Source organism: Leifsonia sp. Y878, assembly GCF_057669685.1.
In genome coordinates this window covers 514262-571596 of sequence record NZ_JBYHFS010000002.1, presented here as the reverse complement: position 1 = coordinate 571596, position 57335 = coordinate 514262, and the positions used below count along the sequence as shown (strand labels likewise).

At 64.7% G+C, this 57335-nt stretch carries 52 protein-coding genes (2 of these 52 running past the window's edge); 19 read left to right on the top strand and 33 right to left on the bottom strand.

Features of this window, described 5'->3' with window-relative positions; all coding sequences use genetic code 11:
* The 3 genes from AC25Y4_RS08825 to AC25Y4_RS08815 all read right to left on the bottom strand — a co-directional run.
* On the bottom strand, window positions 1-184 hold the 5' end (the start) of the coding sequence (locus AC25Y4_RS08825) for a uracil-DNA glycosylase (protein WP_488120460.1). Its footprint begins 482 nt before the window's first position; 184 of the gene's 666 nt are visible here — the first part of the coding sequence; the start codon lies at window positions 182-184; the stop codon falls past the left edge of the window.
* A gap of 80 nt (window positions 185-264) precedes the next feature.
* Complete coding sequence (locus tag AC25Y4_RS08820; protein WP_488120016.1) at window positions 265-1005, bottom strand: Type 1 glutamine amidotransferase-like domain-containing protein; 741 nt, start codon at window positions 1003-1005, stop codon at window positions 265-267.
* 9 nt (window positions 1006-1014) lie between these two features.
* Window positions 1015-2643: an ABC-F family ATP-binding cassette domain-containing protein gene (locus tag AC25Y4_RS08815; protein WP_488120015.1), complete on the bottom strand. Its 1629-nt coding sequence runs from the start codon at window positions 2641-2643 to the stop codon at window positions 1015-1017.
* A 290-nt stretch (window positions 2644-2933) separates the two neighbouring features.
* Between AC25Y4_RS08815 and AC25Y4_RS08810 the strand changes: the two genes are divergently transcribed.
* Window positions 2934-3569 (top strand): PadR family transcriptional regulator, encoded by a 636-nt coding sequence (locus tag AC25Y4_RS08810; RefSeq protein WP_488120014.1) that lies wholly within the window; start codon window positions 2934-2936, stop codon window positions 3567-3569.
* A gap of 12 nt (window positions 3570-3581) precedes the next feature.
* Here the strand turns inward: AC25Y4_RS08810 and AC25Y4_RS08805 are convergent, their stop codons facing one another.
* A complete protein-coding gene (locus AC25Y4_RS08805; RefSeq protein ID WP_488120013.1) occupies window positions 3582-3947 on the bottom strand; it encodes a VOC family protein in 366 nt (121 codons plus the stop codon).
* A 60-nt stretch (window positions 3948-4007) separates the two neighbouring features.
* Between AC25Y4_RS08805 and AC25Y4_RS08800 the strand changes: the two genes are divergently transcribed.
* Entirely contained in the window at window positions 4008-4568 is a 561-nt protein-coding gene (locus tag AC25Y4_RS08800; RefSeq protein WP_488120012.1) for a MarR family winged helix-turn-helix transcriptional regulator, read from the top strand.
* 68 nt (window positions 4569-4636) lie between these two features.
* Here AC25Y4_RS08800 and AC25Y4_RS08795 read toward each other — a convergent pair whose 3' ends face one another.
* Window positions 4637-5176 (bottom strand): phosphoribosyltransferase, encoded by a 540-nt coding sequence (locus AC25Y4_RS08795; RefSeq protein WP_488120011.1) that lies wholly within the window; start codon window positions 5174-5176, stop codon window positions 4637-4639.
* A gap of 96 nt (window positions 5177-5272) precedes the next feature.
* Between AC25Y4_RS08795 and AC25Y4_RS08790 the strand changes: the two genes are divergently transcribed.
* Window positions 5273-6766 (top strand): MFS transporter, encoded by a 1494-nt coding sequence (locus AC25Y4_RS08790; RefSeq protein WP_488120459.1) that lies wholly within the window; start codon window positions 5273-5275, stop codon window positions 6764-6766.
* A gap of 126 nt (window positions 6767-6892) precedes the next feature.
* Here the strand turns inward: AC25Y4_RS08790 and AC25Y4_RS08785 are convergent, their stop codons facing one another.
* The gene (locus AC25Y4_RS08785) at window positions 6893-7693 is read right to left on the bottom strand and encodes an SDR family oxidoreductase (protein ID WP_488120010.1); all 801 of its coding nucleotides are present in this window, start codon (window positions 7691-7693) and stop codon (window positions 6893-6895) included.
* Window positions 7694-7743: 50 nt separating this feature from the next.
* On the opposite strand from AC25Y4_RS08785, the gene AC25Y4_RS08780 reads away from it, so the two are divergent.
* The 6 genes from AC25Y4_RS08780 to AC25Y4_RS08755 all read left to right on the top strand — a co-directional run bounded on the left by AC25Y4_RS08780 (window position 7744) and on the right by AC25Y4_RS08755 (window position 14749).
* Complete coding sequence (locus AC25Y4_RS08780) at window positions 7744-8772, top strand: acyltransferase family protein (protein ID WP_488120009.1); 1029 nt, start codon at window positions 7744-7746, stop codon at window positions 8770-8772.
* A 101-nt stretch (window positions 8773-8873) separates the two neighbouring features.
* Window positions 8874-10205, top strand: coding sequence for a bifunctional o-acetylhomoserine/o-acetylserine sulfhydrylase (locus AC25Y4_RS08775; protein ID WP_488120008.1), 1332 nt, complete (start codon window positions 8874-8876; stop codon window positions 10203-10205).
* 99 nt (window positions 10206-10304) lie between these two features.
* Window positions 10305-11510: a homoserine O-acetyltransferase MetX gene (metX, locus tag AC25Y4_RS08770; RefSeq protein WP_488120007.1), complete on the top strand. Its 1206-nt coding sequence runs from the start codon at window positions 10305-10307 to the stop codon at window positions 11508-11510.
* A gap of 89 nt (window positions 11511-11599) precedes the next feature.
* Entirely contained in the window at window positions 11600-12769 is a 1170-nt protein-coding gene (locus AC25Y4_RS08765) for a sensor histidine kinase (protein ID WP_488120006.1), read from the top strand.
* Window positions 12766-14070 carry a hypothetical protein gene (locus AC25Y4_RS08760; RefSeq protein ID WP_488120005.1) on the top strand — a complete coding sequence of 435 codons (1305 nt, stop codon included), beginning with the start codon at window positions 12766-12768 and terminating at the stop codon, window positions 14068-14070. Before AC25Y4_RS08765 ends, AC25Y4_RS08760 begins: the two co-directional genes overlap by 4 nt.
* A gap of 22 nt (window positions 14071-14092) precedes the next feature.
* Complete coding sequence (locus AC25Y4_RS08755) at window positions 14093-14749, top strand: response regulator (protein ID WP_488120004.1); 657 nt, start codon at window positions 14093-14095, stop codon at window positions 14747-14749.
* 111 nt (window positions 14750-14860) lie between these two features.
* On the opposite strand, the gene AC25Y4_RS08750 is transcribed toward AC25Y4_RS08755, so the two are convergent.
* Window positions 14861-16138: an MFS transporter gene (locus AC25Y4_RS08750; protein ID WP_488120003.1), complete on the bottom strand. Its 1278-nt coding sequence runs from the start codon at window positions 16136-16138 to the stop codon at window positions 14861-14863.
* 121 nt (window positions 16139-16259) lie between these two features.
* Here AC25Y4_RS08750 and AC25Y4_RS08745 point away from each other — a divergent pair, with 121 nt between their 5' ends.
* Complete coding sequence (locus AC25Y4_RS08745; RefSeq protein WP_488120002.1) at window positions 16260-17465, top strand: hypothetical protein; 1206 nt, start codon at window positions 16260-16262, stop codon at window positions 17463-17465.
* 10 nt (window positions 17466-17475) lie between these two features.
* Here the strand turns inward: AC25Y4_RS08745 and AC25Y4_RS08740 are convergent, their stop codons facing one another.
* The 3 genes from AC25Y4_RS08740 to AC25Y4_RS08730 are packed head-to-tail and all read right to left on the bottom strand — an operon-like array spanning window position 17476 to window position 19982.
* Entirely contained in the window at window positions 17476-17781 is a 306-nt protein-coding gene (locus AC25Y4_RS08740) for a thiamine-binding protein (protein WP_488120001.1), read from the bottom strand.
* A 2-nt stretch (window positions 17782-17783) separates the two neighbouring features.
* Window positions 17784-19055 (bottom strand): glycosyltransferase 87 family protein, encoded by a 1272-nt coding sequence (locus tag AC25Y4_RS08735; RefSeq protein WP_488120000.1) that lies wholly within the window; start codon window positions 19053-19055, stop codon window positions 17784-17786.
* Window positions 19056-19103: 48 nt separating this feature from the next.
* Window positions 19104-19982, bottom strand: coding sequence for an ADP-dependent NAD(P)H-hydrate dehydratase (locus AC25Y4_RS08730; protein ID WP_488119999.1), 879 nt, complete (start codon window positions 19980-19982; stop codon window positions 19104-19106).
* 51 nt (window positions 19983-20033) lie between these two features.
* On the opposite strand from AC25Y4_RS08730, the gene AC25Y4_RS08725 reads away from it, so the two are divergent.
* Window positions 20034-21125: an NADH:flavin oxidoreductase/NADH oxidase gene (locus tag AC25Y4_RS08725; protein WP_488119998.1), complete on the top strand. Its 1092-nt coding sequence runs from the start codon at window positions 20034-20036 to the stop codon at window positions 21123-21125.
* Between the two features lie 32 nt (window positions 21126-21157).
* Here AC25Y4_RS08725 and AC25Y4_RS08720 read toward each other — a convergent pair whose 3' ends face one another.
* The 4 genes from AC25Y4_RS08720 to guaB1 all read right to left on the bottom strand — a co-directional run bounded on the left by AC25Y4_RS08720 (window position 21158) and on the right by guaB1 (window position 25778).
* Entirely contained in the window at window positions 21158-21535 is a 378-nt protein-coding gene (locus AC25Y4_RS08720) for a VOC family protein (RefSeq protein WP_488119997.1), read from the bottom strand.
* 161 nt (window positions 21536-21696) lie between these two features.
* Window positions 21697-22755 carry a hemolysin family protein gene (locus tag AC25Y4_RS08715; RefSeq protein ID WP_488119996.1) on the bottom strand — a complete coding sequence of 353 codons (1059 nt, stop codon included), beginning with the start codon at window positions 22753-22755 and terminating at the stop codon, window positions 21697-21699.
* Window positions 22752-24152, bottom strand: a complete 1401-nt coding sequence (locus AC25Y4_RS08710) for a hemolysin family protein (protein ID WP_488120458.1) — start codon at window positions 24150-24152, stop codon at window positions 22752-22754. Before AC25Y4_RS08710 ends, AC25Y4_RS08715 begins: the two co-directional genes overlap by 4 nt.
* Before the next feature lie 186 nt (window positions 24153-24338).
* Window positions 24339-25778 carry a GMP reductase gene (gene guaB1 / locus AC25Y4_RS08705; protein ID WP_488119995.1) on the bottom strand — a complete coding sequence of 480 codons (1440 nt, stop codon included), beginning with the start codon at window positions 25776-25778 and terminating at the stop codon, window positions 24339-24341.
* Between the two features lie 136 nt (window positions 25779-25914).
* Here guaB1 and AC25Y4_RS08700 point away from each other — a divergent pair, with 136 nt between their 5' ends.
* Together AC25Y4_RS08700 and AC25Y4_RS08695 are read left to right on the top strand one after the other, a co-directional pair.
* Window positions 25915-29694 carry a multifunctional oxoglutarate decarboxylase/oxoglutarate dehydrogenase thiamine pyrophosphate-binding subunit/dihydrolipoyllysine-residue succinyltransferase subunit gene (locus tag AC25Y4_RS08700; RefSeq protein WP_488119994.1) on the top strand — a complete coding sequence of 1260 codons (3780 nt, stop codon included), beginning with the start codon at window positions 25915-25917 and terminating at the stop codon, window positions 29692-29694.
* Between the two features lie 120 nt (window positions 29695-29814).
* On the top strand, window positions 29815-31539 hold the full coding sequence (locus AC25Y4_RS08695) for a cation:proton antiporter (protein WP_488119993.1): 1725 nt from the start codon (window positions 29815-29817) through the stop codon (window positions 31537-31539).
* A 298-nt stretch (window positions 31540-31837) separates the two neighbouring features.
* Here the strand turns inward: AC25Y4_RS08695 and AC25Y4_RS08690 are convergent, their stop codons facing one another.
* The 3 genes from AC25Y4_RS08690 to AC25Y4_RS08680 all read right to left on the bottom strand — a co-directional run bounded on the left by AC25Y4_RS08690 (window position 31838) and on the right by AC25Y4_RS08680 (window position 35060).
* Entirely contained in the window at window positions 31838-34006 is a 2169-nt protein-coding gene (locus AC25Y4_RS08690; RefSeq protein WP_488120457.1) for an MMPL family transporter, read from the bottom strand.
* Between the two features lie 170 nt (window positions 34007-34176).
* A complete protein-coding gene (locus AC25Y4_RS08685; RefSeq protein WP_488119992.1) occupies window positions 34177-34419 on the bottom strand; it encodes a zf-HC2 domain-containing protein in 243 nt (80 codons plus the stop codon).
* A 2-nt stretch (window positions 34420-34421) separates the two neighbouring features.
* Window positions 34422-35060, bottom strand: a complete 639-nt coding sequence (locus AC25Y4_RS08680; protein WP_488119991.1) for a sigma-70 family RNA polymerase sigma factor — start codon at window positions 35058-35060, stop codon at window positions 34422-34424.
* 77 nt (window positions 35061-35137) lie between these two features.
* Here AC25Y4_RS08680 and aroA point away from each other — a divergent pair, with 77 nt between their 5' ends.
* From aroA to bcp, 3 genes are all read left to right on the top strand, one after another.
* Window positions 35138-36496 (top strand): 3-phosphoshikimate 1-carboxyvinyltransferase, encoded by a 1359-nt coding sequence (gene aroA, locus AC25Y4_RS08675; protein WP_488119990.1) that lies wholly within the window; start codon window positions 35138-35140, stop codon window positions 36494-36496.
* A 17-nt stretch (window positions 36497-36513) separates the two neighbouring features.
* Entirely contained in the window at window positions 36514-37569 is a 1056-nt protein-coding gene (rsgA, locus tag AC25Y4_RS08670; protein ID WP_488119989.1) for a ribosome small subunit-dependent GTPase A, read from the top strand.
* A 208-nt stretch (window positions 37570-37777) separates the two neighbouring features.
* The gene (gene bcp, locus AC25Y4_RS08665) at window positions 37778-38257 is read left to right on the top strand and encodes a thioredoxin-dependent thiol peroxidase (protein ID WP_488119988.1); all 480 of its coding nucleotides are present in this window, start codon (window positions 37778-37780) and stop codon (window positions 38255-38257) included.
* Between the two features lie 162 nt (window positions 38258-38419).
* Here bcp and AC25Y4_RS08660 read toward each other — a convergent pair whose 3' ends face one another.
* The 7 genes from AC25Y4_RS08660 to AC25Y4_RS08630 all read right to left on the bottom strand — a co-directional run bounded on the left by AC25Y4_RS08660 (window position 38420) and on the right by AC25Y4_RS08630 (window position 45143).
* Window positions 38420-39181, bottom strand: a complete 762-nt coding sequence (locus AC25Y4_RS08660) for an ABC transporter ATP-binding protein (protein WP_488119987.1) — start codon at window positions 39179-39181, stop codon at window positions 38420-38422.
* Window positions 39178-40005, bottom strand: coding sequence for an ATP-binding cassette domain-containing protein (locus tag AC25Y4_RS08655; RefSeq protein ID WP_488119986.1), 828 nt, complete (start codon window positions 40003-40005; stop codon window positions 39178-39180). The genes AC25Y4_RS08660 and AC25Y4_RS08655 overlap by 4 nt, the downstream gene beginning before the upstream one ends.
* A complete protein-coding gene (locus AC25Y4_RS08650) occupies window positions 40002-40889 on the bottom strand; it encodes an ABC transporter permease (protein WP_488119985.1) in 888 nt (295 codons plus the stop codon). The genes AC25Y4_RS08655 and AC25Y4_RS08650 overlap by 4 nt, the downstream gene beginning before the upstream one ends.
* Entirely contained in the window at window positions 40889-41851 is a 963-nt protein-coding gene (locus AC25Y4_RS08645; protein ID WP_488119984.1) for an ABC transporter permease, read from the bottom strand. The genes AC25Y4_RS08650 and AC25Y4_RS08645 overlap by 1 nt, the downstream gene beginning before the upstream one ends.
* 181 nt (window positions 41852-42032) lie before the next feature.
* A complete protein-coding gene (locus AC25Y4_RS08640) occupies window positions 42033-43526 on the bottom strand; it encodes an ABC transporter substrate-binding protein (RefSeq protein ID WP_488119983.1) in 1494 nt (497 codons plus the stop codon).
* Window positions 43527-43689: 163 nt separating this feature from the next.
* Entirely contained in the window at window positions 43690-44529 is an 840-nt protein-coding gene (locus AC25Y4_RS08635) for a DUF1684 domain-containing protein (RefSeq protein ID WP_488119982.1), read from the bottom strand.
* A 164-nt stretch (window positions 44530-44693) separates the two neighbouring features.
* A complete protein-coding gene (locus tag AC25Y4_RS08630; protein ID WP_488119981.1) occupies window positions 44694-45143 on the bottom strand; it encodes a hypothetical protein in 450 nt (149 codons plus the stop codon).
* A gap of 185 nt (window positions 45144-45328) precedes the next feature.
* Here AC25Y4_RS08630 and AC25Y4_RS08625 point away from each other — a divergent pair, with 185 nt between their 5' ends.
* Window positions 45329-45577, top strand: a complete 249-nt coding sequence (locus tag AC25Y4_RS08625) for a WhiB family transcriptional regulator (RefSeq protein WP_035837005.1) — start codon at window positions 45329-45331, stop codon at window positions 45575-45577.
* Between the two features lie 63 nt (window positions 45578-45640).
* Here AC25Y4_RS08625 and AC25Y4_RS08620 read toward each other — a convergent pair whose 3' ends face one another.
* Genes AC25Y4_RS08620 through AC25Y4_RS08610 form a run of 3 tightly spaced genes read right to left on the bottom strand, consistent with a single transcriptional unit; the run spans window position 45641 to window position 49055 of the window.
* On the bottom strand, window positions 45641-47134 hold the full coding sequence (locus AC25Y4_RS08620; RefSeq protein WP_488119980.1) for a sensor histidine kinase: 1494 nt from the start codon (window positions 47132-47134) through the stop codon (window positions 45641-45643).
* A gap of 14 nt (window positions 47135-47148) precedes the next feature.
* A complete protein-coding gene (locus AC25Y4_RS08615) occupies window positions 47149-48414 on the bottom strand; it encodes a CpaE/TadZ family protein (RefSeq protein ID WP_488119979.1) in 1266 nt (421 codons plus the stop codon).
* A gap of 5 nt (window positions 48415-48419) precedes the next feature.
* Window positions 48420-49055, bottom strand: coding sequence for a hypothetical protein (locus AC25Y4_RS08610; protein ID WP_488119978.1), 636 nt, complete (start codon window positions 49053-49055; stop codon window positions 48420-48422).
* A 162-nt stretch (window positions 49056-49217) separates the two neighbouring features.
* Here AC25Y4_RS08610 and AC25Y4_RS08605 point away from each other — a divergent pair, with 162 nt between their 5' ends.
* Window positions 49218-49505 (top strand): helix-turn-helix domain-containing protein, encoded by a 288-nt coding sequence (locus AC25Y4_RS08605; RefSeq protein ID WP_488119977.1) that lies wholly within the window; start codon window positions 49218-49220, stop codon window positions 49503-49505.
* 71 nt (window positions 49506-49576) lie between these two features.
* Here AC25Y4_RS08605 and AC25Y4_RS08600 read toward each other — a convergent pair whose 3' ends face one another.
* A complete protein-coding gene (locus AC25Y4_RS08600) occupies window positions 49577-50170 on the bottom strand; it encodes a hypothetical protein (RefSeq protein ID WP_488119976.1) in 594 nt (197 codons plus the stop codon).
* 149 nt (window positions 50171-50319) lie between these two features.
* Between AC25Y4_RS08600 and AC25Y4_RS08595 the strand changes: the two genes are divergently transcribed.
* Window positions 50320-50742, top strand: a complete 423-nt coding sequence (locus AC25Y4_RS08595; protein ID WP_488119975.1) for an Rv3235 family protein — start codon at window positions 50320-50322, stop codon at window positions 50740-50742.
* Between the two features lie 80 nt (window positions 50743-50822).
* Here the strand turns inward: AC25Y4_RS08595 and secA are convergent, their stop codons facing one another.
* From secA to mtrB, 5 genes are all read right to left on the bottom strand, one after another.
* Window positions 50823-53642, bottom strand: coding sequence for a preprotein translocase subunit SecA (gene secA / locus AC25Y4_RS08590; protein ID WP_488120456.1), 2820 nt, complete (start codon window positions 53640-53642; stop codon window positions 50823-50825).
* Window positions 53643-53815: 173 nt separating this feature from the next.
* The gene (hpf, locus tag AC25Y4_RS08585) at window positions 53816-54487 is read right to left on the bottom strand and encodes a ribosome hibernation-promoting factor, HPF/YfiA family (protein WP_488119974.1); all 672 of its coding nucleotides are present in this window, start codon (window positions 54485-54487) and stop codon (window positions 53816-53818) included.
* Between the two features lie 110 nt (window positions 54488-54597).
* A complete protein-coding gene (locus AC25Y4_RS08580) occupies window positions 54598-55347 on the bottom strand; it encodes a ComF family protein (RefSeq protein ID WP_488119973.1) in 750 nt (249 codons plus the stop codon).
* Window positions 55348-55481: 134 nt separating this feature from the next.
* A complete protein-coding gene (locus AC25Y4_RS08575; protein WP_488119972.1) occupies window positions 55482-57170 on the bottom strand; it encodes an LpqB family beta-propeller domain-containing protein in 1689 nt (562 codons plus the stop codon).
* On the bottom strand, window positions 57163-57335 hold the final stretch of the coding sequence (gene mtrB / locus AC25Y4_RS08570) for an MtrAB system histidine kinase MtrB (protein ID WP_488120455.1). The gene runs 1396 nt beyond the window's last position; only the last 173 of its 1569 coding nucleotides appear in the window; its start codon lies off the right edge, out of view — the gene reads right to left on this strand; its stop codon occupies window positions 57163-57165. Before mtrB ends, AC25Y4_RS08575 begins: the two co-directional genes overlap by 8 nt.

Sequence of the window (57335 nt, the reverse complement as noted above, 5' to 3'; positions counted from 1 at the left end):
CGACGATGAGAACACGCACCTGCTCCAGCGGCGCGCGGAACGCCCGCAGCACGGCATCCGGTGCTGGGAGCCACGGCCGGCCGGCGGTGGTCTCTTCCTGCAGGAACTCGGTGACGGATGCCAATTGGCCGGCAACGGGCGCGAGGGCAGCGGCCCAGCCAGGGTCGATGCTGCCGAGATTCAGGTCGACGACTGTACGGCCAACGGATGCTGCCCCAACGAGAGCCGGGTCACCGGTGATTCCAGCGGGTGATGCTGCGGACACTAGGCGCCAAACGTGCTGACGAGAACGCCGGCGTCTGCCTGGGTGACGCGCCAAACGCTTCCGGCCCCGGTCACGCGCAGTGCGTTGTTGCCCACGATGAGGGTTGTGCTCTCGTCGATGGCCAGGCCACCGTCGATCACGCCGGCTTCGGTCACTGCGATGAGCCTCGACAACGTGCCCCACTGCGCCGCGTGCACGTCGATGCTCACGTCGATGAGTCCGATGCCCGGTTCGATGGTGACCTCATCAAGGTCTTCGGAGGCATCTTCAGAGCAAACCTCGACCCCGCCGATGCGCCAGCCGCCGAGAAGGGCGCGTTCCGCCGCGATGGCTGCCCCAGCAGAGAAGCCCAGATAGGGCGTCCCGTCTGTGACCAGCTGTCGGATCTCGGCCGCGATCGGCCTGACGGCGTTGAGGTATGCCGGGGTGAGACCACCACCGATCAGGATGCCGTCGACACCGCTGATCGCCTCTGCAGTTGCACTGTCGGTGAGCGCCAGGCTGGTCACAATCGGTTCGAAGACACCGCCGACGCCGCCTGCACCGCCTGCGCCCAGCGCCGCGGCAAGCTTGGCTGCGTGCTCGTCGCCATCGCCATCCCGCACCACGATGATCGCGATACGCGGGCCGAAGTTGCGGCCTGCCGCCACCGCGTGCTCCGTCGCTTCCGCCAGGAAGGGTCCGAAGACGCTCTCGTCATGTTCGGGGGTCCAGCCCCCGCCAACCAAATGCACGCTCATACATCGAGCCTAAGCGGAATAGTCAGGCTCTGGTTGGTGGGTCTCCTGCACCCCGGCATCCGCTGTCATCTCCAACCACCGCCCGATGCGCAGCCGGCCGAGGAACTCATAGTCGTGGCTCACGATCATGAGTGCCCCGTGCCAGGCGCTGAGGGCTTCGACCAGCTGGTCGATGCTGGTGAGGTCGAGATTGTTCGTCGGTTCGTCGAGCAGCAACAGCTGGGGTGGGTCGTCAGCCAGCAGCAGGCTCGCAAGCGCCACCCGGAATCGTTCACCGCCAGAGAGTTGGGAGACGGGCTGGTCGACGGCGTCCGCACGAATCAGGAAGCGCGCCAGTTGGCTCCTGATCTCATTCGGGCTGCGCAGGGGTGCCGCACGCCGAATGTTCTCGATGACGCTCGCGTCGTCGATCAGGATGTCCAGCCGCTGGGGCAGGTAGCGCACAGCATCAATGCGAAAGGCCACACGCGAGGGCGAAGCGGATGCCTGATACCCGGCGATCTCCTCGAGAAGCGTGGTCTTGCCAGATCCGTTCGGGCCGATGAGCGCGATGCGTTCCGGTCCGCGGATCACGAGCGGCCGAGGCTCAGAATCAAGCTCGAGAACGGTGCGCCCCTCTGGCACCGCGCTCCCCGGCACGTCGATTCGGATGTGCCTGGACTTCCGCAGCCGCGCTTCGGCGTCCTGCAGCGAACTGCCAGCGGCGTCGACGCGCTGCGACGCCATCTCCCGATACTTACCCGCCGACACCTGGGCGTTGGATTTTCGCTGGTTCATGATGATCTTCGGCATCCGCTTGTTCTCGTAGTCGGTCTGGGCATACCGCGCACGTTTGGCGAGCTTCGACTCGGCTTCGATGCGTTGTCGCTTCTCGACCTGCAGCTCGTGCGTCGCGGCGGCAACGAGCCGTTCAGCATTCTCCTGCTCAGCGGTGATCTGCTCGCGGTACGACGAGTAGCCACCCCCGAAGAGGCGAAGCTCGCCGTCGTGGAGTTCCGCCGTCTCATCCATCAGGTCGAGCAGTTCGCGGTCGTGGCTCACCACGATCAAGGTTCCACTCCAGTTGCGCACCGCTGTGTAGAGCAGCGAGCGCGCGCGCCGGTCGAGGTTGTTGGTCGGTTCGTCAAGCAAGGTGATCGGGGTGCCGGCCAGTCGAAGCCGCGCCAGTCCGGCGAGCACGACCTCGCCTCCTGAGAGGGTGTCGACCCGCCGGTCGAGCACGTTCTCCTCGACGGCGAAGCCCATCTCCGAGAGCACCGCGAGCGTGCGCTCTTCGATATCCCAGTTGTCGCCGAGGGTCTCGAAGTTCTCCGCGGAGGCGTCGCCACCGAGGATGGCGTGCAGCGCCGACCTCAGCTCGCCGATGCCGAGCACTCCGGCGAGGGAGTCGCCGACACCCAGGGCGATGTCTTGCGGAAGCACTCCGACATCGGCGTTCAGCTGCACGCCCCCGGTGGTGGGGCTGAGGTCGCCGGCGATCAGCTTGAGCAGGGTGGACTTGCCAGAACCGTTGGTTCCGATCAGGCCCGTGCGACCACGGCCGAAGCTGGCGGTGATGCTGTGAAGCGCGTGAGTGCCGTCAGGCCACGTGAGGCCCAGATCGGTCAGGACAACAGCAGGGTTCGATGAAAAAGCCACAAGGGTCTCCGAAAACGTCAGTGGTGCACTGACGCGAGACCCCGAACGGGGCGTCGGTCAGCGCAGGAACAGGGGCGCGGAACCGATGTAGATCTTCACTGTCTCAACTTTTCACTAGGGAACAGGACGTGTAATTCTCTCAGGCGATCGAGAACCCCGCAAGCATGCAGAGTCCAGAAATTCTGCGACCTGACTCTTGACGCGTTATCCTGACCGATATATCGTTGACGTATCGCAGAAGTTCTGCGGTGTATCAATATTTCAACAAACACGAAAGGAGTGATGCGATCATGAAGCGCATTTCTCACTCACAACACATGGGGTTCGACCCCGAATTCAGCCGCTCTCGTCGTGACTCCTTCGAGCACGAATCAGAAGGACGTGGCCACGGACGCGGTCGCGGACGGGGATTCGGTCCTGGTGGACCCGGATTTGGCCCCGGCTTCGGCTCAGGCTTTGGCCCAGGCGGTGGCCCACGAGGCTCCAAGCGCGCCAGCAGGGGCGACGTTCGTTCAGCCATCCTCTCTCTCCTCGCCGACGGCCCTTCCAACGGATACGGGCTCATCCGCGCAATCGAAGAGAAGACCGGCGGAGCATGGCGCCCCAGCCCTGGATCGGTATACCCGACCCTGCAGCAGCTCGTCGATGAGGAACTCATCGCGCCAACGGGTGACGGTCGGCGCACCGACTACCAATTGACGGATGCCGGCACCGCGTACCTGGCCGAGCATGAAGACGATCTGAAGAAGGCGTGGGAGGCGACGCCAGGACAGTCAGACGCTGATGTCGCCTTCCACGAGAGTCTCGGCAAGCTGGTGGGCGTGGTTCACCAGTTCCGGAAGTCGGCCACCGATGCCCAGCGCATCGCTGCCGCCGAGAAGCTCGATGAAGCCAGGCGCGCCCTGTACCTCATCCTCGCCGACTAGTCACCGTCCAACTCAGGCTCGGTCGTGCAGCGTGATCTGGTACCCGTCGGGGTCGGCGAAGGTGAACGTCGCCCCAAAGGGGCCATCGCTGAGAGCCGCCGTGATCACGACGCCATCGGCAGCGAGCGCGTCGTGAATCCCTGATGCGTTCTCGGCATGCAGCCACACACCAATTCCCATACCGAGCTGATGAACCGAATCAAGGTCAACCCCCGGAAGCGCCTCGCGTACCGCGAACGCCGCCGGCGCGGTGGCGAACACCACGGCCTGCGGCGGTCCGGCCTGTCGAGTGAACCCCAGGTAGTGCTCATAGAACGCTGCGGAACGCGCGATATCGCGCACCTGCAGGGAGATGAAGCCGGGTCCGGAAACTGTCATGATGATCCTCCTCGTAAGTGTCAGTAAGTTGACATGAATCGAGTATGTCAGAATATTGACATGGTTCGTACCGGAGAGGGAAGCATGGACGACGATGTGTTGAGCAACGACAGCGCTGCACGCCACAGTGCTGCACGCAACAGTGCTGCACGCAACAGTGCTGCCGGCAAGGATGCTGCCGGCATCCACTTGGAGACTTCGCTTGGCTACCTGCTCAAGGAGGCGGCCAGTGCGTTGCGCTCGTCAATGGAAGCCGTGCTCCGACCGCTGGGGATGAACATCACCCACTACTCCTGCCTCGAGTTGCTCGCGCAACGGCCAGGGCTGTCCAACTCCGAACTCGCGCGCGGTGCGTTTGTGTCGCGGCAGTCGATGAACGTGCTGCTGCAATCCCTCGAGCGAGACGGGTTCGTGTCGCGCGCTGAGAGCGCGGCAGAGGGGCGGGCCATCCCCACCCAGCTGACCGAGCTGGGCCGGAGTCAGCTGAAGGTCGCCAGTGCCGCCGTGAAGGGCGTCGAGCAGCAGATGCTCACAGGCTTTGAATCAACCGACGTCAAACATCTGCGGCTGCTCCTCGGCCGGTGCATCACATCGCTGACTGGGCCAGCGACCAGCGACTGAACTCCTGCTGCGCAGCACTTCCACTGAGCGGCAGGGCTCGCGCCGGTGAGCCCCGCGAGGCTGGTGCGTTAGAGCGCTGCCGCCACCGAAACGGGCTGTTCAACCGACACCGGCGGCTTCGCCGACCACGGGAAGACAATCCACCCTGCGGTCTCGCGCCAGGTGAAGTCGGGCACCAGCACGGTGCGGGGCTTCGTGTACAGCGTGGCGGAGCGCACCTCATCCGCTGTCTCTTCCAACAGCCCGACGACCATCGCGAGGGTGTGGCCGGAGTCTGAGACGTCGTCGACGACCAGGACCTTCTTGCCTGCGAGGGCCGGGGCATCGAGCATTGGGGCAGACAGCACCGGCTTCGGCAGGCGCTGGTCGATGCCCGTGTAGAACTCCACGTTGATGCTGCCGCAGTTCTTGGTGCCGAGGGCGTACGAGATGGCGCCGGCCAGCAGCAGTCCCCCGCGGGCAATGGCGATGACGACGTCGGGGTCGAAGCCGCTCTCACGAACGCGCGTAGCGAGGAGCCGGGAGGCATCCTCGAAGTCAGACCACTGAAGGATCTCTCGCTCGATATCGGGGGTTCCAAGTGCTGCGTCGTCTGCGTCAAAGGCCATTCACCAATGTTAGTTCGGTGAATTCACCACGCCGTGCACAGCGGCGCCCCGAATATCCCCGTTTTCACGCAGCCTGCGCACTAGCATCCCTGCATGATGTCATTCCCCCAGGCGCCCAACGCGCTCAGAGGCTCAGCCGTTGGTGTGACCGCCAGCCTGGTCGGCTTCCTCTTTCTCGTAGAGATCACCAGCGGAATCCTGCAGGGCTTCTACGTGCCGCTGATCCCCGATCTCGTGCGCCACCTCGGCATCCATGACGCCGACTTCAACTGGTTCGAGGCAGCACAGCTGCTGTTGTCGGCCCTGGTGGTTCCGTTCCTCGCCAAGCTCGGCGATATGCACGGGCACAAGCGCATCCTGCTCATTTCCACCGTGCTGACGGCAGGAGCAACCTGGTGGCTGGCGTTCGCCGGCGACTTCTGGAGCTTCCTCGCGGCCTGGGCGCTGCAGGGCTTTTACGTCGTGTGGCTGCCGCTCGAGGTTGCCCTCATCTTCGATCGTGGCCGCCGCACAAACACGGGAGCGTCGCAGACCAGGCGTGCGGCCGGACTGCTCGTCGTCGCCCTTGAGGCCGGTGCCATCATCGGCGCCCTGAGCGCCGGACGCCTGTTCGTTGCGCTCGGCGAGAACGTCACCGCCGCGATGATGGTGCCGGCCATCGCTGTCACGCTGGTCTTCTTCGCCATCCTCTTCGGGGTACCGGAGTCCGAACCGGTCGCCGGCCGGTCACTCGACGGCCGCGGCTTCATGCTGCTGGCCCTCGGCTTGCTGCTCATCACCTCCGGGCTCACCTTCCTGCGCCTGAACGGGCCAGGAACCTGGTGGGTGTGGGCACTCATCGTCATCGGCATTGCCTCGTTCGTGCCGTTCGGTCGTTTCGAGCTGAAGCAGAAGGACCCGGCGATCGACCTGCGGGTGCTTCGCCAGCCCACCATGTGGCCGGTGATGCTGACGGCCGGCCTCGTGGGAATCAGCCTGCTCGGCGCGCAGGCGCCGCTGGCGACATTCGCGGGCACAGACCCGGTGAACGGATACGGACTCGGTCTCGACGCCACCGACATCTCGACGCTCATCGGCGCGTACCTCATCTCGATGATCGTCGGCGCACTGCTGTTCCCGCTGGTGTCGAAGTGGACGAGTCCGCGCATCGCGCTGATCATCGCCACATTCGTGGTCGCGGTCGGCTACCTCTCGTTCCTGCCCTTCCACCAGGAAACCTGGCAGGTCTTCACGAACATGGCCATTGCGGGCATCGGCTCAGGCGCACTCGTGGGCGCGCTGCCTGCTGCCGCAGCCGCTGCAGCGCCCCGCGGCCAGACCGGCATCGCCGCGGCACTGACCAACACAACGAAGACCATCGGCGGGTCATTCGCCTCTGCCGTCTTCGGCGTGGTGTTGCTGGCCGGTGCAGCGTCGACGGTCACCGCGACAGCGGCGAGCCTGTTCGGCTACATGCTGGTGTGGACCATCTGCGGCGCCGGCGCGCTCGTTGCGGGCGTGCTGCTGTTCTTCGTTCCGAAACTCGCCTTTGCAGATGTCGCGGCAGAGCCCGAAGCCATCGGCGACGTGGAGCTGGCACCCGCCGAGTAGCCGAACAGCTAACGCCGAGAATCGCCGTTACGACCGAGTGTCGCCTTTGCAACGGCGACACTCGGCACAAACGGCGACACTAGAGGACACAAGGACGAGCCCAGTACCGCGGGGCGACAGGGCTCGCTAGCTGCGCGGCTTCAGCTCTCCGCGTGCCACGCGGGTCGGGGCGGCCTGGGCGACCGGCTTGATGGTCACCAGGTCGAGGTTGACGTGCGCCGGAAGCTCAACGCTCGACACGATCGCGGTGGCAATGTCCTCAGCCGACAGCGGATGCGGGACGCCCGTGTAGGCAGCGGCGGCCTTCTCCGCGTCGCCGTCGAAGCGCACCAGGCCGAATTCCTCGGTCTTGACCATTCCCGGAGCGATCTCGATCACGCGGATCGGCTCGCCGTTCAGCTCCAGGCGCAGCACCTCGGTCATGGCGTGGGCGGCGAACTTGGCGGCGTTGTACCCACCGCCACCGAGGTAGGTGACGTGACCGGCGATCGACGTGATGTTCACGATGTCGGCCGACACGGCATCCGCTGAACCCTCACCAGACGATTCAAGGCCTGCCCGAAGCAGCGGCAGCACGGCGCTGATGACCCGCTTCACCGCGAGCACGTTGATCTCGAACATCCAGGCCCAGTCGTCGACATCTGCGTCTTCGACGAAGTCCATGCCGCCCTTTGCCCCGCCCGCGTTGTTGACCAGGGCATGCACGGCGCCCGTCGACGCCAGGTAGTCGCGAAGCGCGTCGACGTCGGCCTGCACCGTGAGGTCAGCCGTGAACACGTCTGCGCCAGTCTCTTCGGCGAGCGCTGCAAGTCGGTCGGCACGTCGAGCGACACCCACAACATCCCAGCCTCGAAGCCGGAACAAGCGCACTGTGGCCGCTCCAATTCCCGAGCTAGCACCGGTCACCACAACTCTTTTTGCACTCATGTCACCATTCTGGCGGGAGAATGGAGGTAATGATTGCTCCTCCTACCCGCATGTCCACCCCCCAGAAGCAACGTGTTCCTTACTGGGACAATGCACGCTGGATTGCGATCGTGCTCGTCGTCATCGGCCACGCAATCCTCAAACTCATCGGTGAATCCGATCCGGCGTATGAGCTCTACCTCTTCATCTACGCATTCCACGTTCCGCTCTTCGTTGCGGTCAGCGGATACTTCGCGAAGGCATCCCCGCCAGGCACACGGCAGATGAAACGGCTGCTCACCGACGTCGTGTTCCCGTACCTCATCTTCGAGACCGTGTGGACGACGATTCGCTGGCTGTTGGGAGGCACGTTCAAGCTCGACTACGCCACGGCCTCGTGGACCTTGTGGTTCCTGATCGCCCTGGCAATCTGGCGCATCACACTCCCCTACCTGGCGCTGCTGCGCTATCCATTGCTCATCAGCATCGCGATCTCGGTTTTCGTCGGCTACCTCAGCAGCATCGACAGCACCTTCGCCATGTCACGCACCCTCGCCCTGTTGCCCTTCTTCGTCTTCGGATGGAAGGTGCGCCAGTCGCGCGTCACCGCCAGGTGGCTGGCCCTCCCGCCGTCATCGATGTGGCGCTGGCGCGCGGGGTCCCTGGCGCTGTTCACCGCCCTTGCGGTGTTCATCGTGCTGAACATCGAGTGGCTGCGCGAGATCAAGATCCGGCGGTTCCTGCTCTACGACGAGTCGTACGCGTCGTTCGGATATGACGAAATCTGGGCTGGCGGCATCCGTCTCGCGCTGATTTTGTTCACCGTGCTGCTCGTTGTGGCATTCCTGATGCTGGTGCCGCGCGGCCGCACCTGGTTCACCGATTTCGGCGCCGCCACCATGTACATCTATTTGCTGCACACCTTCCTGCTGTATCCGTTCAGGGAGTCCGGCATTCTCGACGGCCCGCAGCCGTGGTGGGTGCTGCCGGCGATGGTGTTGCTCAGCTTCGGGATCGCCGTGCTGCTGTCGCTCGCATTCGTGCAGCGATGGTTCCGACCGGTCGTGCAACCGAAGGGCACGTTGGCGCTCCGAAAATGACGCCGTGTTGCACGGACCATTGATCGAGGTTGGCCCCCTGCTTAGGCTCGCTGCAGAGCGCTGGATGGTCCACGCTCGTCGAGGCAAAGGAAGACATCCTCATGAGCGCAAACGCTGAAAACTGGAAGTTCGAAACCAAGCAGGTCCACACCGGCGCCCAGCCGGACCCGACCACCAATGCTCGGGCGACGCCGATCTACCAGACCACCTCGTACGTCTTCAATAGCGCCGACCACGCGCAGAACCTGTTCGCGCTGGCCGAGTTCGGCAACATCTACACGCGCATCCAGAACCCGACGCAGGCCGTCGTCGAAGAACGTGTCGCAGCCCTCGAAGGCGGAACCGCCGCGCTGCTCGTCGCCTCCGGCCAGTCGGCATCGACGTTCGCCGTGCTGAACATCGCCCAGGCCGGCGACCACATCGTGTCATCGAGCTCGATCTACGGCGGCACGTACAACCTGTTCAAGTACACGCTCGCCAAGCTCGGCATCGAGACCACCTTCGTGGAGAACCAGGACGACCCCGCAGAGTGGAAGCGCGCCGTGCGCCCGAACACCAAGCTGTTCTTCGCTGAGACCATCGGCAACCCGAAGATCAACGTGCTCGACATCAGGGCCGTAGCGGATGTCGCCCACGAGTCCGGTATTCCGCTCATCGTTGACAACACCATCGCCACCCCGTACCTGATTCGTCCGTTCGAGCATGGCGCGGACATCATCGTGCACTCCGCCACCAAGTTCCTCGGTGGACACGGCACCGTCATCGGCGGCATCATCGTCGACGGCGGCACGTTCGAGTGGTCGAAGAATGTCGAGAAATTCCCCGGCCTCACCGAGCCAGACCCGTCGTACCACGGCGCCAGCTACACGACAGCTGTCGGCGATGGCATCGCGTACATCATCAAGGCCCGCGTGCAGCTGCTGCGCGACCTGGGTTCCGCCATCGCGCCGGCCAGCGCCTGGCAGCTCATCCAGGGCATCGAAACCCTGAGCCTGCGCATCGAGCGCCACGTGCAGAATGCCCAGGAGATCGCGGAGTGGCTGGAGAACCACCCCGACATCGCCACGGTGAATTACTCCGGCCTGCCGTCGAGCCCCTGGTACGCCGCCGCAAACACGTACGCCCCGAAGGGTGTCGGTGCGGTGCTCTCCTTCGAGCTCAAGGGCGGAGTGGAAGCCGGGCGTGCCTTGGTCGACAGCGTCGAGCTGTTCAGCCACCTGGCCAACATCGGTGACGTTCGCTCGCTCATCATCCACCCGGCTTCGACCACTCACGCCCAGCTCACCCCTGAGCAGCAGTTGACCGCCGGCGTCACGCCTGGCCTGGTGCGCCTCTCCGTCGGCATCGAGAACATCGCCGACCTGAAGGCAGACCTGGAGAAAGGCCTCGCCGCGGCGCGAGCCATCGTGGAGGCCTCACGCGCCAACGCCTAGCCCTCGTTCTCACCATCCCTGCAGGCCCGTCCTGCCGGGCGAATCCCCCGCCGTAACAATCGGCGGGGGTTTCTCGTTCACGGGCAGAATAGAGCTGATATGGAATGGCAGACTTCGGCAGACACGGTCCCGTCCAGCTTCATCACTGAAGCTCAGGCGCGGTCGGTCATCGGTAAGCCTCCGGCGACCGGCGCCTGGCGAGAGGGCGATCCCGTCGGTGACCGTCGATTCGTCGACGTCGGGCCGCTGTCATTCGAGGCCGGTGGGTTCCTCCCCCACGTTCGGATCGCCTACGAGAGCTGGGGAGAGCTGTCACCGAGCCGCGACAACGCGATCCTCGTGCTGCACGCCCTGACGGGTGACAGTCACGTCATCGGCGACCCAGGCAACGGTCATGCCACCGGCGGTTGGTGGGACGGCATGATCGGTCCAGGCCTCACCATCGACACCGACCGCTGGTTCGTGATCGCCCCAAACATGTTGGGCGGATGCCAGGGCAGCACCGGTCCCTCTTCTGTCGCTCCCAATGGGGTCGAGTGGGGCACCCGTTTTCCCTACCTCACCATTCGCGACCAGGTGTCGGCGCAGATCGCGGTGGCCGACCACCTCGGCATTGACAGCTTCGCGATGGTCATCGGCGGCTCGATGGGCGGAATGCATGCCCTGGAGTGGGCGATCGAGGTGCCGGAGAGAGTGGAACGGCTGGCCATACTGGCCGCGCCTCCCGTCACCACGGCAGACCAGGTCGCCGTCAACTCGATCCAGATTGAAGCGATCCGCACAGATCCACTGTTCCAGGCAGGCGACTATTACGACGCGATAGACGGGGAGGGCCCATCGAACGGGCTCGCGCTGGCGCGGCGCATGGCGCTCCTCAACTACCGCAGCCCAGCCGAACTCAATGCTCGCTTTGAACGCAGCTGGCAAAGCACACTCAGTCCGCTGGGCTCAGGGGGGCGCTTCGCGGTGGAGTCATACCTCGATTTCCACGGCAACAAGTTCACCAGGCGCTTCGATGCCAACAGCTACATCACCCTGGTCGAGGCGATGAATTCACACGATGTCGGCCGGGGCAGGGGCGGCGTTGAAGCCGCGCTCGGACGGATCACGGCAGAAACCCTGATCGTCGGATTCGACAGTGACCGGCTCTTTCCCGTCGACGGCCAGCGGGAGATCGCCCGGTACCTCCCGCGCAACATCGATGGTCGATCCGCGGTCGTCCTCGAATCCGCGTTCGGCCACGATGGGTTCCTCATCGAGATCGATTCAGTCGGTGCACAATTGCAACGGCTACTGCCCCGGTGAACCAGTTGCCGATAAGGTTCTGAATACATCCGTCGGCAGAAATCAGGCCGACAGGCCTGAACCCGTCTGACAGGAACGACGCTAGCCCCATGCAACGCATCTTCAAAGAGCGCGATCGCCTCCTCCGCAAGGCGGCGAGAGCCGATGGACTCGCCTGGACGGTGGCGGCCCTTCTCTGCATGCTCGTCCCCAACGGCATCGGCTCTGAGGCGCTGTTCTGGTCCGTTCCCCTGATCTTCCTGCTGGCCGTGTCGCAGTACATGCTGGGTCGCACCGGCGGCATCCGCTGGGTACTGCTCATCGCGTTCAGCGGCATCGGCATCGTCGTGCTTGTCGGCCTCTTCAGCCACGTCGGCCTGCAGCTGAACATCGTCGAGCAAAGTGTCATTGCTCTCATTGCCGCAGGGGCGATGAGTTGTGTCGCTCCCGTACTCGTGGTGACCATGCCCCGACTGATCATCCTGGCCGGCATGCTCGGCGTCACAGCCGCACTGGTGCTGGGAATCACGCTCACCTATGGCGACTCATTCATGCCGTTCACTTTCACCCTCAGCGTGTGGCTGATCACCGCAATCGGCGGCTGGTGGCTGAGCCTGAGCATCCCACGCGCCATGCAGCGCATCGCGGCGATTGGCCGCGCCCACCGGGCAGAGCGCCACGCCAGTGAGCTCGAGGCCAAGCGGCGCCAGGACGCCAGGCTGCTGCACGACACCGTGCTCGCAACACTTACGCTGCTGGCCCACTCCGGCGTCGGTGTCTCCCCAGCCGCTCTCCAGCACCAGGCCGGTGACGACGCCAGGCTGCTGCGCCAGCTGCGACTGGGTGGCCTCCCCATGCCCCGCTCCTCCGGCGTTTACACCCTGGAGCCGGCGACGGAGTTCACCCTCGGCAACACACTGGAGTCAGTGAAACAGCGTTTCGGTCGGATCGGGCTCGATGTCGATTGGCACGGCAGCGGACAGGTGCTGTTGCCGAGCGATGTACTCGACTCCTTCCTGCTCGCGCTGGGCGAATGCCTCGAGAACGTGCGCCGGCACTCCGGCGTGACGCGTGCCGACGTCACCATCACCGATGACGACAAAACAGTGCGCGCCATGGTGACGGATGCCGGCATCGGCTTTGACCTCGGCGAGGTTCCCGCAGAGCGCTTGGGATTCGCGGAGTCTGTCGTCGCTCGCCTGCATGACGTCGGGGGCAATGCCCGGTTATTCTCCTCGCCAGGTTCTGGCACGACTGTAGTTCTCGAGGTGCCCAAGTGAGTAAATCGACGATCGAGGAGAACACTCTCGGAATCGCCGTGGGGCGCGAGGGAATACAGGGTCGCGCGAGGCGGCGTGCCGATGCCGCAGACAGCCAGCCATTCCGCCGGGCTGAGCGAACCATCCGCACGACCAGGGCCAACCAGAGCGGTCTCGGCGGCCGTCATCTGAACACCGGCATCCTCCTCGCGGCTGGATTCAGCGTCATCTTCCTGATCATGGTCTCCATCGTCCAGTGGCCAGGCTATGAGAACCACCTTCCGCTCGTGCTTGCCTGGCTGGCACTCACGATCTCCGGGTCACTCGCGCTGGCGATCAGCAGCCGGCACCCCTCGCGGATGCCGGTCTGGGTCTTCCCCGTGATGGCCGCGGTCTCCGTCGTGATCGTTGCCCTCGACATGGTCGCCAGCTGGGGAGGCAACACCAGCGGGGTCTACCTGACCGCAGCCCCTGCCGTTGGCGCACTGTTGCTTGGGCTCGTCACCGTGTATGAGACGCGGCCCATCCTGGTGGGTGCAGTGGCGCTGGGCGTTGCCGTCGCCACCTACGGCGTCGTCAGGCACAGGGACGACCCGCTCACGTTGACCATCGACATCGCCACCGTGGCCCTTGCGGTCATCCCACCGTGCCTCGGCGTCTATGTGGTTCGGACATTCCGCCGCATGGTGCAGCTCGAACTCGACCTGGTGCTGGTTCAGAGCACAGTGTCGCAGCCTCGTTTGTCAGTGGGCATGCTCGCCTCTGAAGAACTCGCGCGCCTCGACCTCGGCGCGGAACAGTTGCTCGACGATGTGGCAGAGGGCAGGGCCACATTGCCGTTGCCTCCAGACCTCGCCGGCACCGCATCGTCCATCGCCACGCAGTTGCGCTTTCACCTCATCGAGGGGCGCAAGGAGACCTGGCTGCATCACGCCATCACGGAGTCTGAGTTCCTCGGCCCGTCGGTGACACTGCATGATCCGAACGGGCTGGCCGGGTTGATGGCGCCGAGGCAGCGCGATGCCCTGTTGCTCACGATTTGGATGCTGATCAGCGATGCTGCACGGCCGACGGCGAGCGTTTCGCTGACATTGGGTCCGATTTTGCCCTCACATGGCACCGCGCACCGACAAAAGATTCATTTTCCTATCGAATTGAGCACGTCCGGTGTGCCACGTCGGAGGGTAGACCCCGAGACGTGGCAAGCTATCCGTGTGGTGGGCCCGCATGTCGACTCCATTCGAGACGGCAGTTTGCAGGTTGACATCGAATGCAGTGTCGATAATCCCGCGGACGCACAAGCGCAACGGAACGTTCCGTAGCGTGAATGCACAGGAGGCAGTAGTGACAAATCCGAATAGCAGCATCCGATTGGCTCTGGTCGACGACCACCGGATGCTACTAGGCGCGCTCACAGAGTGGATCCGCAGCGCCGCGGAGGACATCAACATGGTTGCCGCGGTAACCACGTGGCCAGAGCTGTTGACGCACCCCGAGTTTCCCGTTGATGTCGTATTGCTCGACCTCGACCTCAAAGACAACATCCCGATCTCGCTGAAGATTTCGACGTTGAAGACCACCGGCGTGAAGACCGTGCTCATGAGCACGTACTCAGAGCCGGCGGTTGTCAGGGAGGCGCTCGCGGCCGGGGCCCTCGGTTATCTCGTCAAGAGCGAGGAAGCCAGCATGATCGTCGAGGCGATCCGTGCCGCTGCACAGGGCCAGTCCTATATTTCTGCGGAGCTCGACGTAGCCCTCAACGCGGGTGCCGATGGTGGCTCTCCTCGCCTGAGTGCCCAGGAACGTCGCGTCATGGCGCTTTATGGCGCCGGCGAACCGGTCAAGGCCGTTGCGTACCAGTTGGGCATCTCAGAGGAGACGGCCAAGTCGTACCTGAAGCGCATTCGCGAGAAGTACCGTCTGGCCGGCTATGACGTCGGAACCAAGGTGGCGCTGCGGAAGCGTGCCATCCACGACGGCATCCTGCTGCAGACCGACTAGCGCAGGTCTCGAGACGGCCTTGCGGCCTCCTCGACCACCGGAAAACCCCGTTGGTTGAGGAGCGAGCGCGAGCGAGCGTCTCGAAATCCGAGCGTCTCGAAATACCTGCCGCTAGCGCCCGCTCACCGTCCGGATCCCCTGCGTGCCGTACGGCACGTGAACGCCGTTCTGGCGACGCGACCGGTCGAGCATGAACGATGCGGTCGCCAGGATGATGCCGAGGATGCTGAGGCCCAGTCCCACCCAGATTGGTGCGACATAGCCGAAGCCCGCCGAGATGACGACGCCGCCGAGGAACGCACCGACGGCATTGCCAATATTGAGTGCTGAGTGGTTGAGCGCTGCAGCGATCGACTGGCTGTCGTGGGCGACATCCATCAGCCTGGTCTGGATCGTGGGCGACAGGGCGGATGCCGCCCCGCCGATCAGGAACACGCTCACCACGAGCCCGACCACGGTCTGGGCGGTGAAGCCGAGCAGCACGAGGGCCAGGATCAGTACCGCGAAGAAGCTGTACATGCTGCGGCGAACGCTGCGATCCGCTGTCCATCCCCCGACGAAGTTACCGACGGTCATGCCGAGTCCGATGACGATCAGTACGAGCGGCACTGCGCTGGCCGTCAGCCCGGTGACCTCGGTCACCATGGGCGAGATGTAGGCGTAGACGGCGAAGAGGCCACCGAAGCCGATCGCTCCGATCGACAGCGCGAACCAGACCTGGGCGCGGCCGAACGCGCGCAGTTCATTGCGCATGGATGCCGCAGGGTTGCCGGCCTGGAACGGAACGGCCAGTGCGACGGCGAGGAATGTGAGCGCGAAGATCAGCGCAACCGCCAGGTAGGCGATGCGCCATCCGGCGACCTGGCCGAGCCAGGTGATCGCCGGCACGCCGATGACGTTGGAGATCGTCAGTCCTGACAACACGAAGGCGACGCCGCGTGCACGCTTGCCTGGCCCCATGAGGTCGGCTGCGACGAGCGAGGCGATCCCGAAGTACGCGCCGTGCGGCAGCGCGCTGACGAATCGCGCAGCCATGATGAGCCCGAAGCTTGGCAGGAGAGCTGAAGCTATTGTTCCGATGGTGAATGCGGTGAGGAGCACCAGCAACAGTTGCTTGCGCGGCCAGCGCGCGGCAGCTGCTGCGATCGTCGGTGCGCCGACAACGACGCCGAGCGCATACGCCGAAATGAGCCAGCCGGCCTGGGCGGTGGCCTCCTCAGGGTTCGACTGGTAGAGGCCTGGCAGCAGGTCGCCGGCGAGGTTCGGCAGCAGTCCCATCGCCACGAACTCGGTCGCACCGATGGCAAAGCCACCGAGAGCGAGTGCGAGCAGGGCAAGACGAATGCGGGCCGGCGACAACCGCGTCGGCCCTGTGGTGGTGGAGGGCATCGTCCCAGCCTAAGCGCTGTGCGGATTTCGCCCACGTTTCGGCCACAGGGGCGTTGGATGGGAATGACGACCAGCAGCGTCGTGCGAACCCGGCATGGCATCCGTGTGAAAAGATCGGGAGATGGTCACGACACGCGCGCTGCTCCCGCGAACCTGGCGTTCGTGGCAGAGCTGGCCAGCCTGGGCCACGGTTCTGGGCTTGTATGCCCTGTCCCGCCTCTTCACGACCACGCTGCTGGCGACCATGTACGGCGTCGCCACCAGCAGGGGATGGATGTTCGCCAGCCACCGCGACGAATCGTCGTTCTTCACGTTCTCCGGTTCCTGGGACACCTGGTTCTATCGGCAGATCGGCCTGCACGGCTACCCCACAGAATTACCGACGGATGCCGACGGAAACGTCGTTCCCAACGCCTGGGCATTCCTGCCCGTCTTCCCCGCCGTCACCCGCGGACTGATGAACGTGACCGGCCTCAACTTCTACGTTGCCGGCGTGATCGTCGCGACGGTCTTCGGCGCGGGCGCCGCCTACGTTCTCTACCGGCTTGTCGAGTCACGCGTTGGGGCGAGGCCTGCGTTGTGGGCGGTTGCGCTGTTCAGCTTCGGGCCGCTCGCCTTCGTTCTCCAGGTGGCATACGCCGAAAGCATGTTCCTGTTCCTGTTGTTCTGCAGCCTCTGGGCGATGGTGAAGCAGCGATACCTCCTGATGATCCCATTCGCCGTCGTTGCGGCGTTCACGCGCCCTGGCGGGCTCGCCGTCGCACTGGCGCTCGGCATTGTGTTCGTGGTGCGCTGGGTCAATTGGCGCCGCACTCAGGAGCCGTTCCCGTGGGCGACGCGCATTCGGATGATCGTGGCCGCGGCCGTGATCTCGGTGGCCGGCCTTGCGTGGCCGGTGATCGCATCCGCTGTGACCGGGTACGACGGTGCCTATGTCGAGACGGAACTGTCGTGGTGGACAGGCTTTGTCGGTCGCCAGGAGTTCATTCCGCTCACCCCGTGGTTCCTGCTCACGAGCAAATATCTCGGCGTGATCGGCGTGCTGCTGGTGTTCGTCGTGATCGGGGGCTTCGTCTGGTGGCTCACCCGGAGCGGGCCGCGTCGACTCGGCGTCGAGTTGCTGGCATACAGCGCCAGCTACGGGCTATACCTACTGGCCGTCTTCCTGCCGCAGCAGAGCCTGTTCAGGCTGCTGATGCCGCTGGCACCGCTACTGGGCGACCCCACGATCTCCAGCTCGCCGCGCATCAGGCGCACGCTGCTGATCGGCGGCATGGCGCTCCAACCCGTGGCGATCGTGCTGCTGTGGTTCCTCGGCTACCCGTGATGCGAGAGCGCTAGTCCTGCTCGAGCACCGCTTCCAGCCGCTGGACCTTGCCCGTCATCTCACCGGTATAGCCGGGGCGGATGTCGGCCTTCAGTACCAGCGAAACCCGCGATCCATAGGCGCCAACGGCATCCGTTGCGGCTTTGATGACGGCGAAGACCTCGTCCCACTCCCCCTCGATTGTCGTGAACATCGAATCAGTGTGGTTCGGCAGGCCGGAGTCGCGCACGATGCGAACGGCAGCAGCGACGGCATCGTGCACGGAGCCATCCACTGAGCCAGTGCCGGACGGTGCGACTGAGAATGCAACCAACATAATTACTCCTTCAGGGGTGGTACGGAACGACGCACAGTCCAGATCTGCCAAATCGCCCAGCCAAGCACGACGAACTCGAGCACATTGCGCGCGGTGAGTACGAAGACGAGCACGGGGTCAGCGGCCAGCAGGAATGAGTAGAGATAGGGATAAACGAACTGGGTGAGCGCGGCCAGTACCGCGACGAGAATCGCCGGCGTTCGCCATGACCTGCTGCGAAGGACCAGACCGAGGATGACGGGAGCGGCGAGCCAACTGATGAATTGCGGGGAGCCCACCTTGTTGAAGGCGATCAGGGTCACCACGAGCGCCAGCACGAGCGGAGGGAAGAGTTCGTCCTGCCGTGCGCCACGCCGCATGGCCAGCCAGCCGAGCACGAGCACTGCGGCGGCTGCGAGCGCCAGCACCGGAGTCATCAGCGCGCTGGCCACCTCGGTTCCGGCGCCCGTCACCTGGTAGGTCAGAATCTCGCGGTCGTAGTAGATCGAGCTGCCAGGAATGCCAAGGACCGCCTGCCACATCCACCAGAAACCGATTGGCGACTCGATCTGGATGCCCCGATTGGTCTGCTGCGACACGAAGCTGAAGACGTTTCCGCCGCTGCCGAGCAGCAGGGCGAGTGCGACGATCACTGCGCTCGTTCCGATTACGGTGAGCAGTACACGCCAGCGGTCACGCGCAACCACGAACAGCGCGGCAAGCACGGCGGCCGGCCATACCTTGACCCAGGTCGCCACGGTCAGGAGCACGGCGCCCCAGAACGGCTCGGTGCGGAGCCACAGCAGCGCCATCACGACGAGCGGCACCGTGATGGAGTCGATGCGGGTGAGCCCGATGGGACCAAGCAGCAGCAGGAATCCGAGCCACCACCATGCCGCACCCACGTGCGAGGGCTTCCGCCAGCTGCCGAGCAGCCAGGCGAACGCGGCGGCGTTGACGAGGGAGACGAGCACCAGCCAGGTCAGCGCATAGTTCTCAGGGCCGAACGCGAGCGAGGCGAAAATCGGCACGAATGCGAGGATCGGGTAGACGAACTCTGTCGTGATACCCACCAGGTAGGCGCCAGATGCTGCGGCGTCTGCCCAGCCGAAATACACCCGTTCCACGTCGCCGAGCGGCCAGCCAGGGGCTATGAACGTGATCCAGCTGATCAGCACGTGCACGAACACGAACGCCGCCCAGAGACTGGTCGAGTACTCGAACCAGCGTCGCCTGCTCCGCGCTGGCTGGGGCGTGTGGCGGGCTTCCTGTCCCGATTGCTCGTCTACGTGCACACCCTCACTTTCCCACACCTCGAGGCAAAGGTTCGTTCCACCAGCGGATCAAGGGACGAGCAGGTCTGCGACCACCGTCTGCACTGCCTCCGCCACGTCGAGTGCGGCGATCGGACCGCCGCTGGATGCCCAGAGCGCCGCCTGGGCATGCACCAGCGCTGCGGTTGCCGCCACGAACGCCAGGGTGTCTGGGTCGGCCGCCACCCGTTCGGCATGTGTTGCGACGAGTGCGCCGAGAATTCCGCCCAACACATCGCCCGTTCCCGCCGTCGACAGCCACGGAGTGCCGGTCGACATCGTCAGCCGCTGGCCGCTCGGAGACGCGATGTATGTCGTCCCGCCTTTCAGCAGCACCGTCACATTCAACACAGCGGATGCCCGCACAGCCCAGTTCCCCGGATCGGCCGCAATCTCCGCCGCCGCCACCTCGATGTGGTGGCGACCGAGCAGGCCGGCCAGCTCCCGGTAGTGCGGCGTGACGACAAGCGCAGTCGCTGCCGGAACCCGCGGCACGAGGTCGAGCGCACCGGCATCGACCACGCATGGCACGCCCTCTGCCAGCGCAGCTCGCAGCGCGTCCGTCGTGGCGTCGTCGCGGTGCGCGGCGTCCATCCCAGACCCCAGCAGCCAGGCCTGGACGCGACCGGCCACCGTCACTGTCTCCGGACGCCTCGCCAGGACGAGGTCTGCGGCCCGGGCGGGCCCCACATACCGCACCATGCCGACGCCGACGCGGGCCGCTGCCTCAACGCCGAGCACGGCAGCGCCCGGATACAGGGTTGAACCGGTGTTGACCCCGAGCACTCCCCTGGTGTACTTGTCGTCGACGCTGGTCGGAACGCGGATCCACGCTGCCGCATCCGCTCTGGTCCACTCTCGCCACTCCACGGTGTGGTCGTCTGCGGCCGGTTCATCGGGGTTCACCATGCACCCACGATAAGTTGTTCGGAGCACACGATCCAGCAGCAAAGGAATTCCATGGCCCCCTCGGTTCTCTTCGCACCGCTCACCATCCGCAACGTGACCTTTCGCAACCGAATCTGGGTCGCACCCATGTGCCAGTACTCGGTTATGGAGAAAGACGGTGTGCCCCGCGCGTGGCATCTTGTGCACCTGGGATCGATGGCCGCCGGCGGAACGGGCCTGGTCATCGCAGAAGCGACAGCGGTGAGCCCAGACGGCCGCATCACCGACCAGGACACCGGGCTGTGGAACACCGAACAGGCAGAAGCCTGGGCGCCGATCGTCGACTTCATCCACTCGCAGGGCACGCTCGCCGGGGTGCAGCTCGCGCACGCTGGCCGAAAGGCATCCGCCTGGCCGGCCTGGGGCACAGACAACCGCGGCAGCCAGCCAAAAGAGGACGGCGGCTGGCAGACGGTGTCAGCCTCAGCCGTGCCGTTCCCCGGCATGGACGACCCCACCGCGCTTGATGTCGCAGGCATCGACCTCGTCGTCGACAACTTCGAGGCCGCCGCTCTCCGCGCTGTCGATGCCGGGTTCGACATCATCGAAATCCATGCCGCGCACGGGTACCTGCTGCACCAGTTCCTCTCCCCGCTCAGCAACATGCGCACCGACGAATACGGCGGCGACCTGGCCGGCCGTGCCCGCCTCGTTCTCCGCATTGTCGAACGTGTACGGAGCGCCATCGGCGATGAGATGCCGCTGTTCGTGCGGTTCTCGGCGACCGACTATGCACCGGACGGCTGGGACGAGCAGCAGACCGCCACCGTGGCCGGCTGGGCACGCGAGGCTGGAGCCGACTTCTTCGACATCTCAAGCGGTGGCAATATCGCCGGCGTGACGATCCCCCTCAGCCCCGGTTACCAGGTGCCCCTCGCCACGTTCGTCAAGGAGACGGCCGGCGTGCCGGTGAGCGCCGTCGGCCTCATCCTCACCTCGGCGCAGGCGGAGCAGATTGTGGCCTCAGGTCAAGCGGATGCCGTCATGCTCGGCCGCGAGATGCTGCGCGACCCGCATTTCCCCCTGCGCGCCGCGCATGAGCTCGGTGTCGACATCAACTACTGGCCTGGCCAGTATGTTCGGGCACGCTGGCCGGAGGACTAAGGGCTGAGTGGGGAGCTGGGAGCTGGCTCAGCTCAGACGCGCTCCCCGATGCAGAGCACATTGCCCTCTGTGTCGCTGAACCACGCGGTTCGCTCCGTGTCGTCAGCGGCGACACCGTTCTCGGTCTTCAGCCCCGGGAAATCAAAATCGGCGAAGACCACGCCGCGCGAGCGCAATTCGGCCATGTCACGGTCGAGGTCGTCGGTCATCAAACACAATTGCGTGTTCTTCGCTGTGCCGGCGTTCGGGGTTTCGTAGAGCATGAAACCCGTTCCTCCCTTCATACGAAACAACATCCCAGCGTCACTCTTCTCCACTGGCTCGAAGCCGAACGTGTCCTTGTAGAAGCCAAGCGCCCGGTTCATGTCAGCCGCCGGAAGCACAGCAATTACCTCCAGGTTCTCAAACATGAGAGTCCTCCTTCTTTGGATTCCACGCTACGCGGCACGGTGAATGCACGACATGGGGTGACACAGAAAACGGGCGGGAACATTGGTTCCGAAGAACGTGTTCCCGCCCGTTATCGACGATTGCCGGCTGGACCAGCGCCAGTCTGACCACAGCCGTCTGGCTACAGCCGTCTGGTGGCGTCCTGAACTTCACCGACGAGTTCCTCGATGATGTCCTCGAGGAAGAGCACACCGGTGGTCTCGCCTTCCTCGTTGAATGCCCGAGCCAGGTGGGCACCCGACTGCCGCATGGTGGCCAGGGCGTCCTCGAGGTCGGTGCCTTCGAACATCGACCCCAACTGACGGATGCGCTTGGCAGGCACTGGCGCGAGATATGCGCGGCCTGCGTCTGTCGGACCGGCGAGATCGAGGTCGATGACGTCCTTCAGGTGCAGGTATCCGCTCGGCTCCCCCGCGGGTGTTTCGATGACGTACCGGGAGAAACCGTACTTGGTGACGGCCCTCTCGACGTCAGCGGGGGTTGCGCCCTCGGGCAGGCTGATGAGGGCGTCGAGACGCACGGCGATGTCCTGCACCTTGCGGTTGGTGAATTCGAATGCCGCGTTCAGTGCGCCAGAGTTGTCCTGGAGCACACCCTCCTTGGTGGATTGCGACACGATGGTCGCCACCTCGTCAAGCGTGTACGTGCTCGTGGCCTCAGATTTCGGCTGCACCCCGAACAGTCGCAAGATGCCGTTGGCCGTCGAGTTCAGTGCAACGATCACGGGCTTGAAGACGCGACCGAAGAACACCAGCGGTGTCGCGAGGATGAGCACGGCCTTGTCTGGGACGGAGAACGACAGGTTCTTCGGCACCATTTCACCGAAGACGACGTGCAGGTACGACACGATGAGCAGCGCCATCAGGAACGAAATCGTCCCGATGACCTCTTCTGACCAGCCGGTGAGCGCCAGCGGCATTTCCAGCAGGTGGTGAATCGCCGGTTCGGAGACGTTCAGGATGAGCAGCGAGCAGATGGTGATACCCAGCTGGCTCGTTGCCAGCATCAGCGTCGCGTGTTCCATCGCCCACAGCGCGGTCTTGGCGCTGCGTTTGCCCGCTTCAGCGAGCGGCTCGATCTGCGAGCGCCGAGCAGAGATCACAGCGAATTCCGCTGCGACGAAGAAGGCGTTGCCGAGCAGCAGCACCACCAGCCAGGCAAGTCCGGCCCAGTCACTCATCGGTCACTCACCTCGCTCCCTGTCTGTTCTGCTTTGGCACGGCGTGATGCACTTTTGGCTTCCCTGGCTTCTCGCGCTGAACCGCGCGGTTCGTCAACGGGCAGCGATTCACCCTCTGGTTCAGGGTCTGGCGTATAACGCAGCCTGTCGATCCGTCGGCCGTCAAGCCGCTCCACCTTCAGTTCACCGGTGGCGACGCGCACGGTGTCGCCGACGACGGGAAGCCGTCCGAGAACGCTCATGACGTAGCCGGCCACGGTTTCATAGGGGCCGTCCTCTGGCACCACGATTCCGGTGCGTTCAAGGAGCTCGTCAGGGCGCAGCATTCCGGGGAAGGCGAGCGATCCCGTCGACACGACGACACCGGCCTTGGCGCGGTCGTGCTCGTCCGCCACCTCGCCGACCAGTTCTTCAACGAGGTCCTCAAGGGTGGCGACGCCGGCCGTTCCGCCGTACTCATCGACCACGACGGCCATTTGGTAGCCGCGGGCGCGGAGTTCGCCGAGCAGGCCGTCGAGCTTCATGGTCTCAGGCACGCGAATGGCGTCAGACTGCAGTGCCGACACGGGGACATCCGCTCGACGCTCGCGGGGAACCGCGACAGCCTGCTTGATGTGCACGATGCCAGACACGTCGTCGATGCCGTCATCGACGACGGGGAAGCGCGAGTAGCCGGTCTGTTGCGCCAGTTCGATGACAGCCTGCGCTGAGTCGTTGCGCGAGATGCTCGCGACACGGGTGCGCGGGGTCATCACGTCGGATGCCGTGTGCTCGGAGAATCGCAGGGTGCGGTGCAGCAGGGTGGCGGTGTCCTTCTCCAGGACGCCGGCACTCGCGGAGCGGCGCACCAGGGAGGAGAGCTCCTCTGCGGTGCGGGCGCCGGAGAGTTCTTCCTTCGGCTCGATGCCGAACGACCGCAGTATTCCATTCGCGCTGCCGTTCAGCACCACGATCGCCGGCTTGAAGACCGTGGTGAACACCGTCTGGAACGGGATCACCAGTTTGGCCGTCTGAATCGGCAGGGCCAGCGCAAAGTTCTTCGGCACCAGTTCACCGATGATCATCGAGACGAGCGTGGCGACCACGATGGCCACTGTTGTGGCGATCGGTGCCACCGTGCCTTCCGGCAGCCCGAGCGAGGTCAGCGGACCGGCGAGCAGCGAACTGATCGCCGGCTCCATGGTGTAACCGGTGAGCAGCGTCGTCAGCGTGATGCCGAGCTGGGCGCTCGAGAGGTGCGTCGACGTGATCCGCAGGGCTGCGATCGTCATGCCGAGTCGGGTTTCCCCGCGGCTTTGACGCGCTTCCAGATCGGAGCGATCGAGGTTGACCAGCGCAAACTCGCTGGCAACGAATAAGCCCGTGCCAATGGTCAGGAGGAGACCAACGCCGAGCATGATCAACTCATACAAGGCACTCACCCCAACGGTTCACGGGCGAGGGTCTATGACCGGGGGCGGATGATGATGAAGATGCAGGAGGGGGGTCGTCCATTGTGGGTACGACTATACCGGCACGGCCGCCCGGTTTACTGGGAAGGCGATGTAGTTCGTCCCGGCTCGGCGCACCCGTCATCTGTGCAGCTACCAGGAGACGGGAAGCGCCTTGCCCTCGTCGTAACCGGCCGCCGATTGGAGCCCGACGCGTGCCGTGCGCTGGAAATCCGCGATGTCGGTGGCGCCCGCATACGTGAACGAACTGCGCACCCCGGTCGTGATCATGTCGAGCAGGTCTTCGACAGACGGGCGCAGCGGATCAAGGTAGATCTTCGAGCTGGAGATGCCCTCGGCGAAGAGCGTCTTGCGCGCCAGCTCGTAGGCGTCGAGTCGGTCGAAGCGCTCCTGCACGGCCTTGGTCGATGCCATGCCCCAGCTCTCCTTGTAGAGCCGACCGTCGTCATCCGCTCTGAGCGTGCCTGGTGCCTCGACGGTGCCGGCGAACCACGAACCGATCATGACGGATGCCGCGCCGGCGGCCAGTGCGAGCGCCACGTCCCTCGGGTAGCGCACTCCCCCGTCTGCCCACACGTGTGCGCCGAGTTCGCGAGCAGCCGCCGCCGTCTCGAGCACGGCGGAGAACTGCGGGCGACCGACGGCCGTCATCATGCGTGTCGTGCACATGGCACCGGGGCCGACGCCGACCTTGACGATGGTGGCGCCCGCGTCGACGAGGTCGCCGACGGCATCCGCTGTGACCACGTTCCCAGCCACGATCGGGATCCCGAGCCCGAGGTCTGCCACGATCTGCAGCGCCCTCAGCATGCCGATCTGGTGCCCGTGGGCTGTGTCGACGACGAGCACGTCGACTCCGGCAGCGACGAGTGCGCGTGCCTTGGCGGCGACGTCGCCATTGATGCCGATGGCTGCGGCCACCAACAGCCGACCAGAGCTGTCGACAGCAGGGGTGTACAGGGTGGAACGCAGTGCACTCGTGCGGCTGAGCGTTCCGGCGATCTCGCCGTGGTGCAGCACGGGAGCGAAGTCAATGTCGGCCTCTGTCATCAGGTCGAATGCACGCCGCGGGGTCTCAATGTCATCGGCGTCAAGCGCCGTCATCGAGCCGTGCAGCAGGTCGCCGAGCACTGCATCCAGTGGGGCGCTGGCCAGCCGCGAGGCCACGATGCAGCCGAGATAGGCGCCAGCAGCGTCCCGAACGACAATGCCCTGGCCATCGATCGGTGGCACGAGGGTGAGCGCGTCGGCGACAGTGGCGTCCGGAGCAAGGAAGAGCGGAGTGTCGAACCTGACCGATTGGTCTTTCACCCAGCGGATCGCGGCATCCAAATCCTGCAGATGCATGTCCTGCGGCAACACGCCGAGCCCGCCTCGCCTGGCCAGCGTTGCGGCCAGCCGGGGGCCGGTGACGGAGTTCATGTTCGCGGAGACGACAGGAATAGTCGCGCCGGTACCGTCGTGTGGGGCCAGGGACACGTCGAGCCTGCTCGTGACCGCTGAATGGTTTGGCACCAGAAACACGTCTGAGTAGGTCAGGTCAAAACTCGGTTGCTCTCCATAGAACTCCATGGGAATAAAGCTAGCCGCCCGGAGAGTTGGCCGCAGCCTTCTCCCAATGGGATTAGGCTTGATCAGCAGACTGACCATAGCGATTTCGTGATCGCGTGAGACTTCCTGAATCAACGGAGAGAGTGGGCGATCGGCTGTGTCAAGCCAGTTGACCGGTGGAACATCTGATGAAACAACGTCAGGTGAATTCGGAGCAAATGAATGGCTCGTTGACGAGATGTACGAACGGTACCTCGTTGACAAGAACTCGGTAGACCAGTCATGGTGGCCGACTCTTGAGAGCTACCATCAGAGCGCAACGGGGGTTCCCACAGCGGATGCTGCCGCAGCGGCGCCCCCTCAGGGCGACACTGCTGCGTCCCCTCCTGAGCCCGCGGCTGCTGCCGCTGCTCCTGCTGCCGCTGCAGTTCCTGCTGCACCCGCGACGGCTCCCATCGCCGTGATCGGTGCGCAGCCGACGGCGCGTACCACCTCGGTTGCTCCGAAGCCGGAGCCCGTCCCCGCCGACGCGCCTGTCACGAGTCCGCAGTCGGTCATCCCGGCTGACGACGCCGAAGTGAAGCAGGACGTCACCACTCCCCTCCGCGGCATGGCGAAGTCGCTTGCCGCAAACATGGCGGTCAGCCTCACCGTTCCGACGGCGACCAGCGTGCGCACGATCCCGGCAAAGCTGCTGATCGACAACCGCATCGTCATCAACAACCACATGCAGCGCGCACGTGGTGGCAAGGTGTCGTTCACCCACCTCATCGGCTGGGCGCTGATTCGCGCTCTCAAGATGTTCCCGAGCCAGAACGTGTACTACGACGAGGTCGACGGCAAGCCGTCCGTCATCGCACCGGCACACGTCGGCCTTGGCATCGCCATCGACATCCCGAAGCCGGACGGCAGCCGTGCGCTGCTCGTTCCCGCCATCAAGCGCGCAGACACGATGAGCTTCGGTGAGTACCTCACCGCATACGAAGACATCGTCGCCCGCGCCCGCAAGAACAAGCTCACCGCAGACGATTTCTCCGGCGCATCCGTCTCGCTCACCAACCCGGGTGGCATCGGAACGGTTCACTCCGTTCCGCGCCTCATGAAGGGCCAGGGCTGCATCATCGGCGCCGGCGCCCTCGACTACCCGGCAGAGTTCCAGGGCGCGAGCATCAAGACGCTCACGAACCTCGCTATCTCGAAGACCATCACGCTCACCAGCACCTACGACCACAGGGTCATCCAGGGAGCAGGGTCCGGCGAGTTCCTGAAGATCGTGCACGAGCTGCTGATCGGCAAGCACAACTTCTACGAAGACATCTTCGCTGCGATCCGCATCCCGTACGACCCGATCCACTGGGCACCGGACATCAGCGTCGACCTGGCCGCCGCCATCGACAAGACGGCCCGCGTGCAGGAGCTCATCAACGCCTACCGCGTTCGCGGACACCTGATGGCAGACATCGACCCGTTGGAGTACGCGCAGCGCACGCACCCCGACCTCGAGATCTCCACGCACGGCCTGACCTTCTGGGACCTCGACCGTGAGTTCATCACTGGTGGGTTCGGTGAAGTTCGCCAGATGCAGCTGCGCGACATTCTCGGTGTGCTGCGCGACACGTACTGCCGCACCATCGGCATTGAGTACATGCACATCCAGGATCCAGCCCAGCGCAAGTGGATGCAGGAACGCATCGAGAAGAAGTACGTCAAGCCAACCCACGATGAGCAGATGCGCATCCTGGGCAAGCTCAACGAGGCAGAGGCGTTCGAAACCTTCCTGCAGACCAAGTACGTCGGCCAGAAGCGCTTCAGCCTCGAAGGTGGCGAGTCGACCATCGCATTGCTCGATGCAATCCTTCAGGGCGCAGCAGAGACCGGTCTCGACGGGGTCGTCATCGGCATGGCCCACCGTGGCCGCCTGAACGTGCTCACCAACATCGCGGGCAAGACTTACGGTCAGATCTTCCGTGAGTTCGAAGGCACCCAGGACCCCCGCAGCGTGCAGGGTTCCGGTGACGTCAAGTACCACCTCGGCACAGAGGGTTCCTTCCGCGGCGCCAACGGCGAAGAGATCCAGGTCTCCATCGCAGCGAACCCGTCACACCTCGAAGCCGCTGACGGCGTCGTCGAGGGCATCGTGCGCGCCAAGCAGGACCGCAAGCCCATCGGTACGTACAGCACCCTGCCGCTCCTCGTCCACGGTGACGCGGCGATGGCAGGCCAGGGCGTTGTTGTTGAGACCATGCAGATGTCCCAGCTGCGCGGCTACCGCGTCGGCGGCACCATCCACATCGTCATCAACAACCAGGTCGGCTTCACCACGCCTGCTGGCGAGGCTCGCACGTCGATTTACTCAACGGATGTCGCCAAGACGATCCAGGCACCGGTGTTCCACGTGAACGGCGATGACCCAGAGGCTGTCGTGCGCGTTGCGGAACTCGCCTTCGCCTACCGTCAGGAATTCAAGCGCGACGTCGTCATCGACCTCGTCTGCTACCGCAGGCGCGGCCACAACGAGGGCGACGACCCCTCGATGACGCAGCCGCTCATGTACAACCTCATCGAAGCCAAGCGCTCCGTACGAAAGCTGTACACCGAAGCGCTTGTCGGCCGTGGCGATATCACCCAGGAAGAATACGAAGCCGCACACCACGACTTCCAGGACCGCCTGGAGCGCGCGTTCATGGAGACGCACGCCGCCCAGACCGGCTCAATGAGCATCGTCGGCGGCGGCATCGGCGCCAACGGCGACCACGTTGCAGACGCCGTCGGCGAGCCGGAGACGACCGGAGTGCAAGAGGCCGTCATCCAGCTCATCGGTGACGCGTTCAACAACAAGCCCGCTGGCTTCACGGTGCACACCAAGCTGCAGCAGCTGTTGCAGAAGCGCCTCGACATGAGCCGCAACGGCAACATCGACTGGAGTTTCGGCGAGTTGCTGGCGCTCGGCTCTGTGCTGCTCGAGGGCACCCCGGTGCGTTTCGCCGGCCAGGATGCCCGCCGCGGCACGTTCGTACAGCGCCACGCGGTGTTGCACGACCGTGTCAACGGTCAGGAATGGCTGCCGCTGTCCAACCTCAGCGACAACCAGGCCCGCTTCTGGATCTACGACACGCTGCTCAGCGAATATGCGGCAATGGGCTTCGAGTACGGCTATTCGGTTGAGCGGGCAGATGCTCTCGTGCTCTGGGAAGCCCAGTTCGGCGACTTCGCCAACGGCGCCCAGACGATCATCGACGAGTTCATCTCATCCGCAGAGCAGAAGTGGGGACAGCGGTCATCCGTTGTCCTGCTGCTGCCGCACGGCTACGAGGGCCAGGGCCCCGACCACTCCTCAGCCCGCATCGAGCGCTTCCTGCAGATGTGTGCAGAGAACAACATGACAGTGGCTCGCCCGTCGACACCCGCGTCGTACTTCCACCTGCTGCGCCGTCAGGCGTACCAGCGTCCGCGGCGTCCGCTCGTCGTCTTCACGCCGAAGGCGATGCTGCGACTGCGCGGTGCGACGAGTGCCGTGTCCGACTTCACCAATGGCAAGTTCGAGCCGATCATCGATGATGCCCGCATCACTGACAAGGCCGCTGTCAAGCGTGTGCTGTTCATGTCCGGCAAGCTCTACTACGACCTGGCCAATGAACTGGACAAGAACCCGAACCCGGCCATCGCGCTGGTGCGCATGGAGCAGTTCTACCCGCTCCCCGCCACCGAGTTGAAGGCCGTGGCCGACACGTACCCGAACGCCGAACTCGCCTGGGTGCAGGACGAGCCGGAGAACCAGGGTGCCTGGCCGTTCTTCTACGTGGAGACCAACAAGCTTGGCCCGCGTAGCGTTCGTGTCTTCTCCCGTCCGGCCTCGGCCTCACCGGCCGCCGGATCGGCGAAGCGCCACGCCATCGAACAGGCAGAGCTCATCAGCAGGGCACTCACGCTCGACTGAGACCGGCTCGACTGAGTCCGGCTCGACTGGGTCACGCTTCACGAAGGGGTCGCACCATTTGGTGCGGCCCCTTCGTCGTTGCCCCATGCTTTCTCTGGTGCTCCGGACCAGACTGGCGACGTGGACTATGCACTTCTCGGACTTGCCGCCATCCTGATCATCGTTGCCGTCTCGACGTTTGCATCCAGGTTGGGCGTCGCTGCGCCCCTTGTGCTGGTTGTCGTCGGAATCGCGTGCAGCTTCATTCCCGGCGTGCCGACTCCTCAGTTTCCGCCGGAACTCATTCTCGCCCTGGTGCTACCGCCCATCCTCTACGCGTCGGCGGTCAACGTTCCGCTGGTTGATTTTCGGCGCAACCTGAAGGCGATAACGAGCCTGTCCGTGGTGCTGGTGATCGTGTCGGCGCTCGTGAGTGGATTCCTGCTCTACGCGCTACTGCCTGACCTCAGCCTTGCCGCCGGGATTGCCCTCGGCGCGGTAATCAGCCCACCGGATGCCGTGGCCGCGACTGCCATAGCAAAGAGACTCGGTCTCCCCCCACGTCTGGTCACGATTCTGGAGGGTGAGGGTCTCGTCAACGACGCATCCGCTCTGGTGTTGCTGCGCTCCGCCATCGCCGCGACAGCAGGCGCGGTCTCGGCCTGGCAGGTTGCGGGTGACTTCCTCTATGCGGTCGCTGCGGCGATCGCCGTCGGCATCATCATCGGCTACGTGACGGTCTGGGTGCGTTCAAAGCTCGGCAGCCCAGTGCTGAACACCACGATCTCCTTTGCCGTGCCGTTCCTGGCCTACATTCCAGCGGAAGAGATCAATGGCTCCGGCGTGCTCGCCGTGGTCGTGGCCGGTCTCATCACCGGTCACCGCAGTGCCAGTTACTTCAGCGCGCAGGATCGCATCACTGAGCGCATCAATTGGCGCACCATCCAGTTCATCCTGGAGAACGGCGTCTTCCTGCTGATGGGCTTCGAGCTGCGAGGACTCATCATCCAGGCCAGGGGCCAAGAGCTTGGAGTCAGGCAAGCTGTGGCGCTTGGCATTCTCATCACCGTGGTGCTGATTCTGGTGAGGGTGGCATTCGTGGCGCCGTTGATCGTCGTTCTGCGGCGGGATCAGCGACGCGCCGCCGCACAAGGTCCCTATGTGGCGCATGCGATTGATCGGCTCGAGGCGAGTCCGGTGCGCGATGAAAAGTCCGCGCAAAAGAAGAGCAAGTTGAGACGCTTTTTAAACAGGAAACAGGCTGACCTGGATTCGCTGGCCAAGGAGGGTCTCGGCTGGCGGGGCGGGGCGGTACTTGCGTGGTCTGGCATGCGCGGTGTGGTCACGCTGGCTGCCGCCCAGTCGCTCCCGCTCACGATTCCGTACCGACCGCAGCTCATCCTCATCGCGTTCACGGTGGCCGTCGTCACGCTGCTTGCCCAGGGCGGCACGCTGCCATGGCTGATCAAGAAGCTCGGCATCGTCGGCACGGACGAGGACACGGAACGCGCCGAATTCGCATCACTCGTTCAGGAGATCGGCGAGGTCGGTTCAGCGATGCTCGACAATCCGGAGCTCGCCCAGGACAACGGCGAACCGTTCGACCCCGGCGTCGTGGAGCGTGTGCGTGCCGACAGCCTGAGGATCCGGGATGCAGTCACCGAGACCAGGGAAGAGGGGCGTATCGGCCCGCATGCGCAACAGCGCGCACTACGCCTGCGCGTGCTCGACGAGGAGCGTGCCGCGCTTCTGGAGGCCAGGACGGTGGGCTGGTACAGCTCACGCGTACTGGATCGTGCCCAGCAACTCCTGGACCTGGAGGAGTCCAGGCTGAAGCATCTCGATGACGACGACACCGAGCACTGAGCCCTGTGCCCTCGGCCCTCTGTAGCCCCGGCCCTCTGTGCCTCGGTGCCCGGCCCCTGTGCCCTGTGCCCCGGCCCCCGGCCCACCCGAGCTCCGAGCGCCCGTGCCGAGTGCATAACTCCTGCAGATTCGGCGAGATGAGCTGGGACTGGCGCTTCACCGCGGGATACGGGCAAAGTGCAGGAGTTATGCACAACGTGGTCTCGACTCCGGTTGTCAGGTTGGCGCGCACAACCGCCCGGCGCGCGAGAGTCGCGAGCCGGGCGGTTGATGCGCGCCAGGGTTCTGCTGCGGAGGGTTAGCGGCGGGCCAGCTTCGACGGCCACCAGATCTTCGGTCCGATGTCGTAGGCCAGAGCTGGCACCAGCAGCGATCGAACCAGGAAGGTGTCGAGCAACACACCGAAGGCCACGATGAACGCGATCTGGGCGAGGAACAGGATCGGTAGCACACCCAGCGCCGCGAACGTCGCCGCGAGCACGACACCGGCAGAGGTGATCACACCACCGGTCGCCACGAGCCCCCGCAGGATTCCCTCACGGGTGCCGTGGATGATGGACTCTTCTCGCACTCGACTCATCAGGAAGATGTTGTAGTCAATTCCGAGGGCCACTAGGAACACGAACCCGAACAGCGGAACGACGGGGTCTGCGCCGGGGAAGCCCAGCACGCCGTTGAACACCCACGCCGAGACACCGAGAGCTGCGGCGAACGACAGCACGACGGTTGCGATGAGCAGGATTGGGGCCAGAATCGACCGCAGCAGCAGCATGAGGATCAGCAGGATGACGCCGAGGATGATCGGGATGATCAGGTTGCGGTCGTGGATCGACGTGTCGTTGGTGTCAATGGCGATGGCGGTCGTGCCGCCGACCAGGATGCTGTCGTCAACGTCCGAGAGGTCGGTGCGCAATTCCCTCACCGTGTCTTCCGCGGCAACAGAGTCGCCGGCATCCGTCAGTGTGGCCTGAATCATCACCGTGCCGTCGACAACCGTGGGCTCGGCAACCGGGGTGCCGGGGCGCCCAACGGCCTGCAAGCCGTCGGTAGTGATGGGCGTTGTGCCACTCACCGAGTCCTGGGCGATCACAGCGACAGAGTCGACGCCGTCGTTGGCGAGCAGGACGTCCGCCATCTCCTGCAGCTCGCCCTCAGGACCGATGACGATCGCCGGGGTGCCGGATCCGCCAGGGAAGTGCTCGCCGAGTGCCGCCTGGCCATCGCGGGCTTCAGAGGTGCCGAGCACGAAGTCACTCTGAGACACACCGTCAGCCTTGAACTGGAATGCACCGATGGCCAACACGGCGAGCAGCACGGTGGAGGCGATCCAGATCAGACGTGCGCGCTTGGAGATGAGGCGGGCCAGCTTCGGCCAGACGCCACGCGCTCCCTCGCCGGTGAGGTCTGGGTGCACTGAACCGAACTTCGGGCGGACCGGCCAGAAGGCCGTGCGTCCAGCCCAGAGCAGCAGGGCCGGCAACAGGGTCAGGGCGGCAACGATCGCGAACGCGATGCCGATCGCAGCTACAGGGCCGAGCGACTTGTTCGAGTTCAGGTCGCTGAAGAGCAGGCAGAGGAGCGCGACGATGACGGTGCCGCCCGATGCCACGATCGGCTCGAATGCGCCACGCAGCGCCACCCAGGTCGCGTCCCACTTGCGTTCGTTGTCGCGCAGGGCTTCCCTGAACCGTGACACGTACAGCAACGAGTAGTCGGTCGCAGCACCGATGACGAGAATGAACAGGATGCCCTGGGTCTGGCCGGTGAGCGTCAGAACCTCCGCACGCGCCAGCGACACCACGACGAGAACGGATGCGCAGAGCGCGGCAAGACTGGTGCCGAGCACGATCAGCGGCAGCAGCGGTGAGCGGTACACGATGATCAGGATGATGAAGACGGCGATCAGCGCGGTGAGCAACAGGATGCCGTCGATGCCGGCGAATGCGCCGGTGAGGTCGGCGATCAGACCGGCGGGGCCGGTGATGAACGTGGTCACCCCTTCGATGGGGTTGGCCTCAAGATAGTCCCGAATCTCGGCGACCGTGTCCGCCGGTTTAACGTCTTCCGTGGCCAGCGGCAAGAAGACTTCTGCCGCCTCGCCGTCTTCTGAGACGATCGCCGGCGACACCGAATCGGTGACGACGCCGTCCATGGTGGAGAGGGTCGTGACCGTCTCGTCTATGGCCGTGATATCGGCATCCGTCAGTCCACCGTCACGCTGGAAGAGCAGGATGCCTGGCAGCGTGTCACTGCCACGGAACTCTGACTCAAGCGCCTGCACCTGTGTGGCGTCGGCGCTGGCCGGCAGTTGGGTGGCTGCGTCGTTGGTCGACACTTCGCTGATCTTGCCGAACGAGGCGCCGCCCGCCCCGAACATCACGAACCAGACCACGATCAGGACTGTCGGAATCAGGACGCGCAGCCAGGTCGGTACCCGGGAGGCTTGGGGGGTGCGGGGCGTAGTCATCACGTCATCCAGACTATCGCTAACCTGGTTAGGTGTACGTCAAACGAAAGTTTGATTCTTCCGATGTGTGATGGTCAGCCCGCGACAGCCAGCGGGTGACCGTCAGCGCCAGAGAACCAGGAGCGGCCGACCGTCGAGGGTCAGTGCGTCGAGGGTCAGTGCGTCGAAGGTCAGTGCGTCGACTGAACGGCGCGCAACTTCTGCAGAACCAGGTCGCGCAGGTCTTCTGGCGCGGTCTCCTTGCAGGCGCGCTGCATCACCTCGGTGAGCGTGACGCCCACGTGGTGTTCGCTGCTGCAATCGGGGCACGTTTCGAGGTGCTCGCGAATATCAGCAGCGTCCTCTTTGCACAACTCATTGTGCAAGTACTCTTCGAGTTCGGCTTTCGCTTTCTCGCATCCGCAATCGGTCATGATCAGTTGCTCCCAGAGTTCTTCTGGCCGGCTGACTGGCCACCGCCGAGCCCGCGCTCAGCTGCATAGCCTGCCAACATCTCGCGAAGAAGGCGCCTGCCACGGTGCAGACGGCTCATCACGGTGCCAATCGGTGTTTTCATTATTTCGGCGATCTCCTGATAGGAGAAGCCTTCGACATCAGCGAAATAGACAGCAAGCCGGAAATCCTCGGGAATAGCCTGCAGTGCATCTTTCACCGCGCTGTCTGGCAGGTGATCGATGGCCTCGGCCTCAGCCGACCGGCTGGAGGTGGCTGTCGTCGACTCTGCGCCGCCCAGCTGCCAGTCCTCAAGGTCATCAATCGTGCCCTGGTACGGTTCACGCTGTTTCTTGCGATACGTGTTGATGAAGGTATTTGTCAGGATGCGATAGAGCCACGCTTTGAGGTTCGTGCCCTGCTGGAACTGCGCGAAAGCGGCAAACGCCTTCACGAAGGTTTCTTGCACCAAGTCTTGCGCGTCAGACGGATTGCGCGTCATACGCATGGCTGCAGCGTAAAGCTGGTCAATGAACGGCATCGCCTGTTCTTCGAACAGATCGCGCACGTCAGGAGTTTCTGAAGTCATCAACGGCAATCCTAGGCCGTCTACGGCACCCATGACTGGCCGCTCCAAGACTGCTGAGCTTGTCAAGCGAACCTCCCTCTTCTTCACATCACCGACTATTCTGATAACCGATGCTGATCTCGAGATATTCCAAGCCTGAATTCAATCCGTACGGTGATTCCGCTCCAGACGAGCGGGCCGTGCTGTGGCAGGCGCCCGTTTCTACCGCGCCGCTGGACGCCGTTCTCGCGCTCCCCGGATCAAAATCCCTGACCAACCGCGAACTCGCGCTGTCGGCACTCGCCGACTCCCCGTCGCTGCTTCGCTCGCCGTTGCACTCGCGGGACAGCGACCTGATGGTCGCGGCTCTTCGCCAACTCGGCACCACCATCGAGAAGGTGCCTGGCGACAGCCAGTACGGCGACGACCTGCTCGTCACCCCCGGAGAGTTGTTGGGCTCCACCACCATCGACTGCGGCCTCGCAGGAACGGTGATGCGGTTCCTGCCGCCGATCGCCGCACTTGCCCTCGGCCCGACGACGTTCGACGGCGATGAGGGTGCCCGCCGCCGCCCCATGGCGACGACCATCACCTCCCTTCGCGCGCTCGGCGCCGACATCAACGATGACGGCCGCCTTGCGCTGCCCTTCACGGTGCACGGCACCGGATCCGTCGCCGGCGGCGAGATCACCATCGACGCCTCAACGTCGAGCCAGTTCGTCTCCGGCCTGCTGCTTGCCGCGGCACGCTTCGACGACGGCTTGCACCTCCGCCACAGCGGCGAACGCCTGCCGAGCATGCCCCACATTGAGATGACGATCGACACGCTGGCCGCTCGCGGCGTCGTCGTCGAGACGCCAGCCGTCGGCGAGTGGATCGTGCGCCCAGGCGCCATCGCCGGCCGCGAGGTCGACATTGAACCAGACCTCTCGAACGCCGCACCGTTCCTGGCTGCCGCACTCGTTGCGGGCGGCAGCGTCACCATCTCGGGCTGGCCCGATACGACGACCCAGGTCGGCGCCGGACTCATCGACCTGCTCCCGCTGTTCGGTGCCACGGTCACGCGCGACGGCGACCGGGTCACGGTGACGGCGGGTGAGAGCATCCGCGGTGTTGAACTCGACCTGTCGACCAGCGGAGAGCTCGTACCGAACCTCGTCGCACTCGCGGCGCTGGCCGACTCCCCGAGCACCATCACGGGGATTGGCCACATCCGCCACCACGAAACCGACCGCCTCGCTGCCCTTGTGGCCGAGATCAACGGGCTCGGCGGCGCAGTGACAGAGCTCGAAGACGGCCTGCACATCGAGCCCCGTCCGCTGCACGGCGGCACCTGGCGCAGCTACGACGACCACCGGATGGCGACCACCGGCGCGATCATCGGGCTGGCCGTTCCCGGCGTGGAGATTGAGAACATCGGCACAACGTCGAAGACGCTCCCCCAGTTCCCCGAACTGTGGCATTCACTCTTCGCGGGAGTTGCACTCTAGATGTGGGTTCAGTCCTGATGTCCTGGTGGTCGAACGATGACGACGACGACGAGCCGGAGTACGACGAATCGAGCGTGCGAGTTCGCCCCAATCGCAAGGGCAACAAGCCACGCACGAAGACTCGCCCAGATCACGAAGATGCGCTGACCGGACGCATCATCGCCGTTGACCGTGGTCGCTACACGGTCATGCTCGACGAGAACACGCCTGACGAACGCCAGGTCACCGCAGCGCGCGCCAGCGAACTCCGCAAGCACGCGGTCGTCACGGGCGACCGCGTCGACATCGTCGGCGACACCACGGGAGCCGAGGGCAGCCTGTCCCGCATCGTGCGCATCGTGCCGCGGAAGACGCTGCTGCGTCGGAGCGCCGATGACACGGATGCCGTGGAGCGCGTCATCGTCGCCAACGCCGACCAGATGCTCATCGTGGTGGCAGCGGCGAATCCTGAGCCGCGCATCCGTCTCGTTGATCGCTATCTCGTTGCCGCGTTCGATGCTGGGATTACACCGATCCTCTGCATCACGAAGACCGACCTGGCCGACCCGGCAGAGTTCCTGAGCAACTTCGCCGGGCTCGACCTCAGGGTCTTCACGAGCCGCGAAGACGAGCTTCCCGTCGAGGAGATCTCACGCGCGCTCATCGGGCATGACACGGTCTTCGTCGGACACTCTGGCGTCGGCAAGTCGACACTCGTCAACGCGCTCGTGCCTGCAGCCAAGCGTGCTGTCGGCGTGGTGAACACCGTCACGGGTCGTGGCCGTCACACGTCGTCATCGACGGTGTCGCTGCGGCTGGAGACGCCAGAAGGACGCGGCTGGGTGATCGATACGCCAGGCGTTCGCTCGTTCGGGCTCGGTCACATCAACACCGACAACATCCTCAAGGCGTTCACCGACCTTGCGGCCATTGCGGAGAAGTGCCCGCGCGGCTGCACGCACCTGCCCGATGCGCCGGACTGCGCCATCAACGAGGCCGTAGCCGCCGGCGAGCTCGGCGAGACAGGTGCAGTGCGCCTCGACTCGCTGCAGCGCCTACTGCTGACCTTCGCCAAGACGCCGTCGACGCACTGAGTGTGCAGTCTCGGCTGGGCGCTGCCCGAATTGCATAACTCCTGCAGAATCATCCGTTCCTCGCATCCAGCCCCGGAAATTCGGGCAATTACCCGCGGGCGACACCACGTTGCAGGAGTTATGCACGGGCACACCCCATGCCCGCAGCGACCCGCCAGCTCCGTGTCTCGCAGGACTACACACGACACCGCTCGGGTAGCGTTGAGGCATGACGGATTCCACACGCCTCTCGGCAGGCGACCCTGCACCGCAGTTCACGCTCACTGACCAGGACGGCGCAGAGGTTTCGCTCGCCGACTTCGCTGGCCAGAAGGTTGTCGTGTACTTCTACCCGGCCGCCATGACGCCCGGCTGCACCACGCAGGCCTGCGACTTCCGCGACAACCTCTCGTCGCTGAAGGCCGCCGGATACCAGGTGCTCGGCATCTCGAAGGATGCCCCCGCCAAGCTCAAGACGTTCCAGGAGCGCGACGGCGTGAACTTCCCGCTGCTCAGCGACGAAGACCTCGCCGTGCACAACGCCTACGGCACCTGGGGTGAGAAGAACCTCTACGGCAAGCTCGTCACCGGCGTGCTGCGCTCGACGTTCGTGATCGACGAGACGGGCACCATCCAGCTCGCCCTCTACAACGTGAAGGCGACCGGCCACGTGGCCAGCCTGCGCAAGAAGCTCGGCATCGACAGCTAGCTCGCAGCACATTTGTGTAATTCACTCGCAAGAAATCGACCTAACCGACGAGTTTTAGGTCGATTTCTTGCGAGCGGATGTCGTCTGCCCAGCAGATAGGCGGGTTGTGCGGGAGGGTTGGCTCGCTGGAACTCGAGACACTCGCTGGCGCTCGTTACTCACTCAACGAGGCAGGCGCGGCACCGCCGCCAGCAGTCGCTTCGTGTAGTCCTCACGCGGGGCACCGAGCACCTGCGCGGTTTCGCCCTGCTCGACGACGCGCCCGTTCTGCAGCACGATCGTCTGGGCGCACAGCGATGCGACGACGCCCAGGTCGTGCGACACCATCAGCACCGTCAGGTTGCGCTTCTGGCCGAGTTCGACGAGCAGGTCCATGATCTGGATGCGCGTCGTCACGTCGAGTGCGCTCAGCGGCTCGTCCGCCAGGATCAGCCGAGGGCCAGGCACGATGGCCCTCGCGATAGCAATGCGCTGGCGCTGCCCGCCGGAGAATTCGTGTGGGTAGCGGCTGGCGGCATCCGCTGGCAGACCAACAGACTCGAGCGCCTCTGCGACCAGCGCATCCGCTGCGGCACCCCGCGCGATCCCGAGCGAGGTCAACGGCTCAGAGACGATGCGGCCCACCCGCTGCCGGGGGTCGAGCGACGAGTACGGGTCCTGGAAGACCGTCTGCACACTGCGGCGGAATTGGCGCATCTGGGCGCGGTCAGTGGGTACCAGCGGCGCTCCGTCGAACAGCACCTGGCCGCTCGACGGCGACGCGAGGCCGAGCAACAGCCGCACGAGGGTGGTCTTGCCAGCGCCAGACTCCCCCACGAGCCCAACGCTGGTTCCGGCCTCGACGGCGAATGACACTCCGGTCAGCGCGTCTGCACCGCCGCGGTAGGCGAAACCCGCGCCCCGAAGCTCCAGGATGGCCGTCATGAGGTCTCCAGTGCCGCGTCGAGGATTCGTGCGCTCCGCACGAGTTCTGCCGTGTACGGATGCTGTGGCGCCGTCAGGATGGTCGCCAGCGCCCCAGACTCCACGGCTTCACCGTTCTGCAGCACGATCACGCGGTCGGTCATCCGCGCCACAACGGCCAGGTCGTGGCTGATGAACAGCAGCGACATGCCGCGCTCTGCGATCACCCGGTCGAGCAGGTCGAGCACGTCGGCCTGCACCGTGACGTCGAGTGCCGTCGTCGGTTCGTCTGCGATCAAGAGTTCTGGGCGGCAGGCCAGCGCCATGGCGATGGCCACGCGCTGCCGCTGGCCGCCGGAGACCTCGAACGGGTATGAGCGGGCGATGCGCTCCGGGTCTGGCAGGCTCACCTCTGCGAAGGCGGCGAGCACGGCCTCGTTCAGTGCGGTGCCACGCAATCCCTGGTGCCTGCGCAGCGGTTCTGCCAGCTGCTTGCCGAGGCGCATCAGCGGATCGAGGGAGCTGAGCGGCTCCTGGAAGACGATCGCGGCACGGCTCCCGCGGATGGGCATCAGCGTGCGCTCACTCGCGCCGATCACGTGCGTGCCGGCCAGCGTCACGCTGCCCGTCGCGTGCAGGCCAGGCGCCAGCAACCCCGTGATGGCCAGCGAGGTCAGCGATTTACCGGAGCCGGATTCACCGATAAGGCCAAGGCGTGCGCCCCTGTTCAACTCAAGCGAGAGCGATCGAACCAACGTGCGGCCATCATCCGTTGCAACTGACAGGCCATGCACGCTCAGCACGGCGGCCTGGTCAGGCGTGGTGGTGGTGGTCACCGGCGTCATCGTGACTTCCTCCTGATCGGATCTGCAACGTCCCGCAGGCCATCGGCCACCAGGTTGACGCCGATCACGAGTGCCACGAGGGCAAGCCCGGGAGCGATGGCACCGATCGGAGCCGTCGCCACCGTGCTCTGCGCTTCCTGCAGCATCCGTCCCCATGACGCGTTGGGCGGCGGCGCCCCGAGCCCCAGGTACGACAGGCTGGCCTCTGCCAGCACGGCGATGCCGAACTGCAGTGCCAGGTTGACCGACAGCGTCGGCCAGATATTGGGCATCACGTGTGCGCGGATGATCGTGAGCCAGCCGGTACCCGACGTGCGGGCGGCGGTGATGTACTGCTCTGCGAGCACGCGTTTGGCCAGCACCCTGGTCAGCCGGGCGACGATCGCCGACATCGCGAGGCCGATGGCGAGCACCGCCGACCAGAGCGACGCCCCCTGCGCGGCCACGATCAGCATCGCGAGCAGCAGGGTGGGGAACGCGATCAGGATGTCGAGTAGCGCCGACAACGTGTCATCGAGCCAGCTCGTCGCGAAGGCGGCAAGCAGGCCGAGCAGAATCCCGATCACGGCGGCAATGGCAACGGATGCCGCCCCAACGATGAGCGCGATCCTCGCGCCGATCATCAGCTGGGTCATCAGGTCGCGGCCGAGCTTGTCTGTGCCGAGCCAGTGTTCTGCGCTTGGCCCTTCGAGGCGGGTGCCAGAGGTGTCCGCCGGTGGATACGGCAGCCAGACGAGGGAGGCGAGCGCCATCAGCACGATGATGCCAACGAGCACCAGGCCGATGGTCAGTGTCACGGAGCGCGAGGTGCGGCGGCGCACGAGGGCCGAGGCGGCACCCGTCCGGGTCTCGGGTGACGCCTCTGTGGGCGTGACGGCAGTCATCAGCGATTCACCGCCACGCTGGTGCGGAGGCGCGGGTCGACCAGCCGCTGGATGATGTCGGTGACGAAGCCGATCAGCAGCACGGCGACGGTGCTGACGAGCAGGATGCCCTGGATATTCGGGTAGTCATGCTGGGCGATGGCCTTCAGCAGCATGCTGCCGAGGCCAGGCAAGGTGAAGACACTTTCAATGACGACGGCGCCGAGGAAGGTGGTGGCCAGTTCAATTCCCAGGATCGAGATGACGGGCACAGAGCCGTTCCGCAGCCCGTGGCGCCACATTGCGCTCCGAAACGGCGAACCGAGCGCCCGAGCATTCCGGATGTAGTCGCTGCCGAGCACATCGAGCGTGGCGGAGCGCACGTAGCGCGAGATGGAGGCGGTCATCACGATGGTGATGGTGATCACCGGCAGCGCGAGCGAGTGCAGCGCGTCGGCGGGGTCTGCCCAGTCGTCACGCGGGAACCCGCCGGACGGGAACAGGCGCAGGTTCACCGAGAACACGCTCACCAGCAGGATGCCGACCCAGAACGCCGGAACGGCAACGCCCAGTTGCGAGATGGCGGAGAGGGCTGACCCGTACCAGGTGCGTGCTTTCCATGCCGCGATGAAGCCGACGAAGAGTGACAGCACCAGGGCGAGGCTGAAGGAGATGAGCGTCAGCGGAATCGTCACGGCCAGCCGCGACATGATCTCGGGGCCGACGGGCAGCGATGAGACGAACGAATTGCCAAGGTTCAGCGTGACGATCTCGCCGAACCAGGTGGTGAACTGCTGCCAGAGCGGCAGGTTCGACCCGACCTGCTCCTGCGCGGCGGCGATTTGCTCAGGGGTGGCATTCACCGAGAGCAGCGCGTTCGCGGGGTCGCCTGGCAGCAGTCGCAGCAGCACAAACAGTACGACCATGGCGAGCACCAGCGAGAGCACCAGGAAGGCAAAGCGGCGCAGCAGATAAGTGGTCATTACAGTTTCAGGCTACTTCAGTCATGTGTATCGATGGTTCAGGTGTGCCAAGACGAATGGTGCATAACTCCTGCAATACAGCCCGCGCGGTTCCGGCTGCCGCGGAATTCCGCGGCAACCGACGCGCGATGCGTCGCAATGCAGGAGTTATGCACCGAGTCGGCACAGGACTCGCCTGTGGTTACTTCGCTTCGATGTCGTACACGTAGAACTGCGAGTTGAGCCCGTTGACCGGGTACCCGGTCAGGTCGCTCGCGGCCACCACGATCTGCGGGTACAGGTACAGCCAGACGCTGGCGGCATCCGCTGCAATCTGCTCGTTGACGAGCTTCAACTTGTCGGTCTGCTCTTCAACGGATGACGCCTGCTCGGCCTCAGAGACCCACTGGGTCACGTCGGGGTTGTTGTAGCCCCAGTAGAAGTCCGGGTTGCCGTACCAGACCACGTCGCGGTCGTTCACGTGCTCCTGCAGCGTCGCCTCGAAGGCCTGCTCCTTGAACACCTTGGTGTACCACTCGTCTGAGGTGATCGGGTTGATGTTCACCGTGACGCCGACCTTGGCGAGCTCGCTCTTCACGAACTCGGCAACGGCGGGGTGCGGGTCATACGTCGGGGTGTCGAGGGTGAACTCGAAACCGTCGGCGTAGCCGGCCTTGGCGAGCAACGACTGTGCGAGGTCAACGTCGTACGGGTTCACGTCGCTCAAGTCTTCGTACCAGGGGTCGGTCGGCGGAACCATGGAACCGATCAGGGTGCCGTAGTCGCCCCAGATGGAGTTCAGCAGCTTCTCGCGGTCGATGGCTGAGTAGAGCGCCTTGCGCACGTCCACGTTGTCGAACGGGGCGACGCGGTCGTTGAACGCGAGGATCTCCTTGGTGGTGGAGTTGCCGTCGTTCACGGTGAAGTCAGCGTTGTCTTCGAACTGCGCGAGCGAGTCAGGGCTCTGCACGCTCGTGACGATGTCGACCTGGTTGGTGAGGAGTGCGTTGCCGAGCGCTGTGGCATCCGTGAAGTAGTTGAAGACGACCTCGTCGCTCTTCGCCTTGTCTCCCCAGTACGAGTCGGAGGCCTCAAGGCTGAGTGAGCTGCCACGCTTCCAGTCGCCGAGCGTGTACGGGCCTGTGCCGTCTTCGGAGGTCTGCAGGTCGGTGGCGTCACTGTTGATGATCCACACGTAGCTGAGCAGGTACGGCAGTGAGATCGACTTGCTCGAGAGGGTGATGACAACGGTCTGGTCATCAGGCGTCTGGATGTCGGCGATGGGCTTCAGGCTCGACTTGCGTGCCGACTGGGAGTCCTCTGCGGTGACCTTCTCAATGCTCGACTTCACGTCGGCGCTGGTGAGCGCCTTGCCGGAGTGGAACGTGACACCATCCTGCAGCGTGAACGTGTAGCTCAGGCCGTCGTCGCTCAGCGTGTAGTCGGTGGCCAGCAGCGGTTCGACGGCGCCGTCATCCGTCAGCTTGAACAGACCCTCGTACACGTTGCCGTTGAAGGCCTCCGTGATGCCCTGCCCGCCGCCGGCGGTGTTGTCGAGGTTCTGTGGCTCGTAGAGCGAACCGATTTCAATGGTGCTGGCCGCTGACGAAGAGCCAGAGGACGCCGGTGCGCAGCCAGCAAGTGCAAGCGTTGCAATTACTGTGGCGGCAAGCGCGGCTGTCATGGTTTTTTTCACAGAGTTCTCCTGAACCGTGGGGTTGGCGGACGGTGTTGCTGAGCGGCGATCGTTCTCACCGAACGAGGCGACGCAGCGAGACTGGCATGGCAGCACCAACGTTGAACGTCAGTGAGCCAGAGGTAATGCGGGGTAGCTATGGGGTGTACAGACAGCCGAAACCTCAGTACAGGGAGTAGCCACCGCGGAAGACAACAACCTTCTCCCCTGCCTCAACAGCGAAAGCAAAGCGATTGTTCCGCGGTGGCAGTGGACAGTTGTAGTGAATCGAAAATCCGCACGGCGGCACGAAGGCCTGGTTGAAGTCGAGGATGACGGTGCTGCTGCCGCTGGTGTTGGACTCATCGGCGCTGGAGTCACCGGTGTTGGACTCATCGGAGCGGCGCACGAACAGGAAACGGCCGGCCTCGTAGCTGCCGTTGTCGCCTGCTGCGCCGTTCGTTGCATCGCCGAAGACGAGCAGGAGGGTGCCGCCATCGTCGAAGGCGCTGAAGCTGTAGTCGACGCCATCCCTCGTGAAGGTGATGTCGCCTGGCACGACGAGGTCACGCGTTCCGCCGTTGTCCCTGATGTGCTCGAAGGGAACGGTGCGGCCGGAGTCGACGGGGGTGAAGGTCGCCTCAATCACCCAGCTCTGGTCGAAGTCGAAGCCCGTGATCGTCTCGAAGTTGCGGATGGAATCAGAGGCCGCATCCCACAAGCGGATGCCGTGCTCCGGCTCCCCCGTGGCGATGTTCACGCGGGTGAGTTCCGTGACCGTCGTCGTAGCGGCCTGTTCGGCTGGCAGCGCTGCCAGCACGGCTTCAGCGCTTGGCACGGCTGCGGCATCCGTTTCACTGTCGAACCAGCGGGTCTCCACGAGTGAGAGGTTGCCGGTCGGGGCGACGACGCTGCTGAGGCGGTGCGCCCTCCAGGCGGCCCAGCTCTCGCGGGCAGCGTCGACCACGGCGGGTGACGCGTGCAGGGTACCGGTGGAAGACGTACCGGTGGAAGAAAGAGTCATGATTCCTCAATAGTGCGCGGCTAGACGCTCGATTACCAATCAGGTTGCGTGATATGACAACCGATGCTTGTGCAACACGCTCTCTGCACCGGGTATTCCGCACCGTCGCGTTCGGTCGCTGCCGCGCGCTGGTCGCGCTGGTCTCGCTGGTCTCGCTGGTCTGGCTAGTCGCGGTGCTGGTCGCGCTCTGCACCCGTTGCGGCCATCACGCTCGGCACGAAGAGCAACACGATCACGACGATGGAGGGAAGCAGCAGCGCCCAGCCGATGTCCGGCCTGGCGTACATCCCCTGGAAGGCCCCGAGGGCCACGGCAATCTGCACGAGCTGCCAGGTGACGGCCGCTCCCCTGATCCAGGATCGGTGCCGCAACACGTTCAGCGCGATGGCGCTCACCCAGATCGCCGCAATGAGCAGGAGCACCAGAATGGCGATGGCGCTCGGCATGGAGGCCGGCGTGTCGGTCAAAAGCTCGATGATCTGCCAGATCGTGACAGCCCACAGCAGCAGCGCCTCTGCGCTCACGAGAACGAAAAGGAGCTTCAGCGCGAGTGGTCGAGGGCGGCCGGCGGGGGCCGGATCGGTCGAGGAGAAGTCTTCAGACGATTTTTTCACAGGGATATCCCATACAAAACTATTGATTTGATTCAACCATTATGGGACCATATTTGAGGCGCAGTTGACGCTCACAGGGACGTGGGCAGATCTCAATACGTAGATCCGAAATATTCCTGCAGCTGCCATCCCCCGCATTTAGGCCAATTCGGCCACGCACCCACGCAACAAAGGAGCACATCACCATGGATTGGCGCGACAAAGCGGCATGCCTGACAGCTGACCCGGAGCTTTTCTTCCCGGTAGGCAACACTGGCCCGGCTGTAGACCAGATTGAAAAGGCAAAGTCGGTGTGCGCGCGTTGCAACGTCACCGAAGTTTGCCTCCAGTACGCACTTGAGACCGGTCAGGACTCCGGCGTATGGGGTGGACTCAGCGAAGACGAGCGACGAGCACTCAAACGACGTGCCGCTCGCGCACGCCGCGCTTCTTAACCCGAGCTTTTCAAATGCCGGCACCCACTGGGTGCCGGCATTTGCTTGTTAAGCGGTGAGCGCTTAGCGCTCGTGGATGTACCGGAGCGGAATCTCGATCGTCACTTCGGTGCCGCTTCCCATGATCGTGTGCCAGTCGATGGTGCCGCTCAGTTCACCCTGGATCAGGGTGCGCACGATCTGCGTGCCGAGACCTGAACCCACCTTGCCCTCTGGCAGGCCGGTTCCGTTGTCCTTCACGGTGACCGTCAGCATCTCCTCGCTGCGGGTCGCCTCGATGATGACCTCACCCTCGCGCCCGGCCAGACCGTGTTCGACGGCGTTGGTGACGAGTTCGGTGAGTGCGAGCGCCAGCGGCGTGGCAAAGGCGCTCGGCAGTGTGCCGAAGCTGCCGGTCAGCCGCGGGTGGGCTGTGGTGTTGTGAGCGGATGCGACCTCGGCGACCAAAAGCAGCACCCGGTCGAACACGGCGTCGAAGTCCACGCTCTGGCTGAGGCCTTCAGACAGGGTGTCGTGCACAACGGCGATGGCCGCGACCCGACGCATTGCCTGCGTGAGCGCTTCCCTGGCGGTTTCGGAGTGCGTGCGCCTGGCCTGGATGCGCAACAGCGATGCGACGGTCTGCAGGTTGTTCTTCACCCGGTGGTGGATCTCGCGGATCGTCGCATCCTTGGTGATGAGCTCGCGTTCCTGGTGGCGGAGCTCTGTGACATCGCGGCACAGCACGATGGCGCCAATCCGCGACCCGCGCTCCCTGATCGGGATGGCGCGGAGCGACACCGTCACTCCCCTGGCCTCAATGTCGGTGCGCCACGGCGCACGGCCGGTGACCACGAGCGGCAACGACTCGTCAACGACGGCCTTGCCGGGAATCAGTCGAGTGGTGACCTCGGCCAGCGACTCGCCCTCGAGTTCGTCAGCGAAGCCCATCCGGTTGAACGCGGAGAGGGCATTCGGGCTGGCGAATGTGGTGGTCCCGTCGACGTCGAGCCTGAGCAGGCCGTCTGAGGCGCGCGGAGCCCCGCGGCGCGGGCCGGTCGGTGCTCCGAGGTCGGGGAAGTCGCCGGAGGCGATCATGGCGAACAGGTCGTTCGCGCAGTCGTTGAAGGTCAGCTCCTGGCGGCTCGGGGTGCGAGCCTCGCTGAGGTTCGTGTGCCTGGTCAACACTGCGATTGGAGCATCGGTGATCTGGGGACCTGCAGGGCTCAGGCGGCGCATGACCGGAATGGCCCGCACGCGCGTCGGAGTCTCCTCATACCAGTCGGGGGCCGTCGTATCGACGATCTTCGCGGTCTCGAAGGCCTCTGTGACCTGCTTCCGCCACTCAGCCTTGATGCTCTGGCCCACAAAGTCGCGGTAGAACAGCGTTGCGGCGCTGGAGGGCCTGGCGTGAGCCACGGCGACGAAGCTGCCTTCGTCCGTGGGAACCCACACGACGATATCGGCGAAAGCAAGATCGGCCAGCAGCTGTCCGTCGGCGACGAGCATATGCAGCCAATCGACGTCTTCCGCGCTGCTGCGGCCCTGGGCAAGTACGAGATCACTAAGCGTCGACACGTTCACAGCCTAGATCAGCCACGGGTGGCTCTGCGCACGCCCCACATCCGTTCAGAGCGCTTTCGCCGTTTCCGGGCGGCGGGAATCGGCGCGATCAGCAGCTCCTCATTCACGAACTGGCGGATGCGCGCACGCGCGGGCGACTTGGGTGATGCGTCCCGCAGGGTGCGGCCGGTCAGCACGGCTGCATCGACACCATTCTGGTCATGTGGAATGAGCACGGCGTGCTCGATGCCACCAAACCGCCGGAGCGTGGCGCTGACCTGTGCGCGCGGGTCCATGCCGATGGCGCTGGCCCGCACCTTGTTCATGAACACACTCACTCGTTCGGTGCTCAGCACATCGGCCAGTTCCACCCAGGAGCGGAGAAAGCGCGCCATCCCAACCGGATCGGCCAGCCCGCATGCCACAACGTGGTCGGCCTGGGCGAGTGCGCTCACCGTTGCCGCGTTGCGTCGCGGGGTGAAGAGGTCGCTCGAGATCTCCTCGTCGGATTCGAGGTTGAAGCCGGTGTCGATGACCACGTAGTCAACCCAGTCGCGCAGGGCCTGGATCGTTTTCGTCACCCTGTCGCCCGACAGCTCTGGCCAGCGCGATGGCCGGCCGATCCCTGTGAGCACCCAGAACGCGCCATGCGGCGAGTTGTATCGCTGCGCTATCCGTTCCAGCTCTGCACGATTGAGGGCGTCTGCACCAGCGAGCCTGCACGCCGCAGCGAAGCCGGGCGCTTCATCGAGCATCCCGAGCGTCGGCGCCACCGATCCGCTGTACGTGTCAACGTCGGCCAGCACCACGGTGTGCCCGGCCGCCGCGATCTCCGCCGCGATGGTGATGGCGATCGTCGTGCGGCCAGGAGCGCCGGCCGGGCCCCAGACCGCGATCACCGATCCGGCATGCAGCGAGGATGCGGTGCGATGGTCCGCGTTCCCGATCCGTGTCGGCACGTCGATGCCGCCGAGGATGAGCGCCTCGATGTCGGACCACGTCGCCGTTTCATCCACGACCTCGTACAGCCCGAGCGATGCCGCGTGGCGTCGTTCCAGGTCGGAATTCGCGACAGCAACGATGCGCACGCCGTGGTGGTCGCAGCCGGCGATCAGCTCCGCGTTCAGCGTTGCCCGTGCGGCGCCGACCACGATGGCATCCGGTGCGTAGACCGGGAGTGCGGCCAGCATCTCCCTGGCACTCATCACGCGGGCGAGAATCGTGTGGCCGTGTTCGATCATGTCGGCAAGCAGCCGGTCTTCGGTTCGCCGGTCGAGCGATAGCGCGAGCGCCACCACGGTTAGCCGCCGATCGCCTGGTTGACCGGAACCAGTGCCAAGGAGTCGGCATTCGCCTGCGATTCAAGCACCGCGGCGACCTTGCCCTTCGGAATCAGCACCTCGACGGCCTGCCCTGTGCTGTCTGCGATGAACCCGGTCGACTCGACGATGCGCACAACGGATGCCTCACCCACGAGAACCGCCGGCGGCCCGAACACGCCGTTTTCCGTTTCCCTGGCGCTCCAGATGTCGACGACGGTGCCCGGGCTGACGCTTTCAGGCAGCTTCCCCGCGATGTCGACGACGATGCTCGTGACGGATGCCCCGGCTTCCGTCCCGACAGCCGACGCCGGGATCAGTTCTCCCGCGGCGATACTGCGCGTGACCACGAGCCCGTCCTGAGGAAGGCTGTCCGGTGTCACGTACAGGCTGACGGCGTCGTCGAATCGCACCTGGGCGAGGACGAAGTCCGACGATTCGACGCGGTCTCCCACCATCAGAGCCTGCCGGGCTGCATACACGGCGGTCGAGCGCTCTGCGCCGGACACCAGGAGCCACACCCCGATGATGGAGGCCACGACGAGCACCAGCCCGATGGCAAATCGAGGGTCGAACCAGATTCGCTTGCGTGTCCCCGCGTCCTGCCCTGCCCCCACGGTCCACCTCCGTCGCGTTGGTGTGCTCTGCTGCGTGCGTGCTGACTGTCTTGCGCCTGTGCACTATTTTTTGGGCGCACTCTATGGTCGCTCTCTCCCGCCCAGCCCGTGAAAGTTATCCACAACCCGTTCCCACACGGTCGGCGCGACGGATAATCAGACATGACAGTTTCCGCCTCCCCCGATGCCCTCGGCCGCTTCCTGACCTTGGCCGACACCGCGGAAGTCCTCAGCATCACGGCCGCTGAGGCGCTTGAGCTGGTGCGCACTGGGGAGTTGCCGGCGATCAGGCTCAACGCTGCAGGCAGCTGGCGCATTGAGCGAGTCGTGCTGGAGTCGTTCATCGAGGCGAAGTACGAAGAGGCCAGGCGCATCTCGCTCTGGGAGCAGTCGGATTACGCCAACATCCCAGAGCTCTCCGGCGGCACGATCATTCGCCCAGAGAGCTGACCGCTCGCCTCTCCGTGAGTTTCAGTACAAGGTGAGTTTCAGTACAAGGTGAGTTTCAGTACAAGCGGGCCTCAGTACACGCGGATCTGCTGCACCTGCGCCAGGGGCACGACCCGGTAGTGCAGCACCTCGCGCGACCGACGCACCGTGCCAGGTGCGTGCACGGCCAGGTCAAGGTGGTCGCGTCCAACGCGATCGATCGTGCCGGTGACGATTCCGTCGGTGGTGTGCAGTTCGACGCTTTTCCTGCGCCGACACAGGTCACGCAGCACGAACGGAAAGCCGATCCGGTCAATGACGCGAGAGGCCGATTCCACCGGCGGATTCAGCGAAGCATCCACCTGTGACCGGGTGAGAATGACGCCGGAGATCCATGTGAATGGGATGACGCACTGGGCGCCTCCTGACTCCGCCAGGTCTGCCGCTACCCAGTCCTTGCCGAAGGTCACCGGCCGCACGGTGAGCGTGGTGCCGGAGGCCAGAACCAGCGTGAGCGTCACGGGAGACGGCCCCCTCCCGGCGTTCGACAGGCTGATCAGCCGATCGCGCAGCGACAGCCGCCCCAGGCGTAGGCGTTCTTCCTCCGCCCGAAGATCGACCTCTTCGGCGCGCAGCTCCTGCTCCAGCTGACCCTCAAGGTCGTCAAAGAGATTGTCCCAGCGCACAAGCCGAAACTAGTCGGCGCCGCCGCGCCGCGCTGAGATTCTCCACAGGCTTTATAAGCGCTAGACATCGCCATGACTCTACTGGTTGAGTTTCTGCCATGCGTTCGACCCCCATTGGGGGGTCGAATATTCCACTCATCGGAGGAGACATGCCATCACTCCCCGTACGGCCGGGCCAGGACGGATTTCATGACGCGGACTTCTTCGGAGTCCAGCCCAGCAGTCGACGGGAGCTGCCAGATCCCGAACCACTCCTGATCAACCTCACGCGCAGTGTGATCGAGGTTCTGGCTGGCGCGAGGGAGCTGGACCAGTTGGCCAGGTGGGTGAGTGATGACGTCTACAGACACCTCCTGAAGCGAGTAGTGCTCTCGGCGAGAGCTCGGGCCGTCAAAGGCCAGAGTGCGCAGCGCCCGTCGCTGTCCATCGGGAGGATCCTCATCACCGAGCCACGCGACGGGGTCATCGAGGCCGTGGTCATGGTGCACACGAAGGTACGCGCCCGCGCGGTGGCGATCAGGCTCGAAGGACTCGACAATCGCTGGCGGGCCAGCGCCATCAACGTTCTCTGAGTGCCCCGTCCGCATAAACCACGCCGCAGAAAGCACGATGCCCCGGCCGAGTAGGCCGGGGCATCGTCTGGTTGGTGAAGCTACTTCTTTTTCGCGCGGCGCTCGGCGCGGTTCACAGGAGCTGCCGTCGGAGCAGCGCCGGCGGGGCGCTGGCCGAAGCTGCCACGCGGTGCAGGGCCGGCAGCCGCGGCGGGAGCCTCAGCCTCCGGTGCTGCTGCGGTGGTGGCGGCTGCGCGACGAGCGCGGTCCGTTGCGGCCTGCTGGATCTGGCCGCGCTGGTTGCGCACCTCGACTCCGCCCGAATCGCTCGGTGCCGTGTAGCTGAGCTTCGCGTCAGCCTGCTCGGCCGGCGTGAGGCCCTTGGCTTCGACGATCGGTCCCTTGACCTCGCCGGCGCCCTGGGTCACTTCGACGTCTAGGTTGAACAGGAACCCGACGGTCTCCTCGCGGATCTGGCCCATCATCTGCTGGAACATGGCGAAGCCTTCGCGCTGGTACTCGACCAGCGGATCGCGCTGGGCCATCGCACGCAGGCCGATGCCGTCCTTCAGGTAGTCCATTTCGTAGAGGTGGTCGCGCCAGCGACGGTCGATGACCGACAGCACAACACGACGCTCAAGCTCTCGCATGGCGGGAGATCCGAGCGACTCTTCACGGCGCTGGTACGCGACCTTGGCATCGGAGAGAATCTCGCGACGCATGAACGCGCGGTTGATCTTGCCCTTGTTGCCGGCCTCTGAGATGACCTCGTCGATAGTGATGCCTACCGGGTACAGCGTCTTCAGCTCTGTCCAGAGTGCGTCGAAGTCCCAGTCGTCGCCGTTGCCCTCGCCGGTGTGCACCTCGAGCACCTCGTCGATGACATCTTCGAGGAACTTCTGTGTGCGCTCGTGCAGGTCGTCGCCCTCGAGGATGTGACGGCGGTCGCTGTAGATCGCTTCGCGCTGGCGGTTCAGCACGTCGTCGTACTTCAGAACGTTCTTGCGGATCTCGGCGTTGCGGCCTTCCACCTGCGCCTGGGCGCTGCGGATGGCGCGGCTGACGACCTTGGATTCAATCGCCATGTCATCCGGCACACCCTGGCGGCCCATGAGTGCCTCTGCAGCACCCGCGTTGAACATGCGCATCAGGTCGTCGGTGAGCGAGAGGTAGAAGCGGCTCTCTCCAGGGTCACCCTGGCGGCCACTGCGACCACGGAGCTGGTTGTCGATGCGGCGGGATTCGTGACGCTCAGTACCGAGCACGTACAGGCCACCGGCTTCGATGACCTTGTCGGCCTCTTCCTGCACGCCGGCCTTCACGGTTTTGAAGACGTCGTCCCAGGCAGCTTCGTACTCGTCCGGCGTCTCGACGGGGCTGAAGCCCTTGGCGTTCATCTCGGCGACGGCGAGGAACTCGGCGTTGCCACCGAGCATCACGTCGGTTCCACGACCAGCCATGTTGGTGGCGACGGTGACGGATCCGAGGCGCCCGGCCTGGGCGACGATCGCTGCTTCACGAGCGTGGTTCTTGGCGTTCAGCACCTCGTGGCGCACGCCCTTCTTGGCGAGCAGGCGGGAGAGGTATTCGCTCTTCTCGACGCTCGTGGTACCAACCAGAACCGGCTGGCCCTTCTGGTGACGCTCGAGGATGTCTTCGACGACCTGGCCGAACTTCGCCTCTTCGTTCTTGTAGACGAGGTCTGGCTGGTCGATGCGCTGCATGGGCTTGTTGGTCGGGATCGACACCACACCAAGCTTGTAGGTGCTCATGAACTCGGCCGCTTCGGTTTCGGCCGTACCGGTCATGCCGGAGATCTTCGAGTACAGGCGGAAGTAGTTCTGCAGGGTCACGGTGGCCAGGGTCTGGTTCTCGGCCTTGACCGCGACGCCTTCCTTGGCTTCGATCGCCTGGTGGATGCCCTCGTTGTAGCGACGGCCCATCAGGATGCGGCCGGTGTGCTCGTCGACGATCAGCACTTCGCCGTTCATCACGACGTAGTCCTTGTCTTTCTTGAACAGCGCGTTGGCCTTGATGGCGTTGTTGAGGAACGAGATGAGCGGGGTGTTGGCCGACTCATACAGGTTGTCGATGCCGAGGTAGTCCTCGACCTTTTCGATACCGGGTTCGAGTACGCCGACGGTGCGCTTCTTCTCATCGACCTCAAAGTCGACGTCGAGCACGAGGCGCTTGGCCAGGCTGGCGAATTCGTTGAACCAGCGGTTGGCTTCACCGGATGCCGGGCCAGAGATGATCAGCGGGGTCCTGGCCTCGTCGATCAGGATCGAGTCGACCTCGTCAACGACGGCGAAGTAGTGACCGCGCTGCACCATGTCCTGTGCCTGCCACGCCATGTTGTCGCGCAGGTAGTCGAAGCCGAACTCGTTGTTCGTGCCGTACGTGATGTCGCAGGCATACTCTTCGCGGCGCTGCGCGGGGGTCTGGCCGGAGATGATGCATCCGGTGGTCATGCCGAGCGCGCGGAACACGCGACCCATGAGCTCGCTCTGGTAGCTGGCCAGGTAGTCGTTCACCGTGATCACGTGCACACCACGGCTGGTGATGGCGTTCAGGTATGCGGCGGTCGTCGCGACGAGGGTCTTGCCCTCACCGGTCTTCATCTCGGCGATGTTTCCGAGGTGCAGCGCCGCGCCACCCATGAGCTGCACGTCGAAGTGACGAAGGCCCAGGGTACGAACGGATGCTTCCCTGACGGCCGCAAAGGCCTCAGGCAGCAGGTCGTCGAGCGATTCACCGTTGGAATAACGCTCGCGAAGCGCGACCGTCTCGTTCTTCAGTTCCTCATCGCTGAGTTCTGTGAAGTCGTCTTCCAAGGCGTTGATCGCTTTGGCGTAGTTCTCCAGGCGACGAAGGGTACGCCCTTCACCAACACGAAGAACTTTTTCAAGAATTGAGGCCACGAATGCACTCCAGTAGTCGTCACGGCGCATGCACACGCCTGTCGTCCTGTCGGACGCCTTTGTTCTGCTGTCGAAACAGCGCGCCGACGTAGGCGGCAACTATAGCAATGCTACTCGGTCGCCGGCTGCGACATGTGGCAGCCGGCGACCGAGCTCATGTCGCCTCGGGGCTGTTAGGCCTCTAGGAGGACTTCAGACTCGGTGGCCAGACCGATGACGCCGTAGTCCCAGCCCTTACGCCGGTAGACCACGCTCGGCCGGTTGGTCTCCGAGTCCTGGAAAAGGTAGAAATCGTGACCGACAAGCTCCATGAAGTAGAGCGCGTCGTCGACGGTCATCGGCGCCGATGCGAACACCTTCTTACGGATGACGATGGGCGAGTACACCTCGTCGGACTCCTGATCCGATTCCTCGCTCGTCACGATGGGAATCGCACCCGTGCGCACTCGTTCAAGTACCTCGGGGGCAGCGGGAGTGATATCCACGTTGCTGAACCCCTGAGTGGATGCTTCGTGCAGTGACGTTGGACGGTGGGCACCACCACGGTGCACCTTCTTGCGGTCCTTTGCGCGGCGAATCCGTTCAAGGAGACGTCCAAGCGCAACGTCGAAGGCAGCGAACTTGTCGGAGCCTTCTGCTTCAGCCCGCACCAGCGGGCCCTTGCCGATGAGTGTGAGTTCCACTCGGTCTGAGCCAGATGAACCGTTCTTCTCCTGGCGACTGACTTTAATCTCGAGGACCAATGCCTTGTCAGCGAGGCTCTCGACCTTGCCGGCTTTTTCCGTGGCGTATTCACGGAATCGATCAGTGATCTCCAGGTTGCGTCCGACGATGTTAGTTTCCATGACGACCTCCAGATCAGGGCCAACCGCCCAGATTCCGGGCGATTGTTTATGCCTTTCCTCCACCGTACTGTGGCCCAAGTCAGATGTCACAGCTTTCGCCGATGAGTATTCTATGAAGCCGATTCTGCCCCGTAACGACGGGGCGTCTCGGCGAGCGCCGACACACCGACAACGACTCCGCCCGCCGCGGTCAGCGCGCGAATTGCTTCTCGAATGCTGGCTCCTGTCGTGACAATGTCGTCAACGATGAGGAATTCGCGGCCGTCAAGCCGCCCGACTGCGCGCATCGACCCGTGCTTGTTCTCGGCTCGCTCGCGTCGTGTCAGGCCCACCTGGTCCACGGTGTCCTCGACGAGCCTCAGCAGGCGCCCTGGCGGCCGAAGTCCGCACCGGGCGACGAGCAGGTTGACCGGGTGGTAGCCGCGGCTTCGCCAGGCGGATGCCGCGGAGGGGATGGTGACCAGCTCAACCCCCGCCGGCGGGCCGTTGGCCTGAGCGCTCGAGCTCACTGCAGCCCGAACTCCAGCCTGCAGGGGTGCCGCGGCCAGCGCCGCCGCGAGCGCCGGACGGAGGGCCGCGGCGAGCGCGCCGGCGGCATCCGTTCGCCCACCGTCTTTGTAGGCCGCGATGACGCTGCGAGCGACGCCCGCGTACTCGAGGGAGATCCACACGACGAAGCCGTCGCGACGTACGAGGTGCACGCTGGGGCGGAGTGCGATGCGGCAGGCGGCGCACAGCGCGGCATCGTCGGCCCCGCAGCCGCTGCACATCGTGGGGAAGAACACCGACAGTGCGTCCCGCACGGCATGGCGAACAGCATCGCGCAGCGTGGGGCCGCCCTCAGCTCGAGGACTGTTCATGAGTCAACGCTGCTCCGTCGGCACACCGCGCTCCCGTGCAGGGTTCGATCGGGGCGTATCCCGCCGCGGCTGCCTGCTGTGGAGGAGGCCGGATCGTCCCCGAGTTCGAGCCCTGGTCTAGCCCGTGTCCTGGCCTAGCCCGTCCCCTGCTGCGTGCCGACCAGCACCACGCTGTCGACGCGCTCCTGCCAACCGGCACCGCGCCGCACCTGGAGTCCGCCAGTGGACGACAGCGCCTTCACGTCACGGAGCGAGTTGCCGCCCGTGATCGAGACGCTGGTCGGTGCAGCCTCGAGCACCGAGCTCGTGCCGCCGATCCGCTGAGCGATGATGCGCTCTTCGCCGGTGGGCAGCCTCGTGAGGGAGGCGACGGTGAGCTCGTCGATCCAGGTCGCGTCCAATGGCGTTCCTGTGGTCGCTGTCAGGTCGAGCGGGTCGCCGAGACTCACCGGAACCGTGCCCTCGCGCGTGATGCCGACGACAACGAAGCGGGTGTCGTCTGTGCCAGACCCGAGGAGCGCGATGAGGCGCGTGCCGTCCCGCGACACCTGCAGGGTACGGATGCTCGATGCCTCAGGCCACGGGGTCTGCAGCACCACAGAGTCGCCGGATGTGTTCGTCACGTTGAGCGTTGACGGGCTGGCGCCCTGGGCGGTCCAGACGTAGCCGGAGGTGTCGACCGAGGGCGCGACGAGGCCTGGGCGTCCGTCGAGCAGCACAGGGGCGTCGCCGAGCCGCACCCCATAGACTCCCCCTGCCGTCAGTGCAGCGGCGACAGTCTGCCTGGCCGACAGGGCAACGGCGGTGGGGTTCAGCGCCGCCACGGAATCTGACAGCCCGGCAATCGGCGTGATCGATTGGCCGGTTGCCGCGAGGAACCCGAATTCGCCATCACGCAGGATGAGGGCGCGTGCGTCAACCCGCTGGTTGACGATGGGCGGCGACGTGACCAGGTCGCCGATGTCCTGCGGATTCTGGTTGATGGTGACCGTCACGGAGATCCCAGTCGGCAGGCTCGTCGCCAGCTGGGCCTTCATGCGCTGCAGGGTGATCCGGTCGGCGTTCAGGGCCTCGGCGTTCAGGTCGACCTTGGCGTCGTTCGAGACCACCTGCACGGCATCCGCTGTCAGTTCTGTGCCCTGCGGGAACGCGCTGGTGACGGCACCGTCGAGCCACGCGCTCGGCCCGGCGAGCACGCCCTTCACGATACGGGTCGGCGTGGTCGCGCCGCGCGGGTACCAGCGTTGGTCAGGCACCAGGTAGCTGAAGGTCGGGTCGTAGAAGTACAGTTCCTGCGCGCTGAACACGTCGGAGAAGGTGTTGAAGTCGATGATCGTGCCGTTCGGTGCCTGGCTGATGCGCCACTGCCCGTCGACCTGCTCGAACTGGTAGCGCAGCGGCACCGGGGTGACCGTGTCGCCCTCGGTGAATTCACCGCTGGCGTCGACATCCGCTAGGGGGATGATCGACAGCATGATCGATTGCGCGTCGATGGCGACGGCCTCGCGGTCGCCCTCGTCGACGGTGACGCCGGCGTCCGGTTCCCAGGCCTCGTTGAAAGCTGGCGTGAGGAATTCGCGCGCGATCGCGTACTTGTTCTCAGGGCTGGAGGCCGCGTCGATGAAGCCGCGCAGGATCTCCTCCTGCGTGGCGTCCTTCTGCGGTCGCTGCGGCAGGAAGACGGGGGCTGGGCTGTCGCCGGCCTCGATCACCTGGCCCTGGTGCACGCCACCATCGCGCGGAATGCCCGTGCAGGCAGTGAGCAGCACCGCGATCATGCCGATGCCGGCGATAACGGCAGCGGATGCCGATTTTCTAGACAATGGGATTACCTCCGAGCCGCGTGTCGGCGTCCTCCGGTGGAAGCGGTAGTGGGGATTTCGCGATGATTCCGTGGGCCACCCTGGGCACCGTGAGCCGGAAGCAGGAGCCGACGCCCGGCTTCGACCAGACGTCCAGTCGGCCGGAGTGGGCAATCGCGTCGCCGC

Coding starts and splice junctions, on each gene's coding strand:
- AC25Y4_RS08820 (WP_488120016.1), bottom strand. CDS start 1,005: ATGAGCGTGCATTTGGTTGGCGGGGGCTGGACCCCCGAACATGACGAG.
- AC25Y4_RS08810 (WP_488120014.1), top strand. CDS start 2,934: ATGAAGCGCATTTCTCACTCACAACACATGGGGTTCGACCCCGAATTC.
- AC25Y4_RS08805 (WP_488120013.1), bottom strand. CDS start 3,947: ATGACAGTTTCCGGACCCGGCTTCATCTCCCTGCAGGTGCGCGATATC.
- AC25Y4_RS08800 (WP_488120012.1), top strand. CDS start 4,008: ATGGTTCGTACCGGAGAGGGAAGCATGGACGACGATGTGTTGAGCAAC.
- AC25Y4_RS08795 (WP_488120011.1), bottom strand. CDS start 5,176: ATGGCCTTTGACGCAGACGACGCAGCACTTGGAACCCCCGATATCGAG.
- AC25Y4_RS08790 (WP_488120459.1), top strand. CDS start 5,273: ATGTCATTCCCCCAGGCGCCCAACGCGCTCAGAGGCTCAGCCGTTGGT.
- AC25Y4_RS08785 (WP_488120010.1), bottom strand. CDS start 7,693: ATGAGTGCAAAAAGAGTTGTGGTGACCGGTGCTAGCTCGGGAATTGGA.
- AC25Y4_RS08780 (WP_488120009.1), top strand. CDS start 7,744: ATGTCCACCCCCCAGAAGCAACGTGTTCCTTACTGGGACAATGCACGC.
- AC25Y4_RS08775 (WP_488120008.1), top strand. CDS start 8,874: ATGAGCGCAAACGCTGAAAACTGGAAGTTCGAAACCAAGCAGGTCCAC.
- metX (WP_488120007.1), top strand. CDS start 10,305: ATGGAATGGCAGACTTCGGCAGACACGGTCCCGTCCAGCTTCATCACT.
- AC25Y4_RS08765 (WP_488120006.1), top strand. CDS start 11,600: ATGCAACGCATCTTCAAAGAGCGCGATCGCCTCCTCCGCAAGGCGGCG.
- AC25Y4_RS08750 (WP_488120003.1), bottom strand. CDS start 16,138: ATGCCCTCCACCACCACAGGGCCGACGCGGTTGTCGCCGGCCCGCATT.
- AC25Y4_RS08745 (WP_488120002.1), top strand. CDS start 16,260: ATGGTCACGACACGCGCGCTGCTCCCGCGAACCTGGCGTTCGTGGCAG.
- AC25Y4_RS08740 (WP_488120001.1), bottom strand. CDS start 17,781: ATGTTGGTTGCATTCTCAGTCGCACCGTCCGGCACTGGCTCAGTGGAT.
- AC25Y4_RS08730 (WP_488119999.1), bottom strand. CDS start 19,982: ATGGTGAACCCCGATGAACCGGCCGCAGACGACCACACCGTGGAGTGG.
- AC25Y4_RS08725 (WP_488119998.1), top strand. CDS start 20,034: ATGGCCCCCTCGGTTCTCTTCGCACCGCTCACCATCCGCAACGTGACC.
- AC25Y4_RS08720 (WP_488119997.1), bottom strand. CDS start 21,535: ATGTTTGAGAACCTGGAGGTAATTGCTGTGCTTCCGGCGGCTGACATG.
- AC25Y4_RS08715 (WP_488119996.1), bottom strand. CDS start 22,755: ATGAGTGACTGGGCCGGACTTGCCTGGCTGGTGGTGCTGCTGCTCGGC.
- AC25Y4_RS08710 (WP_488120458.1), bottom strand. CDS start 24,152: ATGCTCGGCGTTGGTCTCCTCCTGACCATTGGCACGGGCTTATTCGTT.
- guaB1 (WP_488119995.1), bottom strand. CDS start 25,778: ATGGAGTTCTATGGAGAGCAACCGAGTTTTGACCTGACCTACTCAGAC.
- AC25Y4_RS08690 (WP_488120457.1), bottom strand. CDS start 34,006: ATGACTACGCCCCGCACCCCCCAAGCCTCCCGGGTACCGACCTGGCTG.
- AC25Y4_RS08685 (WP_488119992.1), bottom strand. CDS start 34,419: ATGACCGATTGCGGATGCGAGAAAGCGAAAGCCGAACTCGAAGAGTAC.
- AC25Y4_RS08680 (WP_488119991.1), bottom strand. CDS start 35,060: ATGGGTGCCGTAGACGGCCTAGGATTGCCGTTGATGACTTCAGAAACT.
- aroA (WP_488119990.1), top strand. CDS start 35,138: ATGCTGATCTCGAGATATTCCAAGCCTGAATTCAATCCGTACGGTGAT.
- rsgA (WP_488119989.1), top strand. CDS start 36,514: ATGTCCTGGTGGTCGAACGATGACGACGACGACGAGCCGGAGTACGAC.
- bcp (WP_488119988.1), top strand. CDS start 37,778: ATGACGGATTCCACACGCCTCTCGGCAGGCGACCCTGCACCGCAGTTC.
- AC25Y4_RS08660 (WP_488119987.1), bottom strand. CDS start 39,181: ATGACGGCCATCCTGGAGCTTCGGGGCGCGGGTTTCGCCTACCGCGGC.
- AC25Y4_RS08655 (WP_488119986.1), bottom strand. CDS start 40,005: ATGACGCCGGTGACCACCACCACCACGCCTGACCAGGCCGCCGTGCTG.
- AC25Y4_RS08650 (WP_488119985.1), bottom strand. CDS start 40,889: ATGACTGCCGTCACGCCCACAGAGGCGTCACCCGAGACCCGGACGGGT.
- AC25Y4_RS08645 (WP_488119984.1), bottom strand. CDS start 41,851: ATGACCACTTATCTGCTGCGCCGCTTTGCCTTCCTGGTGCTCTCGCTG.
- AC25Y4_RS08635 (WP_488119982.1), bottom strand. CDS start 44,529: ATGACTCTTTCTTCCACCGGTACGTCTTCCACCGGTACCCTGCACGCG.
- AC25Y4_RS08625 (WP_035837005.1), top strand. CDS start 45,329: ATGGATTGGCGCGACAAAGCGGCATGCCTGACAGCTGACCCGGAGCTT.
- AC25Y4_RS08605 (WP_488119977.1), top strand. CDS start 49,218: ATGACAGTTTCCGCCTCCCCCGATGCCCTCGGCCGCTTCCTGACCTTG.
- AC25Y4_RS08595 (WP_488119975.1), top strand. CDS start 50,320: ATGCCATCACTCCCCGTACGGCCGGGCCAGGACGGATTTCATGACGCG.
- hpf (WP_488119974.1), bottom strand. CDS start 54,487: ATGGAAACTAACATCGTCGGACGCAACCTGGAGATCACTGATCGATTC.
- AC25Y4_RS08580 (WP_488119973.1), bottom strand. CDS start 55,347: ATGAACAGTCCTCGAGCTGAGGGCGGCCCCACGCTGCGCGATGCTGTT.